Genomic DNA, 55,015 nt, shown 5'->3' with positions numbered 1-55,015 from the left:
TGAGCAACGTCGAGCACCTGGAAGACCTCTCGAAGCTGACCGGCCTGAAGCGGGTCAAGCAGGAGAGCCAGTCGGAATCGAACTCGGGGGGCCTGAACGCCACCTCGAACCGCTCCTCCTCCTACACCTGGGTGGAGAAGCCGACCATGACGATCTCCGACATCATGTACCTCGACCCGGGCGAGATCCTGATGTTCCGCAAGTACCTCGGCGGTCCGGTCGTCGCCACCTACACCCCGGTGTGGGAGCGCAAGGACGTCAAGAACGTCGTCCGGGACAACAAGAGGGCGGCCAAGGCCGAACTCAAGGCGCGCAAGCGCAAGCTCGCCACCGTGCCGGCGGCCCCGGAAGCCAGCCCGTGGGTGGAGGCCCCGGCCCCGGACCTGTGGGGACCGCAGCCCGAAGAGCCCTGGGCGCCGCCCGCCCCGGCGGCAGAAGTCAGCCCGTGGACGTCGGACCCGGCGGCCAGCGGCTGGAGCACCGGCGGGTTCCCCGGACCGCGTGACCACCTGCGGGTCGTACCCGGAGAGGTCGTCAAGCCGCCCGCGCCCCAGCGCGGGCCGGAGAAGCCCTCGTTCGAGCCGACCGCGCACCTGGTGCCGGAGCAGCCCGCCCCCGTCGAGCAGCCCGCGGTGAAGGAGCAGCCCAAGCAGCTGCGTGACACCGGCACGGCCGGACCGAGCAAGCCGACCGGACCGGCCCAGCCGCCCCGCCGTCGGCGCGACGCTGACGACCTGGGGGCCTTCTGATGAAGCTGGAGCCGGGGGACATGCTCCTCGCGCTGGCCCGGGACCTCTCGGAGGCGCGGACCACTCTCACTTCCGGGCTGGAGGACCTCGCCGGACGGCTGGAGAGCCTGGAGGGTGCCGAGTACGGCGACGCCATCGCCGGACTGCGGAAGGTGCTCGGCGAGGTCTCCGACGCGGTCCAGAAGCTGCAGGACAAGGCAGAAGAGGAAGAGCCGGAGGGGCCGGGCACCGCGCCGAACTGGGTGGAGCTGGACAAGGAGCAGTGCCGGGAGCTGTGGGACTGGCTGAACAGCTGGTGCAACAAGATCTTTCTCCCCGTCTACGCCCAGGACGTCTGGCGGCCGTGCTGGTACCGCCACCAGCAGCTGCGGATCCAGCTGACGTGGCTGTGCGCCTACTGGCACTGGGCGTACGAGAAGGCGGCCCCGCCGACCCGTGCGGCCGAGTGGCACATGCGGTGGTGGCCGGCCGTCGAGACCTTCATGAAGAAGGAGTTGAAGGAGTGCGGCTACGTCGACCCGGAGAAGCTGCGTGAGCCGCTGCACGCCATCCCGGAACACGGGGAGGACGCCCTCGCTCTCGATGACTTCGCCGACCATGGTCTCTTCGACTGGATCGAGCGGGACATCGCCCGGCGCCCCGACCCGGAGAAGAAGCGCAGCAAGAAGGACCCGGCCGGCTGACCCAGCCCGACGGAAGTAGAAGGGGGAGTCACCCAAATTTGGGTGACTCCCCCTTCGCGTTGCCCGGGTCCGCTACTGGTCCTTGAGGACCTCGTCGACCGCGTACGCGATGCCCAGCGCCGCGGTGCTGATGTCCTTCAATGCCTCGGCCGGCGCGTCGTGCAGGGCGCCCGCCTCGATCCCGGCCAGCAGTCCCTGCAGCAGGTCGCGCATCCTGATCGCCCGGTGCGGGGGCTGCTCGTCCACGATCTCCGCCTCGACCACCGACTCGTCGCCGTCGTCGGCACTCTCGCCTGTCGGGGATCCGCCCGTCGAGTCACCCAAATTTGGGTGACCTCCCGTCTGGGGGGCGGCTTGCTCCTGGGCGCCGGTCTCGACGTCGGCCGGGGCCGTCTCCGCGGAGGCCGGGGCCGTTTCCTTCTTCCTGGACCGCGTCGTCTTGGGCTTCGGCTTCGCCTCGATCGCGGCCTGGAAGGTCCGCGCGGTCGTCAGCGCCACCGGCTCGGCTACCCGCGCCAGCTCGACCAGGCCGTCGACCACGTCGGCCGTGACCCGGTGACGACGCTCGGCCGCCCATACCCGAAGCGCGACGTACGCGCGGGCGGTTGTGTCCTGGCCGTGCTGCTCGACCATGGGCAGCAGCCGGTGGACGTGGGAGTCGGGGATCGCGCGGGGCCGGTCCTGCTGCTCGGTGATGGCCTTGAGCACGGGCCACTGCTGGATGCGCCGGTTGACCTCCGACTCCGACTCACCAAACTGGTCCTGACAGTAGTCCGGCCACGTGCGCCCGCCCTGACGGTGCAGGCGCCGGGAGCGGACCGCGTGCGCGGCCTTCCACTTCATCCACTCGGCCCGGTTGCCGTTGCCGAACGCGGCCTCACAGTGCCCCAGGTCGTCAACTTCCTGGGGCGTCAGCTCGCCTTCGGCCTCGACCTCCACCTCGACGGGCTCGGGAATCAGGTCCGGGGTGAACGCCTGCGGCCGGTACGGCTCCACTGCGGCGGGCGACGCCACCGGGTCGCGCTCCCCGGCCGGGGCCGGGACGGTCGCCTCGGCGGGGCCGGTCGCCTCCGCCTTCGCCCCTTCGGACTGCCGGCGCGCCTCTGCCGCGGCGGCACGCTGGTCTCGAATCTCCTGCCGGGTGGGACTCACCGGCCGACCTCCTGGTTACCAACGGGCAGCAGCCCGCGCTTCTTCATCTCCGTCACGAGCGCACCGAACGCCGTCTTGGCGGCACCCTCCACCGGCGCCCCGATGGAGTCGCCGAACCGCTCGCTGCGCGGGATGACCGTGGAGAACACCTGATACCCCTCCTTGATCATCTCCTCCCGGTAGTAGCCGGTCGACGACGCGTTCGCCACGGTGCGGTTGAGCAGCACCCATGTCTCGGGCTTCCTGCCGGTGGCCCTCAAAGGGGCACTGCTCGCCAGGATGTCCTTGAACGGCTTCGCGGTCTCCGGCTCGACGACCCGCTCCCAGTCACCGGCGGTCGGCGACATGTGCAGGATCACCAGGTCGGCGATGCGGAGCACCGAGTCCGCGACGAAGGGGTGGTTCTCGCTGTGTCCGCAGTCCACCATCGCGATCGTCTTCCCCGTCGGGGGCACGACCTTCGTGTGGAACTTGGCGTCGGCCTGCGCGTGCACGGGGAAGGCGAATTTGCCCTTCTCCGGCTGGCTCCAGGCCCAGAACTGCTTGCTGTGGTCGGCGTCGTACCCGACGACCTCGTAGCCTTCCTCGTCCTCCACCAGGGCGTGCGACAGCCACCCGGTGTCAGTGGTCTTGGCCATGGTCCGGGGCGACATGTTCGCGATGAGCATGTCGGGAGCCTATGGGCACAGCAGAGATCAACACATCACGGACGCCAGCTTCCGGCCCCGTAACGCCCGCTTGATACGCGAAAGCCCTCCCCGGCCGCGGCCGGGGAGGGCTGGAAGTCTGCGGGTGCCGTCAGGGAACTGCGCTCACTCGAAGATGGGGCGTTCCTCGTCGGCCGACGTCGCCCACTGCACGGTGCGCTTGACGCCGCCGGCGTACCACTCGGAGGTGTCGGTCCACTTGTAGCCGAAGATCGCGTCCTCGGCGTGCGTACGGATCAGCGGGACCGGCAGATCGGGGTAGGGGTACAGCTCCCGGGAGATCGGGGCCCACTCGCGCTCACCGAGCAGCCACCGGGTGGTGTGGATGATGGCCTCCAGCGCGCTCGCGACGCCGTCGGGAGAGACCCAGATCATCCGTGCGTCGCCCGGCGGCAGGGCCTGGGAGGCCAGCGCGTCGTCGCGGAGTTTCTCCAGCTCGCTGCGTGAGCGCACGACGCGCGGCGGCAGGTCCTGCGCCGCGGGCGCCTGGGTCGGCTGGGCCGGCGGCTGCGGGCCGCCCCGGTTCCACCACGATGTCTCGGCCATGTCCGTCAAGGTAGCGGGCTCTTGTGACACGGAGCCAGGAAATGGGGCGGGCCAGCGGGTTGCCCGCTGGCCCGTGGCCTACATCTCGATGTCGATGTCGATGTCCGGAGCAGGGGGCGCGGGCGGCTCGGGGGCCGGGGCGGGCTGCGGCTCGGGTGCGGCCGGGATGCTGCCCGCGGGCTCGACGTCGTGGTCCTGGCCGTGGTCGATCTGGGCCATCTCGCGGCCCAGCCGCTCGTACTCGGCCTCGAAGTCCATGCCGGAGTCGCGGCGCTCGCGGTCGACCTCTTCGGCCTGCGGCTGCGCCTCGCGCTGGGCTTCCTGCTCTCGCTCCTGGGCGCGCTGTTCGAGGATCTGCTGCGCCTGGCGGGCCTGCTCCATCGCGGCAAGCAGCTGCTCCTCGGCGGACGGCTGCGGGGTCGGCGTGGCGGCCGGGGCCGACTCCGGCTCCGGCTCGGCGGTCTCCGGTTCCAGGACGGGGTTGCGGCGCTCCAGCTCGATCCGGGCGTAGTCGGCCTCTTCGCGCACCTGCTGCGTCTCGGCGAACCACTTCTCGCGGGTCTCGTGGATCTCCTGGTACTGCCGCGCGCGGTCGCCCATCGTCTCCGCGATGTTCCGGCTGGTCTCGGCCCGGTCGAGGGTGTCGCGCACCAGCTCGCCGGGCTCGATGTCCGCCTGAAGCGTGGGAACCTGCTGCAGCGCCATCGCCTGGGCGAGGGCCTGCTGGTGTTCGTTGTAGCCGGTGGCCTTCGAGACTTCATCCAGGGCCTTGTTGATGCGCTCCTCGTGCTCGGCGACCTCCTTGTCCGCCATCTCCTGGGCGCGCAGCTCCATCTGCACGGCCTGGTTCTCGTAGTCGCGCTCCGCCTTGAACGACCGCTGCATGTCGTCGGCGACGTACGGCGGCGCCCACTCCTCCTCACGCTCGGCGCGCTCGATGGACTGGCGCAGGTTCTCCTCGCTCGCGCGGGAGATGTCGGCCAGTTCCTCCGGCACACCGAGGGCACGGCGTGCTCGCTCCCAGTCGGCACGCGCCTCGACGGCGCCGTCCGGAGGGGCCTGGCCGATGGCGTCGGCTTCCTTGTCGAAGGAGTGGGCCTCGCGGTACCGCTCGACGCGGCCGGCGCGCAGCTCCCAGTCGGCGCGCTCGGTCGGGTCCTCGGGCACCGGGCCCAGACGCTCGATCGCCCATGCCGGCTGCTGCTCGGCGACACGCTGGCCCAGCTGCTCGGTGCGCTGGTCCATCAGCTCGGCCCACTCGCCCATGAACCGGCCCAGGTCCCCGTCAATCTCCGGCGTGCGGGCACGGTAGGAGTCCATGGCCTCCAGCTGCGCCTCGCGCTCGGCGGCCTGGCGCTGCTTGACCTCGTTGTCCTGTCCGGCGTGCAGGACGTCCGCCTCGACCTGGAAGGCGAAGGACTGGCGAAGCAGCAGCTCCATGTTGAGCTGGTCAAAGTCCTGAGAGTCCTGTGCGGGCGCGCGGGTGTCGACCAGCTGCTGCAGCTGGTCCTGGTCGACGGGCTCGGCGGTCGCGGCCTCGATGACGGCCGTCTCCTGCTGCTGGCGGATCTCCTCGTCGGCCGCGGCGCCCAGGACCTCGGCGCCCATCTGGGTGGCGAGGGTCTGCTGCAGAAGTTCGTCCTGGTGCGGGTGGACCCGGGCGGCCTCGTCCGCAGCGTCGAGCAGCTGCTTCAACTCCTCCGGGTCAGCGGTCGTCTGCCCGGCCTCGATGGCGGCGTCGACCGTCTGCTCCTGGGCGGCGAGGGCTTCGCGCTGCTCGGCCTTCTCCGCACGGATCTCGTCGCGCTCGACCAGGTTGAAAGCCTGCTTGAGGCGGTAGTGCATGGCCTTGCTGGCGTCGTCGGCGGTCTCCAGCTCGCGCGAGCGGGCGGTACGCACCAGCAGGTCCTCGGCGTCGAAACCGCGCTCCTCGACGGTGCGGGCCAGCCTCATCAGGGTTCCGTACGCCTCGCCGCTGCTGACGCGGGCGTAGTCCTCGGGGCCCAGCGCGTCGAGCAGGGCCTTGCCGTACCGCGTCTCGGCGTGCTGGTCCTTGACCCCGGCCCACGCCGGCTGGATGGCGGCGAGGTGCTCGCGGCGCTCCAGCTCGCCCGCGATGGCCTGGGTGGCGGTCTGCTGCGTGCCGGAGCGCTGCAGCGTCTGGTCCAGCACCGAGAGGTAGTGGGGGATGTCCTCCTCCTTGACCCCCTGGCCGTCCCGGTGGGTGATGACGTAGGCCCAGTTCCCGTCCTGGCCTCGGCTGAGACTGACGTAGAGGGCCTCGCGGGTGGTCTGCTCGTCGACCAGCGAGTGGCAGGGCCCGACCGTGCGGCCCTGCGCGCCGTGCACGGTGCTGGCGTAGGCCAGCTCGACGTGGGTCTGAACGTAGGCCGCGGGCAGGTGCATCCGGGAGCCGTCCGCCAGCTGCACCATCAGGGAGCCGTTGTCGCTGATCCCGGTGACCGTGGCGGTGAGCCGGTTGGTGGCGAACTGGCCGCTCTCGCCCCCGATGTTCCGGTCGTTGCGGCGCATCTGGATGATGTCGCCTCGGCCGGCCTTGGTCTCGACGCCGTACTGCTGCCCGGTGCGCAGCACGACGCCGTCCTCGTCGACCAGGCGGGCGCGGACCAGGTCGGCGCGGGCACGGGCGGAGAGTTCCGCGGCCGTCTCGTTGTCCGGCGCGACCAGCAGCGGGTTGCGCCCGGCCAGCTGGTCCTTGATCCACTCCTGGTAGGCGCGCTCCGTCATCTCCTCGGCGCTGCCGCCCCGGAACCGGCCGTGCAGCTCGTACTGGGCCAGCGCCTCGCTGTCGCCCTCGCGCAGCTGCAGCGACGCCTTGGCCTCCCACTCGCGGACCTTCGTCTCCCCGGTGACGGGGTCGATGTCGCGGAAGCGCCTGACCTCTTCGAGCGTGTGGACTCCGGGCATCTCCTCGGCGAGCTGGCCGAACAACCCGCCCGCCCCGACGGCCGTGAGCTGGTGGTGGTCGCCGCTGCCGATCATCTTCGCGCCGTACGACTCGACCAGGGCACGGACGCGGTCCATGTCCGGGGTGTTGGTCATGCCCGCCTCGTCGACGATGACCAGGGTGCCGGGAGCGATGCGGTACTTCTCCGCGTCGGGCACGTGCTTGCCCGCGGCCATGTCGTCGTGCTTCTTGAGCAGCATGGAGATGTTGGCGACGTTGGTCAGGCCCTCGTCGGCGAGGACCTGGGCGGCGCGCTCACCGCTGGCCAGACCGATGACCTGGCGGCCTTCGTATGACTCCCACACCTCGGTCAGCGCGGCGAGCGTGTAGGACTTGCCCGCGCCGGCCGGGCCGATCAACAGGTCGAGCTTGCGGCCGGACGTCGCCGCGCTGCGGACGAAATCGGCCTGCTTGCCCTTGAGGCCGCGCCGGGCGATGACTTCCTCGACCAGTTCGCTGGGGATCGTCGGGGCGCCGCGTTCGCCTGCGAAGGTCCGCATCCGCTCCTCGGTCGCGATGTGGCGCTCGGTCGCGTACCGGTTCACGTTGTTGTCGGCCGGCTCGTAGACGAAGGAGCCGTCCGCGCGCTGCAGCTCGACGGGGATCTCGACCAGGTGCGGCGCGGTCGCGCAGACCACGCCGTTGTCGCTGGTCGGGTCCAGGGCCTCGTCCGCGAGCCGGTTGAGCAGGTCGCGTACCTCGTGGGCCTCCATCCCGCCCAGCGTGTCCGGCAGCTGCCGGTTCAGCTCGACGATCAGGTCTGACCGTCGCCACGTCGCCTTCTGCTCCTGAACTGCGGCGATGGCGCGCTGCTGGATGCGCTCGGGGTCGAACTCCTTGTACGGGCGGTGCAGGTCGTGCAGCGCGGACTCGTGCTCGACCTGGTCGGGGACGTTGGCCAGCGAGTCGCGGAACCGCTCCTGGCTGAACGCCTCCCACCGGTCGAGCAGCTGGTCACGGGTGACGGCGTCGTGCTTCTTCGCCTGCCGCTGCTGCAGGGTGACGTCCTCGGACATCCGGGCCAGCACGTACGGGGAGGGGGCTGTGCCGTACCGCTCCTCGTACGCCTTCGCGACCTCGGCGACCTCGGCCTTGATGGCGACGCGGCGCGAGGAGAACCCGTCGCGCAGGTCCTGGTCGATGCCGACGATCTCGCGGGCCTTGCCGTCCGGGCGGGTCGCGAATCGCACGCCCTCCGTGCGCTCCAGCTCCTGCTCGGCGATTCGCTCGGCGAGGTGGCCCACGGCCTGCTTGTGGACCCACAGGCCGTTCCCGTCGACCGATCCCCAGGTCACGCGCTCTTCGCCGGTCACCGGGTCGATCTCGACGGCCTTGATCTTGTTCAAGACCGTCGCGTGCACGTGGAGCTGGGGGTCGTCGTCTCGACTCGTGTGCTGCGCCCAGGCGGAGACGATGAAGCCCTCGCCCTTGACGTAGCGTCCGGTCGAGCGGCCCTCGACCTTCTTCCCGTGGTGCCCCAGCCGGGTGTAGCCGGCCTCGTCCTGCATGTGCTCCAGACCAGCCTTTACGCCGACCTTCCAGGCATCCCAGACCCGGTCAGCCTTCGCGGCGTACCGCTCGGCGCCTTCCAGGTCACCAGCCTTGCGGCACTCGGCGGCCTTCACCTGCAGGCTCGCGTGGTAAACGCTCCAGCTCTTCGGCGCGCTGAACGTCAGGTCGTAGTACAGCGTCGCTGACGGTGAGTGCTTCCGGGTGTCCAGCTCGATGGCCTTGACCCGCTCCGGGGTCAGCTCGACCCCCGGCGTCTGCGCCTGGGCGTCGCTCAGCGCGGCCTCGAACCGCCGCTGGAAGCTCTTCTCGTAGTTCTTCGGAGCGTTCCCCAGCCGGGCGTCCTTGCGGATCGCCTTCTCGGCCTTGGCGTACTCCGGCGTGCCCTCCTCGTGAGGGATCGCCGCGAGACGCTCCAGCATCTCGTCGCGCTTCCGGGGGTCGATCCAGTCCTTGTAGAGGTCGGTGAAGACCTCGTTGTCGACCGTTCCCTCCAGCCCCAACTCGGCCGCGCCCTCTCCAAGCCAGTAGCCGGGCGGCTCCCCCTGCAGGTCCACGCTCCGGGCGTAGTAGTGCTCAGCACCAGCCGCTACCTCACGCGTGAGGTAGGCGGGGTCTGAACCTGCGGAGATTGAAAGCATCGCGACTCAGAGTAGGGGATTTTCAAGATCATTAACACCCATAGGATCGTGATGCATAGGTGTGCGGGCTTGTGGTCTATGCATCTAGTTCTACGGTCTGCGTTCGGTCTAATTGATCAAGGAAAGAAAAGGGGTCCGATTACCTCGTCCTGCAGGGGGTCAAAAAGGGTCGTCCAACGTGGGAATGGGGCCGTCCCGGCCCCTGCTGATGAGCTTCCGGCCTGCTGTGGCGGGCTTGGCGCGGCGCGCGAGTTGTACCGAAATGTGCCGCTCGGCGGCTGAGGGTTGCGCCCACCACTTGGGGCGCGCTGGGGAGGTGTCCACCGGGCTGGCGTCGCCGGAACGGGGCGGCCCGAAAGGCCGCGCGGGCGGGGAGTCTGAGGGGGCGCAGCCTCCTCAGCACCACAAGCCGCGGACGACGTCCCGCAGGAACGGGAGGCGGGCACGCTGGCCACCGGCCGCGCCCGTGCGCTACGGTCGGGCTCGACGTCATCGACCCCCGTGCGGACACCCGCACGGGGGTCGACTGTTACCAAGGGCCGAACGCGAGGGCGGACCCCGCACCGAACCCACCCGGCCCGGCCGGCGCGCTCGCGCGGCGGCCGGGGTACTCACCGCCCCACGCGTCTGTCGGTCGACGGAGCGTGACCTACGCGGCGCGTCGACCGCCCCGCCGCGGACGCGGTCGCGGTGACGGCTCACCACCTCGGTGAGGCTGACCCGGTCACCAGTCCCCGGCCTTCTCACCACCTGGTGGTGACCCTTGGCGAATCGAGCGGTGGTGAGCGGCAACGCGAGCGGGGGCGACGGGGACGATTGCGGGCCGGTGAGCATCACCAGTCGGCGGGGGAGTCGCGGCGGTGGAAGGTGGTGACGCTCACCGCCACGGCGAGGAGTCCGCAGGGCCTCGGCTGGTGAGTGGGGAGGCCGCTGCGCGACGCGCGAATCCATCACCGGTGAGCCGCACTCCCCACCCCTCCCCGACGCGACCGGCCCCGGACGGATGTCCGGGGCCGGTGGTGAGCGGTTGGTCAGAAGAGCGGGTTCTGCCGGGCTCCGCTGGGGTTGCCCGCGTCGAGCGCGGCGGCGATGGCGGCCTCGATCTGCTCCGGGCTGTCGGCTGCAGCGATGGCGGCCTGGACCGCCCGCGCCCGCCCGGCCGCGCCGCGCACGTCGGCCAGCGCGTGCCCCGCCAACCGCCTCCGAGCTGCGGCGTCGCGGTTGTTGTCGCCCCGGGTGCCGAGTATCCAGTGGCGGGGCTGTTGGCACGGCGGCTCGTCGCAGGTGTGGCGGACGACGTGGCCGGCGGGGATCGAGTCGTGTCCGTGAGCGAGCCGGTAGCCGAACAGGTGGGCGGGGACGACCCTGCTCGTGCTAGTGGTGTGCGACCCGGCGCGGTACGTGCCGTGGGCGGTGTCGGTCAGCCCGCCGGTCCACCACCAGCAGTCGTCCGGGCCGCGCCGCAGAACATGACTCCAGTAGCGGGCGACGGTCTCACCATCGGCCAGCAACCGTTCCCACCCCACCGTGATCGGTGACGACAAAGCGACTCCGTCACCACCTTCGAGCAGGACCGGGTGGGGACGCTCACCAGTGAACTGGTGAGCGTCGGGGTGGTGAGCCTGCCGTTCCTCGGGGCCTGGTGAGTGCGTCACGCTCACCGCCTCACCAGTCCGGCCGGGCCGGGGCGGGTCGCGGTGGGGACGGTGTCGGGGTCGGCCCTCACCAATCGGGCCTGCGGCCACGGGTCCTCCCTCACCACCTCACCATCGCCGTACGTGAGCGTCACCCTGGTGTCCCCGGCGTCGGGGTCGTACTCGGCGCTGGCGAAGAAGCGCCACCCCTCGGGGTCGCCGTAGATCCACACCCACGCCCCGGTGAGCACCGCGGCCAGATCCTTCACGCGGACGTCGTGCACCTGCGGCTCCCAGTCGGTGGGACCGGCCGCGGACGTCATGGGCGGCTCCCGTCGTCGGCGGGCGGCTCGGCGAGCAGGGCGGCGCCGCCGGTTCCACCCGCGAGGCCGGTACCCCGGCAGTGCCCGCAGTAGCCGGTGCCGTCGGAGTGGGCGGCGCGGAAGGTGTCCAGCTCGCCCCGTACCAGGGCGGTCACCCAGGCGAGCTGGCCGGGCTCGATCGGGACCGGGTGCTGCTCGCCGGTCGCCGGGTCGGTGACCATGACGATCACGGGCGCGGTGCCCTCCGGGTCGGTCGGGTATCCGTCGGCCAGCTCGGCGAGCGCCTGGGCAAATTCGGCGGCGGCCGTGGTGGTCTCGGTGCTCATGCGTCGGCTCCCGTTCGCTGGGCGATCTCTTCGTCGAGCAGGTATGCCTCGCCCCACGGGTTCGGCTCCTCGACGGGCCGGCCGTGCCTGATGTCGCGCAGCCGTGCGCGGCGGTGGTCCTGGACGTAGCCGCGGCAGAGCAGGGCGTCGTGCTGGGAGGTGGGCCAGTTCGAGGCGGTCGCGCACCACCCGCAGTGCGGTGTGCGGGTCAGGCGGCGCCGGATGGCGAGGGCGAGCAGGGTGGCGACGGCGCCGAGCAGGGCGCCCAGGGCGAGCATCACTTCGTGTCTCCGTTCGCGGTGGTGGGGACGGCGTGCTGCTGGAGGAAGGCGCCTGCGATGGCGGCGGCTTCCTCGCGGGTGTCGTAGGTGGTCTCCTCTCCGGCGTCGCCCGGGGTGCCGTCGGCTCCCTGGCCGATCCACCACCAGCCGCCCTCGGTGGCGTGCCAGGACAGATCGGCGGTGCCGCCGAACGCCTCGATCGTGGTCCGGATCTCCTGGCCCGCTGGCGGCTGGGACATCGCGCTGACGGCCTGCGGCCACTTCTTGCGGGCGCCTTGCCGGGTGATCGCCCACGCGTCGCCCAGTTGCGGGTAACCCGCGCCCCGGATCCCGGCGGCGCCGGCGCTCTCGTCGGCCAGCATCTCGGCGGCGGTCCGGATCTCGCGCAGTGCCCGCATCCGGGCGAGGACCCAGTCCCCGGCGTCGCGCACCACCAGGTGCGCGTCCTCGGGAGCGTCGGCGGGCAACGCCTGGACGCGGGTGGAGAGTTGGTCGGCCAGCTCGGTGGCGAGGTCGGCGACCTGGGTGCGGATCTGCGCGGCCTGCTGCGGGTCGGGGTCGGTCCAGGCGGGATCGCGGACGTGGGCCATGTCGTCGGCGAATGCGTCGTCGTAGTAGTCGTCACTTCCCATGATGACAACCTAGTTACCCGGATCTGTTTTGACAACTCAGTTACCCGGATTGGCACGCTCGATTCCGGAGCCCAGGTCCGGTCACCCAAATTTGGGTGACCGGCGCCGAAGGGCTTGTTATCAGCTCGCCTCGGCGCGCCCGGCCGGTCTGGTGTCTGATCTGCGGTGTCGTAGCTGTACGGGCACCCGGGCGGGCAGATATGACATGGGTCGTTATCGGGACGCACGGGGGTGGTGGGGGTGAGCGACGTGTGGTCGCTGCGCCGGTCTCCAGAGGGGACACGACGCGCACATCGGCGTCAGGAGGAGCTGCGGCTGCGCCTGCGCGGGGAGTACGGGCCGGAGTGGTGGGAGGTCGTACCCGCGTTCGCTGCGCTCGTCGTCGCGGTCGGATTGCCCCTGTCCGTCCTGGGCTGGCTGTGGGTCCGCGTGGGTTGGTGGGCTGCGCTGGTTGCTGCGGCAGCATTCGCGTACGGGGCACGGGCCGCGGTACTCCGCCGTCGGGCGGCGCTGGTCCGTAAGCGCCGGCGTGCGGTGTGCTTCACGCTCGACCAGGTCGACGCAGCCGACGACCGGGCCTTCCGCCGCATCGTCGGGCGGCTCCTGGTCCGTGACGGCTGGGTGGACGTGCGCGGCGTACGCGTCAACGACGCGGGCGTGGTGCACCTCGTGGGCAAACGTCCCGGCGGCCGACGGCTGGGTGTCGCCTTCGAACGCGGGGTGGAAAGGGCCGGACAGGACGGTCCGCGCAGTGCGGCGGCCCTGCGGTCGGTGAGCGCGGCCCCGGAAGTGCAGGCGAGGGAGGCGGCCGACGGCCCGCCCGTGCTGTTTCTGGTCGTCAGTTCGGGGGCGTTCGCACGGGAACGGGTCCTGTGGGCGGCCCGGACCGACGTCCGGCTCGTCGACCGCTCAATGCTGCAGCGGTGGGCGGCCGGCGAGGACCTGGCGGTGCTCCTCGACCTCGGCCTGGACGACGTCGTGCTGCCGGACGCGTCGTAGGGGCGGCGGATACGACGAAGGGCCCGGGAGTCTCCCGGGCCCTTGCTGTCGGCGGGGTCGGTCAGCCGCTGTGCCGGGGCAGGCGCCGCTCGGCCTGCTCCTCGATGGCGGTGACGCGGCCGGCGTCCCACCCGGGCTGGGCGGGGAGGCCGTAGAGCATCCCGCGCAGCTTCTTCGCCTCGACCACGGTCACGCCGTGCAGCTCGGTGCGCCCGCGCGGGGCGGGGACGCGCGCGCCGTGCACCGCGAGGATCGGGCGGACCGGCACCCCCAGCGCCCTGGCGGCCTGCGCGGCCTCCCACACCACGGTCTGGAGTGCCTTGGTCTGGTCGTAGCGGCCATACCGCAGCAGTCCGCCCGTGATCGTGAGCGCGGACTTCTTCGACTGCCAGTTCTTGCTGTCGACCAGGACCACGCCGAAAGGCCCGGCGACCAGGTGGTCGATGTTGGCCCGGCTCCCGGGGATCGCCCGGTCGTGCAGCACGGCATAGCCGCGGCGGGCGAGGGGGCGCAGCAGCCGGGCCGTGGCCTCTTCTCCGGCGGCGCCGCTCGTCCAGCTGTTGCGGGCCCGGCGGTAGATGCGGTGCGTCCCGTAGGCGAGGACGGCGAGGGCGGTGACGGTGCCAGCCTGCCACCCGAGCAGCGTGCCGGCGGCCGTGCCGACGACGGCCGCGCCCGCTGCGGTCAGCGGCAGCATGACCTTGGCGCGGCGGTGCTGCTGGGTGCGCTCGGCGGTGCGGGCTAACTCCCCCACGCGGCGGGCGCTGGCCCCGGCTCCGTCGGTCCGTCGTCCTGGTGCGATGGCCATGAGGTCCCCTCCCTGGTCTGCCTGTTCGGCCTGTAATGGGGACCGTAGCGCCGGGCGCCGACACGGCGGCAGTGCGCCTTCGGTGCCCGGTGCCCGGTGGGCGGTCCGGGGGTCAGGGCTGGGCGGGGCGGTCGTCGCCGAACTCGACGAACCGGGCCAGCGCCCGCTCGACGGCGGGCTTGCCCTCGGTGGTGGCGGTGATCAGCCGGTCGAAGTACCGGCGGGCGGCCTCCTCCTGCTCGACGGTGAGCTGCACCCGCCGGTCGGGGTTGGCGGCGGTGACGGCCGCGACCAGGGCGGCGGTGTCGTCGTCCTGCAACTGGAGCACGGCGACGACTCGGGCGAGGCGGGCCACGACCTGCTCGGCCTTCTCCGGGGTGCGGTCGATGCTGTCGGTGCCGTACTGCTCGCCCGCCTGGTCGAGCAGGCTGTGCAGGTCGGCGTAGCCGCTCTCGTAGGCGAGGGCCTTGCCGGCGTGGTCGAGCAGCGCGACCAGGACCTCGACGTCGGCCTGGTCGACGGGCGCCGCATACAGCGGGGTGTACTCGTAGCCGTCGGTGCCCAGCACCGTGTTGCCGGTGGCGTGCTCCTCGCCGGTGAGCAGCGTGCGCCGCTCGTCGCGCAGCCCCTCGGGCAGGGCGGCGAAGATCCGGCCCCATGCGTCGTGGGCGGCCTCGCCGTCGAGGCCGGCGGGCAGGGTGTAGACGTCGTCCGCTTCGGCGCGGGCGTCGCGGGTGGTCTGGTCGAGCCAGATGAGCAGCGGCTCCTCTAGGTCGAAGAAGTCGGCGAGGAAGGACTCGTGGGCGGGTAGCAGCCGCAGCGTGGTGGCGGTCATGAGGGTCACTCCTGGCTGGAGAGGGAAGGCGGGTCAGCCCTGCGGGTGCTGGCAGGAGGGGCAGCCGATGGACTCGGCCGCATCGGCAGCGGATGCGCCGGCCGCTTCGGCGACCGCGCGCCAGCACAGAGGCCGGCCGGTCTCGTCGAGCGTGCGCCCGCTGGGGAATTCGTCGTCTCGGCCGTAGAAGTCGGCCACGAAGGGCTCGACGCCGGGCAGGACGATGCGGGCCGGCTCGACTCGGAGGCCGTACAGCTCTGCGGGCGGGATGGACGCGAGGCTCTCCCACACCAGGCAGTTCAGCAGCTGCGCCACGGTCCGGCACTCGTGGTCGCCCATGCACGGGTCCCAGGTGCTGCCGTCGGCACGCAGCACCTCCAAGCGGTCGGTGACGGTCAAGGTGATGGTGTCGGCGGTGTAGTGAACGGGTTGGACGGCGGGCGCGGGCGTGCGGCGGCGGAACATCTGGCGGATGTTCATGGGGTGTGGTCCTCCTCGTCGTCGAATACGTCGGTGATCAGGTCGGGCCAGCGGGCGTGGCCGCGGAACTCGAGGCGGTGGCGGAGCATCGCGGCGGCGTGGTCCCAGGGGACCTCCAGGGCGAAGTCCTCCAGCGCGCGGGCGATGACGTCGCCGACGGTGACACGCATCGGGATGGTGATGTGCAGGTCGACGACGGGCTCGGCGAGGCGGGCGCGCACGGCGGTGGTGATGGCGTGGTCAGTGGCGGCCTGCAGCTGCTTGCGGTAGTGCTCGTCTGCCCGGCGCTCCTGGCGCTCCTGCTGCAGCCGGAGCAGGCGCGGGGCCAGCAGTGCTGTGAGCAGGGCGAGTAAGAGGACGGCGCCCATGAACCAGGCCACGGCTACTCCTCCTCGGCGGCCGGCGCGGCGGGGTCGTCGTACGGGCTGACGACCTTGCCGTCGGCGAACGCGCGGCGGGTGCGCGGCACGAAGGTGGGCTCGGGGGTGTGCTCGTCGTCCGGCTCGTAGACCACGGTGGCGTTGATGCCGTGTTCGTTGACGGCCATGCGGTAGTGCTGCCAGCCCTCGTGGCCGTAGAAGGTGGCGATGGGCTCGCGGCAGGTGACGCACAGGGCGTCGTCCGGGCGGGTCAGCTCGTCGTACACCTCGACGGCGTCGGACAGGGCGCCTTCGGGGACGGCGAAGCGGCGGTCGGCGGAGTCGAGCAGCTCCTGGACGGTGCCCAGGTGCCGATCGCTGATGGCGGCGAGGGCCTGGCCGACGATCCCGAGCAGGGTGACGGTCTCGGCGGTCGCCGTGGTCAGCTGTGCGTGCAGGGCCTCCAGCCCGGCGCGGGTCCACTCGACCTCCTGGGGCGAGGGCCCTTCGGCGCTCCAGGTGAAGCGTCCGCCCGGCGCGGTCGGTGCCGGCCGGATCGGCTTGCCCTGGGAGTCGAGGGCCGCGCGGTCCGCGGGGCGTGTTCCTCGGTCGGCGACGGGGAGGGGGACGACGGCGGCGACGCGCTCGCCGTTGCGGGTGACGTACGTGATGGCCCCGCCGTCCTTGGCGCGGTCGACGACGCTGGCGATCTCGTCGCGGACCTTGCGGATCGGGTGCTCGTACTCAACTGCGGTCATGTACCAATGGTACCGTGCAACGTGTACCAAAGGTACGCACTTGCGGGAACTGGTCGGAGAATCTGGCGCCGACCGGAGCGGTGTACGGCTCGGCCGGCTCGCGTGCGCCGTACGTCGGACCGGAGCGGGGGGCTCCCTCGTCGGGCGGGCGCGCGCAGCGCTGCCGCAGGTTCCCGGGGAACGGAGTGGATCGCGCTTGCGCGACCCGCTTGCGGGCGCCGTAGGCGTCCACGGAGGGCCCCGGGGTTCTGTGGCACCCTCCGGGGCCCGATCGGCGAGGGAGTTCACCGCGCCCCCACCCCCCTTCACCCCCCACCGTCCGGCACCCGGGCACCTTCTCCCACCCCCTCGGAGGAAGGGCCCGCCGGAGGCGTCTTGGTCGGTGACCCGGGCCCTCTGTCGGGCGGCCGTCGCGGCGGCTCCTCGGGTGGTCGGCCCGGGGCGCTGACCTGCGCGGGTTCCATAAATCCGACCGCAGATGAGGCGTCAGCGGCTGCTGGTCACCCAAATTTGGGTGACCAGCAGGGTGAGCAAGTCGGGGCGGAAGGGGAGCTTTCCGCGAGGTGGCGCCGGACCGGGCGGGCCGACTTGGCGCGCGGGCGCGTAGGGAGGTCCCGAAAGTCCCAAAACCCGGCCCGGCAGCACAGTGCGCCGGGACCGTGGTGGTCTCGGCGCACTGGCGGCGGGCAGGAAGCGGCTACGCCTGGGCGGGGCCCGGGGTGCCGATGGCGATGCGGGCGCCGACCAGCTGCCCGGTCTGAGCGGCGGTGCGCAGTGCCCTGGCGGTGGCCTTGGCCTCGTGGGCGCGCGGGTCGAGCCCGCAGACGTTGCCGACGTAGAGCACGGCCCAGCCGTAACGGGCGGCTTGGGTGAGCCACCCGTCGGGGAGGTCCACGGCCCCGGCGTAGAACTGCCCGCCGTCGGGGTCGAGGACCAGCAGCCCGTCCTCGCCGGCCGGGCCGTGTCCGAGCAGCAGCACGCCGACCCACTCGTCGACCTGCGGCGGGGCCTGGCGCAGCCGGGTGACCATCTGGAAGCCGCAGCCCAGCAGGTGGCTGGCGACCACGTTGGTCAGCTCGCCCGTGGGGTTGTCGGTGACGACGTACGCCTTGCCGACGGTCTCGGCGACCAGCACCGGCAGGTCGGCGCCGCCGTGGTCGAGGACGGCGGCGGTCATCGTCATGTCGTAGCCGTCCGCCGGCGCGGCCGGGGCGAAGTCGGGGCCCATCTGGATGACTTCGGAGGGGCCGCACCCGGCGTGGACGTAGACGACGTGGGTGAAGGACCCGTTCGTGCGCACCACCATGTGCACCGTGCCGTCCAGCGGTCGGCTGCAGGCGACGCATCGGCCGTCGGCCAGGGAGACCTCGGCGGCGCGGGCGAGGCCCTCGGGACCGAGCAGCGCGCGAACCTCGGGGCTCATCTGCAGGTCAACCATGGGCCTGCTCCTGGTCGTGCTCGTCGAGGACGGCGGCGGCGTGCTCCTGGCGGGCGTAGCCGCGGGGATCGACGACGGTGAGGTCGTCGTCCAGGCGCTGGGCGGCGGCTGTCGCGCGCAGCAGGGCGAAGTGGTCGGTGGTGCTCATCAGGTCCTCTCGGGAGGGGGGGTGCCGGCGGCCGGAGCCAGCTCGAATGGCTCCGGCCGCCGTGGTGGTCGGGAGCAGGTCACACCAGCTCGGGGTCGTCGGCGGGCCCGGCGCCGTCCTCGGTCTTCTTGCTGAGTTTGTGCACGGCCTGCCGTGACACGCGGGCCCGTCCGGCGATGTCGGAGTCGCCGTAGCCCCACGAGATCGCTCGGTTGACCAGCTGCAGGCGCTCGGCCTTGTACTTCTCCAGCCGGGCGCACTCGGCGCCGACCACGGCGAGGCGGTCCCAGTCCTGCTCGCGCAGCCGGGCCCGGTGGCTGTAGGCGGCCTCCTTGGTGCCGAACAGACGCACGCCCTGCTGCCCGGCGCGCAGTTCCTCGCGCTCGATCCAGGTGTCCAGGGCGGCGTCGGTGGTCTCGGAGGTGATCTCACTGCTAGCCAGCACCTTGTGCTCGACGTCCCAGTCGGCGAAGTCGCGCGCGGGCCGGGGGTCCCCGTCCATGAGGACGGTGCGGTACCAGGACCGCACGCCCAGCACCTGCAGACCCACGCCGCTGCCGTCGCGGTAAGACTGGCCGAACACCTTCTTCACCTCCTGGTGCCAGTGCTCGTTCGCGCCGATGAATCGGGTCTGGTACTCGCACTCCTCGGCCAGCTTGTCGAGCGACAGGCCCAGCATCTCGGGGCGGTAGACCTGGGGGAAACGCGCGACGATCTCGGCGAAGTCGACCAGGTCGCCGTCGACCTCGCGCGGGGCGGCCTCGCGGTGACGGGAGGTCAAGCGGCACAGCTGGCGGCCGGCGTGCGCGGAAGCTGCCGACCAGTCCAGCTCGCCCCCGGCCTCGAAGAAGCCGTCGAGCAGCTCCTGGGCGTACGGCGCGACCAGCTCCAGCAGCGCGTTGGCGGCCTGGACGCCGAGGTACGGGTGGCCGGTGAAGCCTGAGTCCACGGTCCAGCACAGCAGCCCGGGGACCGGCGCGAACCACATGTGCGGGCCGCTGCCCGGCAGGTACAGCGTGCCCGGGTGCCAGCGCTTCCAGGTCTCGCGGGGGACGTCGTTCACGGCCCGCCACGCAGGGTTCCAGGGCTCGCGGTGCTCGGTGCTCTCGTGGAAGGACAGCTCGCCCGTAGCGGTGTCGAGCAGGACGTGCTGGTACGCCCCGGGCGCGTGGGCGCCGTGTACCGGCTCGGACGGGATCACCTCCGTCACGGGCGTGATGGTGATGCGGGGCACGCGGTAGGTGGCCACCTCGACCTGCGGGACGGGCACGGTCTCGTTCATCCAGTTCTCCTCGCTGAGTTCGGTTCTGACGTAAACAGGTTGACGATGTCTCAGGTCGACGTCAACCGGTTGACAGGGATTGGCCGGAAGGTGATCGGGGCCAATAACAAGCCCTGCGGTGGCTTCATCGGGAGATCAGGAAGAGCGAAGCGGCTGCGCCGGGGTCACGGCCTGCCGTGACGTCAGGCCGTGGCGATGCGGCGCTCGATGCGGGCCCGGGCGGAGGCGTGGTCGCCGCGGTTGTCGGCGGTGCGCGGGTAGCGGCGGCGGGGCTGGCGGGCCAGCGTGGTGAGGACCAGGGCGGCCTGCTCGGGGTGCGTCTGGACGCCGGTGCGGATGCCGGTCTTGGGGGCGTGCATCCACTCCTCCTCCTGGCGCCACCAGCGGTACAGCTCGGTCTCGACGGCGTACCGGCGTGCACGGCTTGCCGTGACACCGAAGCAGCCCAGCGCCTTCGCCGCGGCGACCAGGGAGCCGGGCCGGGCGCGGTAGTACGGGGTGCTGGAGCGGTCGGCGGCGAGGGTCTGGCGGGCTGCGTGCTGGTCGGCTCCACGGCGGCGGAGAGCGGCTCCGGTGGCCGTGCGGCAGCGTTCCCCGGGCGCGGCCTGGCAGGTGGGGCACTCGTGGTGGACGGTCATCACCGCGCGCGTGGCGACCATCAAGTTCTGCATCCGTCCCAAGTGCTTGGAGACGGTGCGGGCGCTGTAGCCGGTGCGCTCGCACAGCTCTGTGAGGCTGAGGGCTCGGTCGGCGTGCAGGGTGAGCTGCTGGTAGACACGCCCGGCATGGTGGCCCAGCCCGCCGGCATGGTTCTCGGTGGCGCGGCCGTAGGCGAACAGGTCGGCCTGACCTGCGGCGAGACGCTTTTCCAGGCGGGAGAGCAGGGTGGGCCGGTCTCCCCCCTTGGGGGGCAGGTTCCTTTGTGTCCCACCCCGTGCAACGAGGGTGAAAGCAGGGTGCGAAGGGGTGACGGGGAGCAGCTCGTAGGTGCCGGCGGGGCCGTTGTCCTCGGCCTGGCCCAGCCAGTTGTCGAGGCCCAGGCGCCGGAACGCCCGGCTCATGGTCGAGCGGCCGTAGCCAGCGGCGAGGGCGGCCCGCCGGGCGTCCAGGCTCAGCACGGTGCTGCCGGACTGCAGGGCGAGCAGACAGAACACGTCCAGCGCGGCGCGGTCGGCGGGGCCGGACTCGCTTGTCCAGCGCTCCGGGCAGGCGTCGGCGGCCTGCTGCAGCTGGTCGACCAGGTCGACGACGTCGGCGAGGTTCTCGGTCCACTCCAGGGATTCCTGCGGGATCGGGAGCTTGGCGGCGTACGCCACACACCGCCCCCACTGCTGCTCGAACTTCTCCTTTGCCTCGGCCTGGTTGAGCAGGACGCGCAGCGGGCCCACGGCGGGCGAGGTGCACAGGTGCAGCAGCCCGCCCTCGCGGTACTGGCGGTCCTCCAGCAGACGCTCGACCATCGGCTGCGACCAGCGGCGCAGTGCCAGCTTGGTGAGCAGGGAGGCGCACACCTCGCTGACCCGATCGGCGGGCGGGCGCCGGGTGAGCAGCGCCATCGTCTCGCGGTCGAGCACGGTCTTCGGCGTACCGGCCAACCGCGGCCCGTCGTCGTCGATGACCTCGCCGAACTGGTCCTGCCCTACGACCTTGGGCCGTACGTCCACGGCGGCCGGGACGGCATCAATGATGAGCAGCAGCCGCACGAACGCGTCCGACGGGTTGCCACAGGTGGCCGGGGTGAGCAGGGTGGCGGCCCGGCGAGGGTCCGGCGGGATCAGCAGCTCGCTGCGGCCCCCGTTGCGGTGCGGGGCACCGATGGGGCGGACCGCGCCCGTACGGGACTTGAGCAGGCCGTAGTCGAGGGTGGGCAGGCGCCTCGCGGCGGCCACGGCGATGGACTTGACCAGCTGGTCGTCCAGCAGCGTCTCGGCGGCCACCCAAACGTGCCGTCCGCCGGCGGATCCGGAGGCGGCGACCACGTAGGTCAGTCCGGCCTCCTCCAACCAGCGGAGCAGAGTTGCGAGGTCCGGGCCGACGTCGCCACGCTTGGTGTCGAGGTCGAAGCAGATCCAGCGGAAGCGCCGGAAGAAGCTCGACAGGTAGATGGCGTACGGGCCGCGCGGGGCCCGGTCCGGGAGGGAGCGTTCGATGTACTTGTGCTGCCACTGGCCCGAGGAGTTCTTGGTGTCGACGCGCACCGACAGCCGCGGGGACAGCTGCAGGAACAGCTCCTGCAGGTCCGCGCGCGCGGCCCGGGGGGCGGGGAGAACACCTGTGTGGGGGTTGTGATTCGGGGCAGATGACGGGCTGTGCACGCCCGGTTCCCCGGACACTCCGAGGGTGGGCATGAGCTGTCCGGCACCGTAGCGGTCCGCTACGATGGGAGGGCTCCTAACTTCAAATGAACGCCGAAGCCCCCTCTCGCCACTGCGGCGGAGGGCTCCGAGCGCGGCCGACCAGGTCGCTCAAGGGGTGCGCTTCTAGCTCCAAATGAGTGGTTAGGACACCACCGCCCGACAGTCGCCGTGGAAAGCGTCTGTGGGGCTTGACTCACCTCTTTCGTTGCGGTGCGAGGGACTCGGTTGGAAGCCGGGTCGCTCTGGGGCCGTGGCGCTGGATGGGCGCCCTGATGGGGTGCTGGTCGGCTGGGAGGCCGACCGTGATGCGGTTTTGCAGGTAGATCCGGGATTCAGCTCGCTGGGGAGTGATGCTGAGTCCCACTTGTACGTCGTTGGGCGCCGCCCCGGTTGGAATGTGGCCGGGGCTTTTTGGCGCTCTCGAACGGATTGAACAGAGGGCGCTACCCGGTCAAAGGGAGCGCCTTCTGTTCGTCCAACTCGTCCGCCCACACGGGGCGCCCGTTCTGGTCGACCGGCATTCGCTTGATCAACTCGTTGACCAATCCGGCGAATGACAGTCCCGTGGCTCCGGCTGCCGTGATGGCCTTCTCTGCCATGTCCGGCACGATCACCACGCCCGTGCGCCAGTTCTGACCGGACGTCGGGTCGTACGTCAGCGGTCGGCCGGTCTGCGCGCGACCGCGCACCGGCCCGTTGGCCTCGACACCCTTACCGATCTTCCTAGTCACGTTGCCGATCTTTGCACATCCCACCACGCTTTCACTACCGACTAGCCGCGTGTCGTGGGAATTCCTGTGGGGCGGGCGTTTATCCTCCGGCTTCCCGTGTCGCGGGAAGTGACGTTTCTTCATGAGCTGTCCGCACGTCCCGCGTTCGGCTGCGTGGCGCGCACCGTTCGGGAGCGCGCAAGCAGCGCGGAGGAGTTCTCCGACGGGTTCACTCGATCCGGTCACCCGGACTCCCCTTTCCACGCTGCGCGATTGCGGCCCTGCACCTCTATGGACGGATCGGCCCTCGAAATCGTTACAGGTTCGGGGACACCAGTTTTCGCACGTCAGGTGGTGTCCCCAGAGCTGGCACGGCTGGCCGGGGTGGTGTCCCGCCCGGCGGGAGACAGGGCGTCCCCCAGGGAGACGGCTGTCCGGACCGGACATGGCCAGGGGCATGGGTCGCGTCGTCACAAAGAGGGGAACGTCGTCCGCCGGATTCTGTTACACCCCCCCGCCCGCGGGCCCGGGTGCGGTCAGCGCTGGGGGAGGTCGAGCAGCATGGCGTGGAAAAGGGGCGCATCCGGGATCCTGGGGCGGAGATCGCCCAGCGTCTGCCACCCCCACGACTCGTACAGGGCGTGGACCTTGGGGTGGCCTTGGTCGACCAGCAGGGTCGCGCGTTCCTCGGGCCGGGCATCGAGCAGGGCGTCGTGCAGCTGCCGGGCGGTGCCGGTCTTGCGCCACGGGACGCGCACCATCAGCTCGCTGAGCGCGTAGGTGCGGGTGCCGGTCTCCTCGACGACGTCCGGGTCGACGTCGGTGAGCAGCCCGCCCCACCACGGGGCTCCGGCGGGAAGCGGGGCGCCGTAGGCGTATCCGACGACCTGGTCGCCGTCGTACCCGACGGCGCAGGTCCACCCCGGGCGGCGGCTCCAGCCGTCGAGGCCCTGCGCGAACCGCTCGACGCTGGCGAACGGGTCGCTCTTCGCCTCCTCGGCGTAGACCTCCGCGTACACGTCGAGGAGCAGCGGGCGCAGTTCGGCGCCTTGTTGGTGGCCGTAGTGGCGTACGTCTATCCCGGTCACGGGCGGGCTCCTATGCGGTGAGGGTGCGCTGCACGTTGGCGAGCCGGTCGGCGATGCGCCGGCTGTCGAGGGAGGAGTGGTCGAGGGCGGCCACGGTGGCCGCGGCGCCTTCGCGGTCGCCCTGGAGCAGGTGCAGCTCGGCCAGCTGCACGCCGTAGAAGGCGCGGCTGCGGCGCATCGAGGACGGGAGCAGGTCCAGGGCCTGGACGGTGGATGCCTCGGCGCGGTCGTACTGCCCCATGGCCTGGTGGGCGATGGCGGCCAGCCCGGACAGCTCGCCCTCGGAGAGGAACGCCAGCCACGTGGGCGCGGTCGCCGCGGCGTTGACCCGGTCGTACGCCTTCTCGGCGGCGAGCAGGGAGCGGGCGGCGCCGGTGCGGTCGGCCGTCTTGGCCTGGCCGATAGCGAGGCGGGCGTGCAGCAGGGAGGCGATGTGGGGGTTCTGGCGGGTGCGCCGGTTGTCGAGGGCGGCCCGGGTGATCTGCACGGCCTCGCGGTGTCGGCCCTCGATGCGGGCCTGCAGCGCCAAGTTGGACCAGGCGCGGGCGGCGGCCGACGGGTCGGCGGCGAGCAGGGCACTCTGCAGCGAGGCGGTGTGAAGCAGCGCGGCGTGGGCGGGGTCGTCGGTGTCGTACGCGGCCCAGCCGGCGGACGCGTACAGGCTGCTGATCGAGCGGTGCAGTGCCTTCTCGACACGGTCTCCGTAGATGCAGCCGTCGAGGGCGTCGCGGAGCCGGTCGACGTAGGTGGTGCAGACGGAGAGGAGTGGGCCTCCACCGATCGCGAAGAAGTGGGCGTCCAGGCGGCCGATGACGCTCTGGACGCGGTCGACGTCGCTCATCGACAGGCGGCCCTGGGACGGCGTGTCGTCGATGCCCAGGGCGAGTGTCACGGTGGCGGCGGCCGATGCGGCGAGGAACCGGCGGCGCTTCACGGGCTCCAACTCCTTCGATGCCGGCGACTGCCGCGCCGGGGGACGGGCCAGCTGCGCGCTGTTCTTCCCGCGCGGTAAGAACCCCATCGCCTGGGCCGGGCAGTCGAAGATCTGTTCCAGGGGCAGAAGGTACTTCGTCCACGGCCAGCGGACCTCGCCGGAGATCCAGCGCCGGACGTGCCGGTCGGTGCAGTCGCCCGGCTTTCCGAAGATGCCGACGGCGACGTCGTTGACGGTGTCGGCGAGCGTCCGGTGCGTGTAGTCGTGTTCGGCGAGCAGCGCTTCGAGTCGGGTGTTGCGCTGTCGGTCCATCGGTCCCCCGGGAGTGCTGAGCGTGGGCGTGACGGTAGTCCTCCGCAGCTCTCGCGTTGGCAAAACTGTCCGGTCCCTGCCCGGTAACTGCCCGCAAAGCGGCCTGAGTCCACCCGATGGTGTGGCGGTTGTCTGGGAGTACCGAGAGAAACGATCCGGGAGTGCCCGTGACTCACGCTTCCCCTGCTCGCCGGGTCCGCCGGCCGAAGTCCTCCACGCCCACCTGGCACTCGCTGGCTGAGGTGACCAACCAGCGGCGGGCCCTGTGGGCGCGGGGAAGTGACCACACCCGGTGGGCGCCGTGCGGCGCTGCCTGGGATGCGGTCGCCGTCACCCCGATGTCCCTCGGCCTGGACGCACTCGTCGGGCTGGGGCTGGGGACCGGCTCCGGCTACCCGGTGCTCGCCGACCGGATCCGCGGCATCCTCTACGTCCTGGTGCCGCCGGGGGAGGGCTCGGCGGCTGCGATGGTGTCCGGGGTGCGGGCGCTGTCGGGCGGTGATCAGCTGCTGATGCCGTGCACGGACCACGGCACCCCGTCCGCCCACTGGATCTCGCCCCCGCGCGAGGTGCCGCCGCTGCTGGTCCCCGCGGACCGGCTCGCCGCGCAGTTGCAGGACCTGGTGGCCGACCACAGAAGGGCGGTCGCATCGTGACCAGCTCCCACACCGTGCTGTACGACCCGGAGGGCGTGGTCGAGGCGGAACTGCCGCTGGACCGGGAGCCCCACGAACTCCTCGTCAAAACCGTGCTGGCGTGGACCGACCCGGGCGAGGCACTCCAGCCGCGGGACTGCCACCTGATCGCCCTGGAACTGACGGGGCACGCGCGTGCCGTCGCGGGCGACGTCCGGCGGTGCGCCGAGAAGCTGCCGGTGAGCGACGGCCGGCGGGCGCTCGCCGAAGTCGTCCTCGACGAGACGGAGCGGCGCCTGGCGACAACCCCGGAGGGCACCGTGCGCTGTGCCCAGGGACGGGCCCGGATCGTGCGGGACTTGTACGAGCGGCTCGACCGGCTGAACACCGTACGCCCGGTGTCCTCGGCTTGAGCGGCTCCCATGACCCGGCCCGCTGCTCTCCCCCGTGAGTGCGGGCCTCCCCGGCCCCGGTGGTGCGCGAAGAGCTAGGGCGGCTCGCGCACCACCGGGGCCTTCACGTACGGGCGCCCGCGCGCGTGGACCTGCGCAAGTAGCGCAAGAACCGAGCGATCCGCCCGGTTCGCCCCGGTGGGGTCGTCCCTGGGGCGCGGATGAGACCCTCCCGCCCGCGCGCGTGCGTAGGACGGTCTCACGGGTTCCACGAATGTTCCTTTTCCCAGGTCAGCGCGCTGCGGCCTGGTCTCACCGGGTACCCCCTCTCTATGGGCCGTCTTGGACGTGCACCACAGAACGCCAACCCCGACGGGGCGGGAGACGGCCGACGGCCCGCGGTGGCCACCCGCACCACGGACCAGATCAGCCACACCACTTCTCCTCTGGCCCCGGCCGGTCCGCAGTCGCCGTACGGCCGGCGCCACCCCGGCGGGGCACCGCAAGCCCCCCAGGGGCTGAGGAGCTGCCGACCCCGCGCGCTGGCCGAAGAGTTCGGGATCGCGATCCGGTGCTGTCCCGCCCTGGATGGTCAGCGCAGCCGTTCGGCCTTCTCCACGACCTTCTGCCGTTCGCGCTCGGCTCGGGCCCGTACTCGCTGCAGCGCCCTCAGGTCCACGGCTTCCTCGACGCCGGCGCGTACCAGGTCGGTCAGCAGCGTCGGGCTGAGTGCCTCGGCCTGGACGGTGGCGTGCATGTGCTCGCCGCGGCGGTCGGTGTCCTTCTGCGGGGCGGTGACCAGTCCGTGCTCGGTGATCTGTTCCTCGGTGACGGCCAACCGCTTCACCTCGGGCGGGGTGCCGCCCATCTCGTCCACGAACGCGATGACGTCCTCGACGGCGGCGTCCAGGATGCTCAGCCCGCTGGGGTCGTAGTCGCCGATGCTGAGCAACCTGGTGGTCACCTCGCGTTGCGCGATGCGGGCGGCGGCGTCGTGCTTGGCGCACACCGACTCGAATCCGCCGGAGCAGTAGACGACCACGCCGTACTGCCGGGTGACCTCGGCGACCATCGGCATCATGCCCTGGGCCTCGATCCACACTTCGACCGCTCGCGGTTGACCCTCGTCCAGCGGCCGGGAGTAGTGGTGCGCGGACGCGCGGACGGAGTCCCAGAACTCCGCTGGACTGCTGTACCCGAAGGAGTGGCCGGCCGACGCGGCCCGGTCGTCGCGGATGGCGTTCATGGGGATCAGCCGGGCTCGCCGGGCCCGGTTGAGGGTCTCCTGCAGACGGTCGTACGCCTTCTCTTCCTTCGGGTAGCCGAAGGCTCCGACCAGCCGGTAGAAGACTTGGCGGGCGGTCAGCGGCAGGTGCGCGCGGTACTCGTCGAGGACGGCGTGCACCTGCTCGACCAGGCGCAGGGTGTCGGGCTTCGGGGACCAGTCGGCGAACCCGCGCGGGCGGGTCCGGCGGTAGGTGCGGCCCGAGACGGTGTTACGGCCTGCCGTGCTCATGCGCCCATCGTGGCACCGGACGGGGGAGCGTCGGACCGCTTGCCGTCCGGCCCGCCCTACAGGTCGGCGGGGTTGACCGGGTAGCTCGGCGTGGAGACGCGCGGTCCGGCCCAGGGCGGGGAGTCGCTGTGCGGGGCGGGCGGCTCCGGCTTCGGGTTGGGCGAGACAGGTACTTCATCCACCGGGTAGACCCTCCAGACCAGCCGCTCGCCCTCGGGCCGGGCGGTGACGACCTGGTCGTGGCCCTGCTCGTCGGCCGCACGACGAGCCGCGTTCAGAGCTTGGGCGAGGGCGAGGCCGAAGCCAGGCGGGATCATCGCTTCGCCTGCACCCCAGACGGCGGCCTCGCCGTTCACCAGCACTTGTTCGTTGGGGCCTTCGCGTTGGGCGATCTGGGCGGTGGCCGTGGCCCGGACCATGCGGACGGGGCCGTCCTGGTAGGGGTTCGAGTAGATCCACACGGCCGGTAGGGCCATCTTCCGCTCCTTCGCTGGACTGGCTCGGGACATCATCATCGGTTCTGGGCACGGGGCGGGTGAGAACGGACCAGGTCGGGCTGGCAGGTTCAGCTCTCTTCGTCCGGGGTGTCCGGGTCGGGGCCCCAGCGGCGGTCCCAGCGGGCAGAGAGCACACGGTGAACGGCCTCGGACTCGGCCCGGTACAGCGCGGAGACTGCGGCCACCAGCTCGGCGTAGTCGGGGCCCAGGTCGAGTACCGCGGGCAGGGTCACCTTGCGGATCTCGTGGAACATCTCGGGCACGGCATCGCGCTCGATCGCCCTGTGCAGGGTGGCGGGCCAGCTGGCCCGCCGGAAGGCGGGGCGGGGGAAGAGACGCCGGTTCATTCGTTCCTGGCTGGCGCGCTCCGCGTGGTCCGCGCGCTGCTGCAGGTCCTCGACGGCGGCCAGGCGTACGGCGAGTACCCGGATCTCGTCGGCGTGTTCCGCCATCCAGGCCCGCTGGACCTTCGCGCGGGCGCGTTGGTCACGCTCGCCGGCCACCCGGTCCTCTTGGGTGCGGCCGTCGTCCGAGGCGTCGCCGCGCAGCTGCAGGTAGCGGCGTTCGGCGGACTGGCGGCTCTTGACCTCCAGGGCCGGGGCGAGGCGGGTCCAGGTGACGCCCTTCTTGCGGGCGGTCTCGATCAGGTGGCCCTCGGCCCGCTGCAGGTCCTCGCGCAGCGTGCGCAGCACCAGCAGCGCGGCCAGCAGGTCGGTCTCGGAAACCCGGTGGGCCTCACCGAGGTAGGCGTGCTCGAAGAGACGGTCCAGGTGCGGCGCGACGTCCGCGATCGGGCGGCCCGGCCACACCCGATCGTCATCGGCAAACTCGTCCGCGTCGGCGGCGATGTGGAACCACGCGTAGTCCCGCTCCCGCTCGGCCCGCTCCTCTTTGATCCGCCGGGTCCGTTCCTCGGACGTCGTCATGGGCCCCGCCTCTTCCTGTCGTTATGGCAACGACATTGAGTGTCGTGCATCTAACGACACCCGACGGCCGGAGTTCGGCCCGACCTTGAGGGCCAAGAGCGATCTCATCGGGAACCGCTGCCTGATCCAGGTCAGGGCGCTGAGGTTGAATCTCACTCCAAGGCACGGATCCTTTGGGGCACTCTGACCCTGAGCAGGTGGCATGAGGTCGCCGGTCGGGGAGGTGGAGCAAGTGGGTATTCGGATGATCTTTCGTCTGGCGGTGGCCGCGACGATCCTGGGGGTGATCATCGGGATCTGGTCGGAAAAGTGACCGTTTGAGCCGCACAGCGTGACCGCCCGACTACGCGGCAAGCCTCAACTCGGATAGCGTTCTTCCCACTTAGGGGAGGCCTCCGTGCGATCACGAATAGTTGCTGTCCTGCTCGGCGTGGTCGCGCTGCTGCTGCTCGGCGGTCCCGCCGTGGCCCAGATTCAGCAGGGGCCCGGGCTGGTACCGATGGAGTGCCCGATTGGCCCGGCGGGCGACGACTGCCGGCGTGCCGGACCGACCCCTGGTCCCAGCAGCCCCAGTCCCGCCCCCTCGAAGTCGTCGTCGGTATGCGACCTGGTCAAGGGGGAGGCCAAGAAGTACTGCCTGCGGGAGGGTGACTCGGGTGCTCCCCGTACCGGGCTGGGACCGAGCGACCCCACGGACGCGCTCAACCCCCTGCAGTCCCTGGCGGACGGCCTCTCGGACGGGGCGGGCTGGACTATCGACAAGCTCGGCCTCGCTGCCGGCGCGACGTCACAGACAGATTTCACCAGCGCGGGCTTCCTCAAGCAGTACGCCATCGTGTTCGCCGGGTCCACGATCCTGACCCTGCTGCTCTGGCTCGTCGCCGTGGCCAAGCGCGCGGTGCGCGGTGTCGGTATCGGCACAGCCATGGGGGAAGCGATCGGCCTGCTGTGGCTCGCCGTGATCGCCTGCGCCTTCACCCCGCTGGTTCTGTACGTCGTCACGGGCGCGGTCGACGCCGTGACCAACGTTCTCACCGGCGGCGGATCCCAGGATTTCTTCAAAGCCTTCGCTGAGGGCATCAGGAACTCGAAGAAGGTCGGCGGCGGTCCGATCGTCCAGGTCGTGATCGCATTCGTGTCCATGCTGGCTGCCGGTGTGCTGTGGCTGGAGCTCGCGATCCGGGCGGCGGCCCTGTACGTCGGGGCGGTCCTGGGCACCGTGGTGTACTCCGGGCTGGTCGACCGGGACCTGTGGAAGGCCGTCCGGAGGTGGGCGGGCATCATGGGCGCGATCATCATGACCAAGCCCGTGATCATGATCGTGCTCGGCCTCGCCTCCGGACTCTCTTCGACCCCCAGCGGGGAGCCCGACGCGCTCAGCTCGATCGTCTCGGGGCTCGCCATCATCATGCTGTCCATCGTGGGCAGCGTGATGATCTACCGGTTCATCCCGGGACTCGGCGACGACATCGTCAGCAGCCGGCGAGACCTCGTGGCCTCGATGTCCCGGCGTCAGCATCAGGGCGCGCCGCCGCCGCGGTCGAGTTCTCACGCGATCAGCCAGGGCATCAGCACGCACTCCCAGCGCGGGCCCAGCACGTCGTCGTCCTCGCAGTCCGGCGGGCTCGGTGGACCGGGGGCGGGCATGGGCGCGCACGCGTCACGCCGTACCGACCAGCCCGGGCAGCAGACCCCGCCCCCTCCGCCCCGCAGTGGAAACCCCGGTCCCAGCTGAGCTGACCGCTGACTCCTTGGGCGAGTGTCGGCGAACCGCAGGCCACATCGCGCGCCGTCCGTGACACTGGGCACAAGTGATCGAATAGGTGGGGGCGCTGATGCAGATCAACGACGGCTGCGGCCATAACGGAGCACCAGCCGCGGCAACAACGGCCAGCTCGGCTCAGGTACCTCCGCCTGCCCGGCGTTCGCGCCGGCGCCTAGTCATCGGCATCGGGGTACCCGTAGTCCTGCTCGGTTTCCTCGTGGTCGCGACCCGGATCGACGGCGCCCCGTCGGCCTCCCTCCCGCCCCAGCCCGGTGGCCTCGCCTCTCTGCCTGAAGCAGAGTCGGCGCACAGCCGGAGCGGGGCGCAGGCCACCGCAGCCCGCTACGCGACGGCCATCGGCGGCGAGGGCATGTTCAACCCGTCGGCCCGGCACGCGCTCGTGCAGTCCATAGCCCACCCCCTGTACGAGAAGACGCTGCAGGACAGGTTCGACAAGGGCTTCACCACAGAGTTCAACGGCAGCCTGGGACTCGATCTCACAGGTCAGCCTGCAGCTGGCGAGCTGTTCGTCAGCCGGACGACACCGGTCTCGACCTCGGTGACGTCCTACGCCGACACCGAGGCCACCGTCGACGTACGGTGCACCGGAGTGCTGAGCAGGACCGGTCACAACCCGATAGCCCTGAGCAGCAAGTTCACGATGACGCTCCGCCTGATGTGGACCGACGGCGAGTGGCGCCTGCGCGAGACCGACCAGCACAACGAATAGCCCGGGGCTGTGCGCGCCCTGGCCCTGCACGGTGACCGGGGTGGGTCATGCGCCTGCGCGCCAGTGCTCCTGCCGGTCCTGGACGAGGCCGTGCCACCTAGCCCGGACGACAGGTTCGCCTTCGGGCCAGCTTGCCGTGGAGGGGGCTGCGAGAGTCCGGCCGACCATGAAGGCAACCAAGTCGGTGTAGTAGCTGTAGTCGCCGTTCTGGGTGAGGCCGCGGATCCGGGTGATGGCGGCGTCGGTCTGGTCCTCGTTGCCGAGTACCGCGTGGTGGAAGGCAATGGTGAGGTCGAGGGCTGCTTCGGCCGCGGCGACCCCTGCCTCGCGGATCTCGGCGCGGAGGGTTTCGATGCGGGCGTCGTAGCCGGGAGCGGTGGTGCCGGCATCACGGATCAAGGCGGCGGTCTTCGCGGTGATGGCGCTGGCGCGCAGGGCTACACCGGCCAGTAGCTGCTCGGCGACTTCCAGCTCACGGTCTGTCTGGTCGGGGTCGATGAAGGCGATCGCGAAGGCGCGCTGCGCCTGGGCAGTGGCCTGTTCACCGACGACACCATGGTGTGCGGCGTCCTCACGGGCGGCCTCGTACTCTGCGGCTGCGCGCTGCATGTCGCCTTGGACCCAGTGGACGTCGCCGAGGACGCGGTGGTGGCGGCCTGGCCAGCCGAGGGTCTCGGCGATGGCGAGGGCTGTGGGGAAGTCTCCGCCGAGGCGGGCGAGGTGGGCGAGGCCTCGGCGGGCGAAGGGCGCGAGGCGGCCGTCCCCGTCGGAGACCTGCTGCATCCCGTCGCGCGATTCGGTGGTGCGGCCGAGGTCGCGGTCGGCCTTGGCTCGGTAGTACAGGCACATTTCGTGCAGGTCGGCGGGCAGCAGGCTGCTGTCGATGACGGTGGTCAGCCGGGCGACGGTGCGCTCACGGTGTTCGTGCTGGCGGCGGGAGAGTGCGCTGAGGGTCTCGACGAGGGCGTCGGCCGGGGTCCGCAGGCCGTCGTCATCAGGATTCGTACGGGCGGGCAGGGGCTCCCACACGTCGTCCGATACGTAGGCCCAGGCGGCGTCGGCCAGCCACTCCAGGTCGAGCCCGAAGTCGCGGGCGACCGCAAGGCCCTGGCGCAGACAGCCGACCAGAAGCCGGCGGTCCCGCGCGTCGCCTTGCACCCACTGGGTGCCAAGCCCGGCGAGGGCGCGTGCGGCGGCCTGGTCCCAGTCGTCGGGGCTCCAGCGGTCGTCGGTCTGGTCATCGGCGGTACGCAGGGTCGAGCGGATCAATGCGTGCAGATGAAACGGCCACAGGTTGAAGCTGTCCTCCCGCACGAAGGGCCGCTCGGCCAGTCGGAGGGCTGGGGCCTGACGGGTCAGGCCGGCGGCACGGGTCGCGAGGTCGACGTCGAAGCTGTCGAGGACGGATACCGACCGCAGGACGTGCCGCTCGTCGGGGGTCAGGTCGGAGAGGGTGCGGGCGATCAATGCGGGGAAGGGGACGTCGAAGTCGGCCGGGACGGGGGTCCGGGTGCGCTGGATCTCCAGGAAGCGCAGTACGGCGAGGTCGAGGTGGAGCGGTAGGCCGTGGGAGTGCTCGCCGATCACCGTACGGATCTCTGCGCTGATCAGGGGCTGGCCGTCGCGGGTCAGGCGCCGGGCGAGGTAGTCGTCGCGGTCCTCGGGGCTGAAGTCTCCGATGAGGATCTGCCGTCCTTGTGGCACCGCGGCGGGATCAGCGGAGCGTGGGGCGGGAGTGCGGGCGGCGAGGCCCGGCCATGACGCGGGTCCGGTCCAGTCGAGCTGGCCCTCGATGTTCTGGTCGGCCCATTGCAGGCGGTTGCGGCCGGTGATGACGAAGAAGGCGCCCGGCATCAGCCACACCACGCGCTGGAGCAGGCGTTCGAGGTCGCGGTGGGTGCGGTCGCCGGAGTCCTCCATCGTGTCCAGCAGGATCACGGGGGTGACGCGCTTGTCCGGCGGGAGCTGGTGGATTTCCCAGGCGAGGAGATGGGGGTAGTAGGAGAGCGTGTCGAGGGTGGGTTCGGCCTCCAGGAGGTCGGCCAGGCGGGTGCAGCCGGCGAGCGCGCGGACGGTCTGGCGGTGCTCTCGCAGGGCTTTCACCAGGGAGCCGGTGACCTGCCCGACGACGGAGCCGACCGTGCCGGGCAGCAGCAGGGTCTGGGCGATGTCGCCGAGCGCGGACTGGAGTTGCTGTGGCATTGCCTTTCCGAACCTCGCGCCAAGGCCGTCGCGACGCAGGTACTCCTCCAAGGGCTCGCCCGGGTGCTGGACTTCCCAGTAGTGGCGCAGGGCGAGGTCGAAGGCGGGCAGCGGGCGGCCGAGCTCGGCGAGGGCGAGGCGGATGGCCAGAACGACCCGCTCGAAGTCGATGCCGGCGGAGCGAGCGAGGTCGATCCGTACGGGCAGGATCCGGTGTCCGGCGGGCCAAGCTGGGGTGGTCCACCGCTCGGGCCGCTCCCCGGAGTCGGCGAGCGCGGCTTCCAGCTTGCGGGACAGCGTGCTCTTGCCGACGCCGCCGACACCGTAGAAGGCCAGGGTGTTGTTGCGGGGTGCCTCGAGGTCCTCTGGGTCGAAGGTGGGCCTGGCCACGTACGCGAGGTGCTCGGTGAGCGCGTCGACGACGGCTTCCCACTGGCGCTGCCGGTCGGTGAACGCCTCCACCACGTTCAACCGCCGGTCGTTGGTGCTGAACAGTGCGCGCAGATCCCGACCCGCCACGTGAACCCCCCGGTGAACGCCGTTTCTCTCAACCTATGCCCAGGTCGGACGCTATGAGGGGGCGTCACGGACAATGGCTGACCAACTACGTCAGCACGACTCAAGGCGGTATCACCGTGGCCGGCCCCCTCACCCCTGAAGACCCCATCCAGCCCGGCGGCGACGCCGAACAGGCCGAGGCCACGGTGAAGCAGGTGATCGCCTGGTACAACGCCCGTCTCAGCGCCGCTCACCGCCAGCCCGACCACGACCAGACCCTGGTCGCTGCCTGGCGCCAGGGCCGGGAGGAAGCCGCCGACGACTTCGAGAGGCTGCAGAGCGCGGACCAGGAGGAGACCGTGGCCATCGCCATCACCTACGCCGCCCGCCTCAAGCAGCTACGGGCAGAGTGAGCCGGCTGCCGTCCGGGGGAGCGGCAGCCGCACAGGCCCGCCCGGTCCCTGCTCCACGGGCCGGGCCCGCCACGGTGCGGGCATCAGGGGCTGGGCCTGGGCGGTGATGCCGACGATCTCGTCTCGCATGCGGGGGAGCTTGCGCAGCAGGGCCCGCTGGATGGCGTGGAAGCCTGCGGCTTCCTGTTCGGTGTAGGGGCGGCGACGCCCGGCGGTATGTGCCCAGGCAGCCCACCGGCCCTGGCCCAGGGCCTGGTGGTCGCCGTCGATCACCCTGACCGCACTGATCTTCGGATCGGCGGCCGACGCTATCACGATGTCGGCGGCCGTCCGGCAGGCGCGTGCGTGCGCGGCCGGGGTGGCAAGCGCGGTCATCACGTCGAGGTCCAGGGCGCGGGCGTGGTCGACGAGGGTGCGCTGCCGGCTGTCCGCCGCTCGGGCGGCCATGGCGACGACCTCGATCCGGTACCGGGCCCTGGCGAACCGGGCTGCGCTCGCCAGGAAGTCCTCGACGCTGATGAAGTCGGCCTCGATGAGCAGGTCACCGCGCCGCTCCCGCACGTACGCCTCCGCCTCGGCCTGCCAGGCGTCCCCATCGGGCCTTACCAGCTCGTCGGCAATCCGCGGAGTGTCCTGGATGAGCTGGAAGTGGTCGGGATGGTGGCCGCGCAGCAGGTCAGGGTCGATCAGGACGGTGCCTGGCCGCATCGACCGGCGCAGCATCCGCCTCGCCTCCAGCTGGCGGGCCCCCGGCTCGCCAACCAGATAGACGACCATCGGGTCCGGACGGAAGGTTGCCCTGCGCAGGAAGGTCGGGGCGATCAAGTCGTCGAAGGTCCAGGTGTGCTGGCCCGCGCTGAGGCGGTGATAGCCGGTGCCGGGCGCACCAGGCAGTGGAGATGCGATCCGGCGCACCGGTTCCGCGGCGGCCGCCGCGCGCTCAGCATCCCGGGATACCGCCAGCCGCCGGTCCGCCGGCAGCCGCTCATCATGGACCAGGACCTCGGCGCGCACCAGGTCCCGGCGAAAGGTCCGGGTCCGCGGGGCGCTCCACGGTCGTAACTGCTCCTTGCGGAACGCCGCGTCCGCTGCCGGCCGACGCATCCAGTGGTCGTCGACGAGTTCGTTGTCGTACAGCGGCTCCAGGCCCCGGCGCGCCACGGCCACCCGGTCGAACAGGCGCTCCGCCTCGACTACCGCAAGCGTGCCCGGCAGGCCTGCAGTGCAGCCGTCCTGGTTCTCCCAGGAGACGTACCGGCCGCCACCCTCCTCGTCGAAGAAACGGTCCAGCACGCTCAGCTGGGTGAGCGCCTCCGCCACCGCCAGCACCACCAGCTCGAGCCGGTAGCCGGCCAGCCGGTAGAGAGCCGAGGTGGCCCGGGCCTCCGCCGGATCCGCGAGCGCCAACTCCAGCACCACGTCCAGCCGGGCCGAGCGCGCGTACGCCTCGACCTCCGCCTGCCACTGCCTGACGTCCGTGCGCACCCCCGCGCCAGCCGTCCGGACATCCGTCTGCAGGAGCTCCTCATAGTCCCGGTGGGCCCGCTTGTAGAGGTCGCTGCCGATCCGGACCGCGCCCCCCCGGCGGTTCAGCACCGCGTGGATCACCTCGGCCGTAGTGGACTTGCCGCTCCCCGGCGGGCCGGCCACCACAACGACGACCGGCTGCGCCTGGGCGACGGCGCCCTGAATCCACAGGGCCAGGTTCCGGGCAAGGACGCGCTGATGATCCTCGGGAGCGAGGACGGTCGGCGGAACGAAGTTCGAGGGCACCATTTCTCCGGAGCTGCGAGGAACAGGCGGGATACGAGGGGGCGCCGGTCAGACCCGTTGGGCGGGCGCCCTCTCGTGTGCGGGGTCGGGTCAGCGCTCGACGACGTCCTTGTCGGGGTCGCGGTGGACCAGGTCCACGACCAGGTCGCGGCCGACGGGCACGATCGTGACGTCCGGCGGCGGGATCTCCTTGGTCGGGTCCGCCTCGGGGAGCGGACCGCAGTGCCCGTCACAGCCCTGGCCGTCGTGGATCGTGCAGGTGTAGCGGTGGACGCGGGTGCCGTCGTCGTGGAGCTTCCAGCCCTCGGCATCGCGGGGGCCAACGTCGTACGCCATGGCGTTCTCGGGCTCGGTGCTCACCGCTCCTCCTTCGTGGTGCGCTCGACGCCGGGCGGGACCTCGTCGGCCGCGAGGTCGGCCAGCTCGGCGGCAAGTCGGTAGATGGCGCCGGCGTCCGGGTGCCCGACGTAGGTGACGGCGATGACGTTGCGGACCAGCCACCCGGCGCTCGTCGGGGAGAAGGACGGCGCGCTGCGGGTGCACAGCCGGTGGGTGCCCCGGTCGACCTGGCCCAGCTCGCGCCGGGTGTCCTCCAGCCTGCGCAGGTCGACGGTCGGGCGCTCGGCGGTGCGCTGGGCGGTGATGACGCTGTCGAGAACGGCGCGCATGGCCGGGTAGGCGGCGCTCCAGTGCTCGACCAGCCGCTGGGCGCGGGGGAGGTCGATGTGCCGGTAGGTCCGCACGGTCGCCACGGTGAGGGCGGACGCCTGTCGGCGGGGCGTGGCGGTCTGGGTCTGGGTCACTTCTGGCTCCCGTACAGGTGGGGGATCAGGGTGTCGAGCAACCGGTAGAGGTCGGTGTGCTCGGTGACGGCCGGGTCGGCGATGTCCAGGTGGCCCAGCCTCCGGGACCGGGTGGTGAGCCGGGCGGAGACGAAGCGGAAGCCGTGCGGGTGGCCCTCCCACTGCTGGGGCTCGGGGTCGTAGGTGAACGTGGCGAGGATCTCGACGCTGCGGCGGGCGTGTTCGGCGCGGGCCTCGACGGTGAGGCTGATGGTGTCGCGGCTGTCGCCGTGAGTCTGTGCGGAGACGGGGGTGAAGCCGGGCAGGGGGCTGATCCCCTCGGTGAGCAGTCCCGCCTCGCCGGTGACGTAGGCGCGCTCCTCGCCGTCCTGGTAGCGGATGAGCAGCTTGCTCTCGCCCGTCTTGCGCTCCTCGCCCATCAGGCCGGGGAACTGGAACCGGCTGTGGCTGTAGGCGTGCCACAGCGGGCGGGTGGTCTCGACGTCGGCGTGCTCGCGGGCGCAGCGGTTGCACAGCTGCTCGTCGTCGGCCGCGACCACGGTGGCGAAGGTGTCGATGCAGGAGAAGCACATGAAGCCGTGGATGTCCCGGTCCCAGCGGGGGATCGGGCTGCACGCCAGCACCAGGTTCCCCCAAGACCCGACGGTCGCGGTGACGGTGTCCTGGCGGCGGCCGGCGTACTCGGCGTAGACGGCGGCGGCGCGGTCGTGGCCGTGGACTGCGACCAGGGCGCGGGCCCATGCCATCTGGACCTCCTTGGCCTCCTCGGTCATGTCGGGGCGGCCGTTGTAGGGGACCAGGGCACCGAGACCGGAGTCGTCGGCGAACAGACGCTCCATCTCGGCGAGCAGGCGGGCGCGGGTGGTCTGCTGGTTCTGGATGGTCGGTAACACGGTGGGCTCCTTCGGCGGGCCGAGTGGTGTGGTTACTGGACGGGCTGAGCGAGGCGGAGGGTCTGCGAGGCCAGCTCCATGCGGCGCTCGTGGGCCTGGTCGAGGTTGGCGCGCAGCGCGTAGGCGGTCACGCCCGGCTCCTGGTCGAGGTCGGCCATCGCCTCCTCCAGGGCGGGGTGCCCGGCCTCCTGGATCTGCCGATAGGCGGCCTCGTCCCTGGGGGAGGAGCAGAAGAACGGGCGCTTACGGGCGCTCTCGGCGCGCTCGTTCCACATGTCGATGGCGATGCGGGCCTCGTCCACCGAGAGGACGTAGGCGTGGTGGGCGGCCAGCCACGCGGCGGCGCTGCTCAGCGCCTCCCAGCGCAGTTCCACCTGGTGCAGCAGGCGGTCCCGTTCGGCGCGGGCCACCTGCTCGCGGGCCAGCCGGTCACGGACGTCGGCGTAGCGGTAGGTCGTGTCCATCAGGCCCACCAGGCGCATGCCCTCGGTCTTCGCCTCCTCGAGGCCGGCGTCGGGGTGCTCGGCCCGCCAGCGCAGCAGTGCGGCGTCGAGCTGGGCGTCGAGCTGCTCACCGATGCCGGTGAAGCCCTCGATGTCGAGGGGGGAGAGATTGGTGATCACGCTGGTGCCTTTCGGTCGATGGTCGGGGTCGATGCCCCGGGATCGCAGGTCGGCGTAGATGGTCGGGCGGCTGGTTCGCGCGGCCTCGGCGAGGGCGGAGACGGTGGTCTCGCCCGCCTGCCAGGCAGCCGCGACCAGGTCGGCTCGTCGTCCGGGGGTGGACCAGTCACGCAGACGGGTCATCGCGGCTTCTCGTCTCGTGCTCACCCCAACACCATCGCGTCAAATGGTTTTACATGGCAAGTCAGTTGACAGTATCCGGCTGGATCGAAGCCTCGGTCGGCCGAAACCCATCCGGTCTCCGACTCGATGCGCCCCGGTTCACTCCATGCGCCCCAACGCGCCCTGTTCGCACAGGAGTTGGACGGCCGTTGCGTGTCAGTGGCTGGAGCTACCGTCGTGAGTGCGCCCGATCGGGCCAGCTCTCTTCGCTCCTCCCGACTGCCCCGAGGAATCGCTGATGGCAAACGTCCGTGGCCACTACCGGAAGAACGGCAGCTACGTCCGGCCGCACACGCGCAGGAATCGACCCGGCTCCGCCTCCCCTCGTCCAGCGATCCCCCGCCAACGGTCGGCTCCGGGCGCGACCACGAACGTCCGCGGCCACTACCGGAACGGCTCCTACGTCCGACCGCACACGCGCCGGATCAGCGGTCCGGTCGTGGTGGCGGCCGGCGGGGGCGGGCTGCTGCTCCTGATCGTCGTCCTGCTCGCGCTCTTCGGCGGCAGTGGGGAAGCGCCAGCGGGGACCTCTCCTTCTCCCCTTGCCAGCACTACCGGGGCGCCCCGGTAGTAGGCACGGCACAGAGCAGGCCCCGGACGGCTTCGTCCGGGGCCTGGAGAAGGGCGCACGACCCAACCCCGCACGCCCATAGGGTGACCGCCATGGATGACCGTGCTACCTGCCCCACCGTCTCCGACGACGTCGACTTTCTCGGCGGCCCCTACGGTGGATCGACCCAGACCCTCGCCGCGCGCCCCGGGGCGCCGGACGAACTGCCCGCCTTCCTGTTCTGGTGGGGCCCTATCGAGAACCCCGAGCAGGAGGCCGCCGGACGTACGGCGGAACAGGTCGCGGAGACCCGCCCGCACTACCAGCTCTCTGGCACCAGTGGCGAGACGGGGCGCCCTCAGTACGTGTGGTGCGCGCCGCTCACCCCGGCCTCCCGCGACTGACCACGCACCCCGGGCCCTCTCGCGGGCTCGCTCTACAGCACGCCGATCAGGGCGTTGTCCTCCCACTGGTCGACGATCTCCAGGTATCCGGCGAGGACCTTGGAGTGGGGGGCCCAGCCGCCCTGTTTGGCGATGACGATCTGGTCGTGGCCCTTGAGCCGGGCGGAGGTCGCGAGGCCGCGGCGGGGGCTGTGGCCGGTGAAGCGGATCTCGATCCCGGCGCGCTGGCCGGCGCGGGTGACGACGTCGCCGACGGACTCGGGCTGCAGTCCGCTCTTCATGACGGTGTGCCAGCGCGGGTGCAGGCGCCGGAAGGCGGGCCCGTCCGGGTCGTCGAGCTGGGCGGCGTCTTTCCAGGCGGTCCACGCGCGGACCGGGCAGATCGCGGGGCGGGAGCCGTACGGCACGGGAACGATGCGCGGGCGGACCTTGGAGACCCGCATGTCGGCGATGAGTCCGCCGGCGTCGTCGGCGTAGTCGCGCATCCGGTTGGCGGCGATCTCGTGCTCGCGCCCGGCGACGGCGAAGTGCATGAGGACCATGGCCCGGTCGCGGATGCCCATGAGGTTGTCGGGGCAGGCGGCGCTGATCGCGGTGAGGTGGTCGACCAGCAGGGGCGGGGCCTGCCCGCGCCCGCGCTGCTCGCCCTTCTCCTCCATCTCCCTCACCAGCTGCTTGAGCCGGTTGCGGGCGAGGCGGGCCACTCCCTCCTCCAGCTTCACGCCGTGCTCGGTGCGGGCGGACACCACGGTGCCGGTGACCCGGCGGCCGATGGTCGAGGGCGCCATGCAGGTGCCCGGCTTCGAGCCGGGCCGGGTCCACAGCCACTCGACGAACATCACCAGGGTGCCGGGGGTGACGGCGAGCAGCGGTACGTCGTGGTCGGTGGAGAACTTGCTCCAGCTCGCCCAGTCCTGGGCGTAGCCCTTGCGGGTGTTCTCCGGTCGTCCGTCGGCGACCACGCGCACGGCCTGGCCGTCGATGTGGTCCAGCGCCATCCGGGTGGCCGCGTCGAAGTCCTCCGGCCGTACCAGCGGCGCCGGGATGACGACCGGTTCGACCGCTGTCTGATGCTCTGCCACTGACCGCCCCGTTCGCCGGATTTGCCACCGGTTCTTAATCCCGGATATCGGGAGGTTATCCCGGGTGAAGATCCGGAGGGGGAGCGGCGTCCCACTATCGTGGGCGGCATGACCTCACGGCTCGACGACGTCCTCGGCGCGCTCTCGCTGGAGGACCGGCTGGAGATCGTCCGGCGGGTCCGGGTCGGCGCGCTGACCCTGCAGGACGGCGACCGCGTGAGGGCCACCCACCGGCTGCGCGGGACGCACCTCGACGAGCACCTGGAGGCGGAGGGCGAGGACTGCTGGGAGCCGTACGACGTGCCCGCCGGCACGCTCGGCCGGGTGCTCCGGGTCCGGCACTACGTCACCCCGTTCCCGTACCGCGTGGCCTTCGACACCGGCATCGAGCTGAGCCTGGCCGCGGGCGACGTCGTCCGCACCGGTGAGCAGCCCTCCGAGTGGGAGCGCGAGCAGGACGAGACGCTTTGGCACATCCCGGAAGGGGACTTCCTCGGGAGCCGCTGTTCGCGGTGGATCCACCGGGTCGCCCGGCCTTGCCCGCAGTTCGCCGCTCACGTCGGGCCGTGCGGGCTGCCGCCGCGGTGACCCCGGCTTCGCCCGGGACGCGGGCCCCGGGCCGGGCTCGCGGAAGTTCTTCGCGGCGGGATGCTGTCGCACACGGTGCGGGACCTGGCTAAGGGGTGGAGGCGGGGACCCCCGTCACCTCCCTGAAGGAAGGCCATCTCGTGGAGACGATCCACTTCGTCGGCGGCCCGCTCGCCGGCCTCACCCTGCCCTCGTCCGTCCCGGCCCCGTGGAAGGGCGGCTGGTACCGCTTCGAGGCGGGCGACCGGTGGACGCTGTACGTCCCGGCGTACCGCGCGGGCCGCGAGGTGCTGGCGCAGCCGCGGGTGCAGACCGGCCGCTGACGGTGCCCGGCGGCGGCAGCATCGGCCGGACACAGGGCGCACCGCCGGGCCGCTCCAGTCTCGCGCACCCCCGGCGACCGGTTCGGCGGGGGTGTCCGGTTCGGGTGTGACGGTGCGGCCCATGAACTGGACGAAGAACCTCCTGCCCCGTCGCTCGATCCTCTCGGTCCTGACGGCCCGGCCCTGGAGGGAGCTGTACGCCTGGGTGCTGGCCGGCCTGCTGGTCGACGCGGTCGCCCGCTGCGGCGGCAACGGCTTCGACCCCGGGTCGGTCTGGGACATGGCCCTCGGGTGCGCGGCGCTCGGGGCGATACGGACCGGGCTGCTGCGGGGGTTCGCCGTCGTAGCCCGGGAGGACTGACGCCCCGGGTCGCGGACCCCTTTCTTACGCGTGCGCGCGCGTAAGGGGGGTCCAGTAAGTCCAGAAACCCCTCGCGCTGATGAACCGGGGCAGCGCCCCGTCAGGAGCAGGCCCGTACCCCCGCCTCGCTCGTGCCTCACGAGGACGGATCAGCATGGGGGTACGGCCGTATCACGGACGTCGAAACAGCAGTACACCCAAAAGGTGCGATGACCAGGCGAAACAGCCAGACCCGTACCCCCGCTGCGCGGAAAAGGGGGAGGGGTACGGGTCAAGAGGGTACGGACTGTTTCCCCTGATGTTCCAGGCTTCCGCTAACGCTCCAGCCGTGGAACAGCGATGGCGACGACAAGGAAGCGAAGGGCATAAGGGAACCTGATAACACGTGTCCCCCGGATCCTCGCTCCGCTCGGCCTCTCCGCTGGGCTCCGAGGACGTGTTAGTCGGCATAGCCGACGGGTTCCACCGTTCGCTACGCTCGCCGATCCGTCGGCCGCTGGCGCTCCCTCCGGCTATGCCCAGCGCTGCGCTTCGCGCGGCGCGCGTGGAGCGGTGCAGAAAGTGCAGAAACTATCCACAGGGCCCGGCGTCGAGGCTGGCCCGCATGGACAAGAACCTGCTCTACAAGATTCGTTGGTACCTGCGGCAGACCGCTGCCTCGCTGGTGGGGGCGGTCCTCGCGGGGGCCGTCGTCTGCTGGGCCGCCGGGGACGGCCTCGACCCCGGCGACTGGACGCACATGGCCGCGGGCACCGTGGTGTTCATGCTGGTGTGGCACGTGACCGTGAACGTGCTGCTGCGGTCCTGGGTGCACCGGCACCCGGACGGGCGGCCCGACCAGCGGTAGCCCGGTCCCGGGAACCTTCGTTGTCCAGCACACCACAGGGCGGTACGCGACAATCGGCGCGTGCCGCCCTTCCCTTCCCTCGTCGCGCTCGACGGGCTCCTCGACGACCTGGGCGTCGGCGAGGCCCGCCGGCGTCAGCTCTCCATGGTCCGCGGGGAGCTGGAACGGGCGCTGGCCCGCGACGCGCTGCCCGTCGGCGCCCGGCGCAGTCTGCAGCGGCTCCTGGAGGAGTCGGCGCTCGTCCCGTACGTACGGCTCGCCGAATCCGGCGCGCTGCGGCACCGGCGCCTCGGCGGCGGCTTCCCGCCCACGTCGGAGCCGACCAACGCGATCCGCCGGACCTGCCTCGACCTGCTGCGCGAGGCGCTCGGCCTGCCCGCGCTGCACCTGGGCGGCGGCGAGGTCGCGCTGCAGCCCGCACCGGAGGCGGCCACCCTGGCAGCGCTGTACCGCCAGCTCGACCAGTACCTGGGCGGGCCGATGTCCCCGGCGCAGACCCGGCTGACCGCCGTGCTCGCCATCGAGCTGGACACCGGGGCGCGCAGCGGGGAGCTGGTCGCGCAGCGCCTCGGACACCTGGCGGAGGGCAACACCGCGGTGTACGTCGAGCGGCGCCCGCAGGGCGGCCCGGTCGACGGCGAGGGAGAGTGGATGGAGACCTCGCCGCTGACCCGGGCCGCGCTCGATCGGTGGCTCCCGATCCGGGCGGAACTGGTCCAGCGCGCCCACGGCACGACGAAGTTGTGGGTGTCGCTCTGGGTGAACCACGACGGGATCCTCGACGCGGACGGGGCCACGGTGATCCGGCCCGCCGGGATGCCGCTGGAGGAGAACGGGCTGATCACCAGCTACAGGGTCGGCCGGCTGCGGTACGAGGGGCTGCGCCCGCTGCTCCCCCTCAAGTTGGAGCGGCTGCGGCGCGCGGTTGACGCCGAACGCCAGCGCACCGGGGCCTAGTTCCTGTCGCTGTTGCTGCCTGACCTGGTCTTTTCTCCCGAACGGGAGCCGCGCCGCCGAAGGGCTTGTTATCAGAGAGAGCGGGGCGTCTTGAGCTTCTTTAAACGACGTCGTTTACTGAGGACATGGCGAAGCAGCGCATCACATTGCAGCTCTCGGTGCAACAGGCGGGCCGTCTGAGGCTGCTGATAAAGAAGCACCGGGAAGCCGAAACCCAGTTCGTCAATGAGCTGGTGGAAGAGCGGGCGGTGAACCTGTCCGCGCCGGGCTCACCCGCTCGGGAACGGGAGGTCGCACGCCTCCGCCGACAGGCCCGGATGGAAGCCGCGGAGGTGCGGCCTGACCTGTGGCCTGCGCTCGACGTGCTCATGGGCCGGGCCCTGCGGGCCCGCCTGCAGCTGCCGGACACGGCGGGGCCGTGGCTGCCGCTCACCCCTGCTGAGCTGACCCGGCTGTCGCTGTCGGGCCGGTGGCCGGCCTGCCTCTCCGGGTGCGAACACGGCACGGCGGAGCGGGCATTCACGCTGGATGAGGACTTGGTGCTCTGGCTGCGCACGGCGGCCTGGCGCATCTCCGAACCCATCCTCAGGGAGCTGGAGGAGAAGAACCTCATCGGGCTGCAGCGGGACATGAGCGAGGAAGCCCGCGCGGAGCGTGAGCGGCTCGCGGCGCAGCTGTACCCGTCCAGCAGGATCGCCCGGGAAGCGGTCGAGGATCACTGGCCGACTCCCCTGCAAGCGATCCCTGCGGCCTGAGGGCCCGCAGGATTTATAACGACGTCGTTTACAGAAAAGCGGAACGCGCGCGCGTCCATATTCGGCGCCTATTGCATCTCGCCATTCATTAGGCGGGAATGTTTGAATTGGCGCGGAAAGGGGTTTATTGCTGCTACGGTTTCCATTCCCTCGACACCTTCCGGGAGGTAGGAGTGAGCAGCACTACGACAGTCACGGAGCGGGTCCCGTCCAGCCGCACGGAGACGGATCCGGGCCGGGTCGCCCGGGGAGTGCCCCGGGACCACATCGACGGCGTCCCCGTGTACGGGTGGGGCAAGGCGCCGGGGCATCTTCGGACGCAGACCCAACTCGGTGAGGCGCGGCTCAAGGTGGCGGAGGGTCAGCTGCCGCTCGCGTACCTCCGGCTGCGGAAGCACGGCGATGTCCCGCTGTACGACCCGGCCAGCGCGGAGAAGATGGCGCCGCTGGCCTCGGCGGTCAAGGCCCGGATGGAGAAGCGGCGGACCTGCCCGGAGTGCGGCAAGGTCCGCCAGCACATCGTGCGCGGGAAGCGGTGCTCGGCCTGCGAGAGCAAGGCGTACGCGGAGCAGCGGCGTCTGGCGGCGCGGACCTGCCGGGACTGCCGGGAGGTGGCGGCTCGGCGGCTGCCGGTGCACGGCCGGTGCCAGGGGTGCCGTCGGACGCAGCTCGCCGCGCAGCGGGAGAAGGCGGTGGCGTGGGTCGCGGAGGTCACCGTGTGCGCCGGGGAGGACTGCTCGGTGAGGCTGGTGACGAAGAAGGAAGCGGTCGCCTACCAGAAGTCGCAGGGGGCGGACCGCTCCTGGTGGCACCGGGCCTCGCACTGGCCTCGCCGCTGCGCTCCGTGCACGGCGGCTGAGGAGCAGCGCCAGGAGGAGCAACGCGCGAAGTGGGAGCTGGCAGATCGGGAACGGCGGGAGGGTGAGCGGCGGGCCGCGCAGGAACGCAAGGACTGGGCCGCTGCCGCTCTCCTCGACCCGACCGTGGTGGTGCTCGATACCGAGACCACCGGCCTGCACGGCGAGGCGCGCATCGTGGAGATTGCGGTGCTGTCCTCCGGCGGCGACGTCCTCCTCGACACCCTCCTGGACCCGGGGGAGCCGATCCCCGGTGAGTCGTCGTACATTCACGGAATCACGGACGCGGACGTGGCCGGGTCTCCGACGTTCTCGGAGGTGCTGGTCCGGCTCGCCGACGTGCTCATCGGCAAGCGGGTGCTGATCTACAACGACGTGTACGACGTCGAACGGCTCCGGCACGAACTCACGCTGCACTACGCCCGGGAACAGGAACTGGGCAAAGCCCGGGAGCAGGCGGCCGCCTGGCTCGACGGCATGCGGTTCGAGGACGTGATGATCCCGTACAGCCAGTGGTACGGCGATTGGTCGGACTATCACGGCGGCTACCGGTGGCAACCCCTCGGCGGAGGCCACCGGGCGGCGGGGGACTGCAGGGCTGTTCTGGACTGCCTGGCCGCGATGGGGCGGCCCGCCGGCGGCGAGGCGGACGCGTCCGACGTGGCGCTCGTCGGGGCGGGCTGGGGCGAGGGGCAGGCGGGCTGATGCCGCAGATTCGGCTCATGGGATCCGACTCCGCCCAGGTCGAGAAGACTGCCGCGGCCGTGGTGCGGGCGCTTCGGGCCTGGCCGGAGGTGACGGTCGGGGATGTCTCCGACCCGGTGCCCAACCGGCGCGGTACGGGGTGCCGCATCTACGTCGAGGTGCTCGCCATCGGGGTGGACGACTCCTTCGAGGTCACCGTCGAGCGGGCCGACGGCGGGCCCGCGCAGCGTGCGGCGCTTCCCGCCGGCCGCGCGCTGCGCTCCCGGCGTCGCTGACTCCGGGGGCCTCACGCGGGGGCCCGTTTATGAAACCTGCCCAGGTCGGGGCGGGCTGCCCAGCACTCCGCGCGCGCGGAGCCGCTCCAGGTCGTCCATGCTTCCAGGCCGGTGCAAGGGGTGGGCGGCGACGTCGGCCTCGGCCGCGCGGACACGGAGGGCCGCGGCGGCCTCGGGGGCCTGGGCCGCGTGATCGTGCTGCGGCCGGGGACCGTGGCCAAGAGGACGGCGCGGGGTGCTCATGGGGCGATCGTGCGGATTGGGCCCGGCGCCGGGCGAGTTGGACGAACGGGCCCTCATTCGAGGGCCCGTTTCTATAAGAGGTGCGCAAGGGCACAGGTCAGGGCCTGGTCAGCGTCGGCTGGGTGCGTTGTTCAGGTACTCAAGGCGCTGCTGGGCCATCGACAGATGCCGACGGTCGAGTGTGGGGAGCGCCCGCAGCAGGCTGATCAGCTCGGGGCCGCACGCGCGCGCCTGTGCCGGGTCTGTCAGCTGGGTCCAGCAGTAGTGGGCGCTGCTCGCGGTGGCGAGGACCTCGGGGGCGTCGACCGCCTGATGCGCAAGGCGGGTCCGGCCGGCGGCGATCCACAGCTGCGTCGCCAACAGGTAGTTGCCCTCCGACTTGGCAAGATCCGCTCGGATCTCGACCCACTGCGTGGCCTGGGGCGAGTCGATCCCGTGCGTCTGCAGCGCGTGCTGCTCCCATGCCTGGGCGAGCCGCGCGGCTTCGCGGAACTGCCCAGCCTGGGCAAGGGCGTGGATGTTCGGGCGCGGGTCCTGCTGGACCGGCGCCGGTGCCGGTGGCTGAGCCGGGGCCGCTTGGGGCTGAGGCGCGGCGTACGCCTGTGGTCTCGGGGTGGGCTGAGGAACGGGTGGGCGGACCGGGGCGGGCTGCTGCGCAGCGGGTGGGGCGGCGGGCGCGACCGGGTGCGGGGCCCGTACGGGCTGCTGCTGGGGCTCCGCCTGCTGTTCGTGCTGCGGCAGCACCCACCGGCCGCGCGAGTCGGCGGAGGGCCTGACGGGCTGCGGAGAGGCGATCTGCTGCTGGGGAACCGGCTGGTCCTGCACCACTGCGGGCGGAGGTACATGTACTGGGGAGGGGGACAGGTACTGGTAGTCATCGGTGAGAGCCGACGGAACGCGCTCCAGCCCCGGCGCTACCTCGCGGGGCTCGGCCCGGCGCCGACGGTCGGACAGGACAGAGGTGTCCCCAGCGAGCAGTCGCTGCAGGTTGCTCATCACCGGCAGGCGCTCGGGCTCGATCGCGGGGGCGGCGGGCAGGATCAGGGCGCCCGGGGGCAGGTCCGCCGCGGCGACGGTGAGGGCGTGCAGCCGGGGCGCGTTGGGCCGGTCCGGGTGGCGGCGCAGCTGCTCGATGAGGTGGTGGGTGTAGGGGCTGACGCCTCCGGAGCCGGGGTATCCGGGCGGGCTGACGACCCCGTAAACGGCGGCGTTGGCCGCGGAGAGGCTGCCCTGCCCCTGTAGTTCGGCCCACGCGGGCTTGTCGGCGGCGAGGTCGAAAAGAAGGATCGTCCAGCCTGCGGGCCGGCTGCGCAGCTCGTTGGTGAGCCACTCCCAGGGCAAGGCCGTGTAGCGGACGTTCATGGTGTTGGTGCTGGTCTGGGCAAGGTGGAGGCGGCGCCCTTTGCGGTCCACGGTGAGGCGGCCGGAGAGGTAGACCAGGAGCGGGCCCGGGGTGGCTGCGGCGTTCCTCAGCCGCAGCAGCAGGGTGTTCTGGTCGCGCACGCCGTCGAGGTGGACGACGTCGGCCGGCACCGTGCTGTCGAGCAGCACCGGCACGGGCACGGTGGACAGCGCCGCGAGGTTGGCGCTGGGCGCCACCTGGACGGTACGGCGATGGGCCGCTCGGTCCCCGGCGATCAGTAGTACGTGTCCTCGCTGCTCCGCCCCGTTGATCTGCATGTCTGCACGGTACTCACAAGCCGAAAGCCCCGGCGGACAGTTCCGCCGGGGCTCGGTGCTGGGGGGTCTCTCAGATGTCGAAGTCGTCGTCGAAGCTCGGGATCTCCGGGGCCGGCGGTTCCGGCGCGGCCGGTTCAGGCGGGGCCAGCTCGAAGTCGGGGGCACTCCGCCAGTCGTTGGCGGCGAGGGTGTCGGCGCTGATCCCGTCCTGGGCCAGCTCCTGCGCGTACGGGGCGAGAGGGTCGCCGGTGATCCCGTCCTCGGCCAGTTCCTGCGTGTACTGGTCGAGGGTGGCCTCCTCGGGGGTGGGCGCGAGGTACAGGTCCCGCTCTGCCTCCAGCTTGGCCTTGTACTGCTCCAGCTCGGCGATGCGCTGGTCGTAGGCGGCCTGATCGTAGTGACCCGACTCCAGGTCCTCGGCGGCGTATTCGAGCTGCTCGGGGTACTCGGTCAGCCGGTTCTCGATGTCCTGGAAATGGGGGTCGTCGCGGATGCTGTCGACCTCGCCGTGCAGCATCTGCGCGCCCAGCTCGGGGGCGGCGTCGGCCGACGTCAGCAGGCCCCAGGTCGAGGAGACAGATCGGTCCTCGTCATAGGGGGAAATCAGCTGGTGGGTCTCGCCGTCGCGCGTCGTCATCCAGAGACCTTGCCGATCCGAGCCGTCGTCCAGGTAGGCGCGGACGTAGGTCACCTGCGGGACCTGACGCGTGCGGGTGGTCTCGCCCACGTCGTAGGTCTCGGTTACCTGCCCGATGCCCTTGGACTCGACGATCTGTAGGCCCTCCCAGGAATGCTCGCTCATTGGTTCCTCCTCATGGCGCCAGTCCCCCGAACGCTACTGGTCGGGGGACTGGCAGTGGGTTGGGTTAACGGGTACGGCCGGGTGCTACAGGTCGATGTCCTGCTCGTGCTCCCTGTCCGGCGTGGGGTTGGACGGGGTCGGCTGGAAGTGCCGGGTGTGGGTGGCGTGGTCGAGGGCGCGTCCGGTGAATCCGGGGTTGCCGTCGCTGCGGTGCTGCTGCTCGGCGTCGGTGATCTCCTGGGTGGTGACTCCGGCGGCGTTCACCAGGTGTCGGGCGTGCGCGGCCTCCATCTCGTAGGCGGCGATCTGCCCGGTGGTGACCTCCTTGCCTGCGACGGTCAGCTGCTCCAGCTCGGCCGCCGTCTTGTCGAGCTGGGAGAGGACCGGCAGTAACCCGGTGATCTCCGTCTGGCGGACGTCCTCCTCGGGCTTCTGCTCTGCGGTGTCGCTCATGTCGGTGCCTTCCTTGTCGGTGGTGCGGACTACAGCGCGATGTCGATGTCGAAGTCGTCGTCGGGCTGGGGCGGCGAGGGGCCGCGGGCGTGCTCGCCCTGGCCCCGCTCGGGCGGCCAGACCGGCCCGTTCGGGCCATGCACGGTGACCTCGTCGCCGGGGTGCACCTCGGCCTGGACGTGGCCCCGGTAGACCAGGGAGCCGCTGTCGAGGAACTGCAGCGAGGGGTGGGTGCGTACGTCGTCGGTGGGTCGTACGGCGTCGCGTTCCGTGAGTGCGGTGGAGTCGACCGTGCGGCCGTCGATGGCCAGCCCCTTGGGGGAGACCTCGACGACGTGGCCGCGCCACTGCCGGATCAGCCGCCCGAGGGGCGCGGTCGGCTTCACCGGGCCTGTTCCTCGCGCTCGGCGGCCGTCAGCTCGCGCGGTGCCTCGTGGCCGGCGGCCTTGAGCAGTGCGGCGACCGACAGCTCGTCGCCCGGGGCCACGGTGCGGGAATCGCGGGCCTCGCTCGCCGCGACCAGGGCGTCGACCGTCTTGCTGATCGCCTCGACGCGGGCCACTTCGGTGCGGTGCATCCACTGGGCCTCGGCGACGCGGGTCTGTCCGTCGATGACGGCGAGAACCTGCTGGTTACGGCCCTTGGTCTCCTCCATCACCCGCTCGTGGCGCTGCTCGCGCTCGACACGACGGTCGCCACGCCACAGGGGTGCGGCAACGGCGTAGATGGCGGCGGTGCCCAGCAGCCACATCAGGGCACGCAACGGCCAGTCGGGCGTCCAGGCCGTGATGCCGAGAAGGGCGAGGGTGCCGCCCGCCGCGAACGCGAACCGGGTGATCTCCTTCTCCCCGTTCTGCTTGGCGGCTGACACGGTGCCGGCTGCGGCGGCGAGCACGGCCAGCGCCCCGGTGATCCAGAGCGGCTCGGTGGAACCTTCGGGCAGGCGGTCGTGCCATGCCCAGGCCAGCCCGGTGGCGGCCGTGGTGACCAGTCCCGGCGCGACGCGGCCGAAGTGCTCCCACAGCACGCGGGCGGCGGAGCGAACCGGGGGCAGCGGCTCGACATAGGCGATGTACGGTGCGCTGATCTGGTGCTCACGGGCGAGCAGGTGCATGGCGGGATCGAAGGGGACGGGCTCGTTCACAGGTTGATCTCCATCTCATGCTCGGGGGCTGTGGGTTGGGTGTCGGCGGGCCCGACTGGGGCGGGCTCCGAATCGCGGGCCAGCTCCGGCTCGCGCTCGGCCTGGTGGACGCGCTCGCGGTCGGCGATGGCGGGCTGCATCGCCTGCTCGGCGTGGTCGACCAGCGCGGTCGGGGCGAGTTGGGGGTGCAGGGCGAGGTCGCGCATGTGGTGGCCGGTGGCGTCGAGTCGGTCGAGCACGGCGGCGCCCAGGACGTGTTCGCCGGTGTAGGCGGCGGTGCCGCCCATGCCGGCGCGCTCCAGTTCGTCGAGGACCTGGCTGCTGGGCTGGGCACCCGGGCGCCGGGCTGCCTCCCACGCGACGGTGACCGTGTCGATCGGCGCGTGCCGGTCGTGCAGGGTGGTCATCGCCTCGTAGACGGCGGCCAGTCGCTTGTCGGAGAAGTCGGCGGACCGGAGCCATCCGGTGACCTCGGGCAGCTGCCTCGGCTGCCACAGCAGGGACGCGACGGTCTCCGCCTCGGCCTGCAGGTCCACCCGGGCCCGTGTAGTGCGCGGAGCCAGCTGGATCGGTTCCTCGGCGGGGGTGTCGAGCAGGTTCCGTACCGTCTCCGGTGCCGCTTTCCAGGCGCTGTCCAGGGCTGCGAGCCGGTTTCCGGTCCGTTCGATCTGGTCCAGCGCCTGCCCGGCCTGGTCGACCTCGGCGTGCTGCGCGGTGTGCCGCAGCTCGTTGCCCGCGTGCTCGACGGACCGGTGGATCGCGGCCTCCACCGTCATGCCGCCGTACAGCGCGGCGTTGCGCGGCTCGGGGCAGGCGCTGGCCAGCTCCGCAATTCGCGACGGGGTCAGGCACCGGCGCAACCCCTGGTCCTCGATCCGGGCCACGGCCGCGGTGACGGCGGCCGGCACCTCGTTGGTGGGCACCGTGCGGAAGTCGATGCTCTGCATCGCCGTCCAAAGGGCTCCCAGGTCGGGGCTGGAGAACGCGCCGGCGGGCACCCATCGCATCGCGGGCAGCGCCTCGGGGCGAAAGAGCATCGCCCCGAGCAGTGCTTCCTCGGCCCGCCGGGTCCGCCGGTTCACTGGACTGCTTCCGGCTCGTCCTCGGTCGGCCCGCTGACGGCCGGGGCCACACGCTCCTCCGGTCCGGCGGCGTGCTGCTGGTCCCCGAGCAGGTCCAGGTCGAGGCCCAGCTGCAGCCCGCCGTTCATCTCCGGATCGAATGGCGTGCGGGTCATGCCGCCTCCGCCCGGTGCAGGACGGCCCGCAGCCGGGACCCGATCCAGGTACCGACCTGCGGGGAGACGGCGTTGCCGAACCCGTCGACCTGGTCGCGGGCCGATCCCCAGACGGTGAAGGTGCCGCGGTAGTCGTTGAAGTCGACGTCGAAGCCACAGCCGCGGCCGATCTCGTGCGCCGCCATCATCCGGTAGAAGCAGTCCTCCAGCGGAAGCTCGGCGAGCGACGCCTGCCACTGGGCCATGAGCAGCGCGGTCGTGTCGCGCGAGGTGAGTGTGCCGAGCGGGTCCGTGATCGGGTGCGGCGCGGTCTCGTTCCCGGTGGGACCGTTCTGCTTGTACCAGCCGGCGGCCGTCAGTACCGCCGGGATCTGCTCGGAGGTGAAGGTGGGCATCGCCTCGCTGTGCAGCGTGGGAATCGTGTTCTTCCGGTACGGGAGGACACCGGAGGACAGCAGGGCGAGGGTCTCGGAGCCGACCTGGGTGGGCAGCGGCTCCCCGGCGCCGCGCGCGGCGCCCTGGAAGTTGTCCACCGCGAGCGCCATGGTCGGCACGACCGGCCCGCCAGGGGTGTCCTGCGCCCACAGCGGCTGGACGACCGGACCGGTCGACAGGATCGCGGTCTCCTGCTGGCTGGTCTGTGTCGCCATCGGCTGCAGCAGAAGCCGCTCCGAGCCGTGCACGCCCTTCGCCGGCATGAGAATCGCCGGGAAGTCGGCGAAGCGGCGACGGCAGCGCTCAGCACGCGCCATCGACGACCGCGCCAGCGGCCCGACGAAACCGTCCTTGAAGGTCTTGATCGGCTTGTCGCCGATGCGCATGCCAAGGTTGCTGAGGTCGAGCGCGGCCATCGACGGCGTCATCGGCGGGACGACTGGGCGGCGGCAGGACGGGCACCGGTACTCGTACTGCCTGCCGTACGTCACGGTTCCGCTGGCCGGGATGCCGGTCTTCCACGTCCACACCGCCTCGACGTCCGCGTCGCAGCGCCCGCAGCGCGACACCGGCCGGTGCTCAAGGTCGGGCATCGGCAGGGACTTGTCGACGAACACCCAGTAGCCGCGGTCCCGGGATTGCGGGACCCCGAAGAACTGGCTGTTGAGGTACAGGACCTTGTGCCGGTAGCCGAGCAGATCGAACTGGCTGAGCCACCACCGGTAGGTCGAGCCGTCCCCGACCTTCTGGCGGCCCGGAAGCGCGGGCCCCCATGAGGTGAGCTGGGTGGTGCACTCGACGAGGATCAGCCGCGGGTGGTGCTGGGCGGCGTACTGCAGGACGCAGTTGGCGGTGGCCCGGTCCCGCTCGGACCTGGTGACCCGCGCCTCGTAGTCCGGGTCCTCCAGCTCGAACAGCGTCAGGCCCTGCTCGTAGGCCCTGACCGTGTTCGCGAGTGAGTGGTTCACGCAGCTCACCCCGGCGGCCAGGAGATCGGCCGGAGGGAGATCGCTGGCGGAGTGGTAGTCGGCGGCCTCGGGGTCGACCAGGTCGGCGATCCAGTGCTCGGCGTCGGGGTGATTGCGCTCGTGGACTCGAACCTTGTACTCGTTGTGGTTCGCGGCCATGATCGTCGTGAATCCGGCGTCCCCGATGCCCTTGGTGAGCCCTCCGAAGCCGCTGAAGAGGTCGACGGCGACGTACTCGTCGTGGCGGAAGCGCCGATGCCTGGCGGCCGGCCGGTGGGTGGCTGTGCTGCTGCGCGTCTTCGCCTCCATCACGCCCCCTTGATGGCGCGCCAGAAGCCGATGAGCACCAGCACGGTGATGACGGAGACGACGATCGACCCCTTGCCCGTGGCGCGGAGGATCTGGAACAGATCGAGCTTCAGGCGGGCGGCGACCGCGATGACGATGCCGGCGTAGGTGAGGATCCCGGCCCCGCTCATCGAGCCGAGTCCGGCCCCGGCGTGCAGGAAGAGGAAGGCGACGACCACGGCGGCGAAGACGGCGCCGACGGCGGTGCGCCGCTCGTGGGTCCAGTTCCAGGTCATCGGGTCACCGCCGTACGCGGGCCGGGAACCGGGACCTCGACGGTGGCGGCCTCGACGGCGGCCAGGCAGTTGCGCATGCGGGCCTGGGCGGTCTCGGGCCACCGGCCGAACTCGTAGGCGACCGTGGCCTGGGCCTGGGCCGGACCGTCGACACCGAGCCGGTGGGCGGTCTCGTGGATGAGCTTGCGGGTCCGGGCCGGGTCCACGTAGTCGGCGGTGGTGGCCTCGGAGACGAACAGGAGGTTCGCCAGTCCGGGGAGGAAGGGGGAGTTGGAGCGCACAGCAGCCTCCGGAAGGAGAAGAAGGGGGTGCCGTCCGCCCCGGGCGGGGGCCGTGCCTCAGCCGCCCGGGACGAACGGGGGCGGGTCAGTGGCCGGTGGTCGTCTGGGACGAGGAAGCGGCCTGGGCGGCGCGCTCGGCGATCAGCCGGGCGGCCTCGGCGCGGGCGGCGTCGGCTCCCTGCTGGGCGGCCTCCGCCCTCTGCAGCGCGGCGTTGGCCGCGGGGTCCGGGATCACGTCAGCTGGCGAGCAGCGAGCGCGGGCGGGTGGGCTGCTGCTGCGGCTCGGGCTGCCGGCCGTCCCGCTCGTGCGGGGTGGGGCGCATCGGGAGCGGCGTCTTGGCCTTGCTGTGCACGGCGTTGTCGCAGACGGCGGTGCCGGTCCGGGTGACGACGCTCTCGAAGTCGCGGCAGTCGCGGCACGTGGCCCCGATGCGGCCGGTGACGGCCAGCCTGCGCGGTCCGGCGACGACCGACAGGGCGCGCTCGCCCTCGGGGGAGAGGCGCAGGGCGGGGAGGTCGTCGACCTGGAGGGTGATGCCGGGGAGGATGCTGAGAGACTGGTTCACGGGGATCCCTTCCACATAGGGGTGTCCTGGTCCGGAGGGCGTTCGCGCGCCTGTCCGGGCATTGCGCCGGGGCCTGCAAGCCCCGGTGGAGAGGGTCGGTACCGGGCAGCAACCCGGGGTCCGGCCCTCTCGCATTTCCATTAACCTCCCCTCCGGCCAGTTTGTCAACAATCTGGGATTCATGAGTTCTGGAATGTTGGCAAGCATGATTGTTGGCAGTACAGTTGTCGTGGAAGTCCGCAAGCCACGAAGCCAACCGAGGGGGCCATAGGGTGCTCGCAACACTGGAACGAGTCACATCAGGAGCCAAAGTGCCGCAGCAGGGCGAACCCCAGGAGCCTCAGACGCCCGAGCAGGACCAGGCCGACGAG

61 protein-coding genes (1 of these 61 cut by a window edge) are annotated in these 55,015 nt (G+C 71.5%); 18 read left to right on the top strand and 43 right to left on the bottom strand.

Going from position 1 to position 55,015, the window contains the following annotated elements:
• Window positions 1-749: the 3' end of a TraM recognition domain-containing protein gene (locus J7E97_RS16295; RefSeq protein WP_308346531.1), read on the top strand. The gene continues 1,531 nt to the left of window position 1, outside the view; only the last 749 of its 2,280 coding nucleotides appear in the window; its start codon lies beyond the left edge, outside the window; the stop codon is at window positions 747-749.
• Window positions 749-1,432: a hypothetical protein gene (locus J7E97_RS16290; protein ID WP_215027671.1), complete on the top strand. Its 684-nt coding sequence runs from the start codon at window positions 749-751 to the stop codon at window positions 1,430-1,432. Before J7E97_RS16295 ends, J7E97_RS16290 begins: the two co-directional genes overlap by 1 nt.
• Before the next feature lie 72 nt (window positions 1,433-1,504).
• On the opposite strand, the gene J7E97_RS16285 is transcribed toward J7E97_RS16290, so the two are convergent.
• The 9 genes from J7E97_RS16285 to J7E97_RS16245 all read right to left on the bottom strand — a co-directional run bounded on the left by J7E97_RS16285 (window position 1,505) and on the right by J7E97_RS16245 (window position 12,151).
• Complete coding sequence (locus J7E97_RS16285) at window positions 1,505-2,584, bottom strand: hypothetical protein (protein WP_215027669.1); 1,080 nt, start codon at window positions 2,582-2,584, stop codon at window positions 1,505-1,507.
• Window positions 2,581-3,252: a ParA family protein gene (locus J7E97_RS16280; protein WP_215027652.1), complete on the bottom strand. Its 672-nt coding sequence runs from the start codon at window positions 3,250-3,252 to the stop codon at window positions 2,581-2,583. Before J7E97_RS16280 ends, J7E97_RS16285 begins: the two co-directional genes overlap by 4 nt.
• A 144-nt stretch (window positions 3,253-3,396) precedes the next feature.
• On the bottom strand, window positions 3,397-3,837 hold the full coding sequence (locus J7E97_RS16275; protein ID WP_215027649.1) for a hypothetical protein: 441 nt from the start codon (window positions 3,835-3,837) through the stop codon (window positions 3,397-3,399).
• Window positions 3,838-3,915: 78 nt separating this feature from the next.
• Window positions 3,916-8,955: a MobF family relaxase gene (mobF, locus tag J7E97_RS16270; protein WP_251054643.1), complete on the bottom strand. Its 5,040-nt coding sequence runs from the start codon at window positions 8,953-8,955 to the stop codon at window positions 3,916-3,918.
• A 1,031-nt stretch (window positions 8,956-9,986) separates the two neighbouring features.
• Window positions 9,987-10,499 (bottom strand): HNH endonuclease, encoded by a 513-nt coding sequence (locus tag J7E97_RS16265; RefSeq protein WP_251054642.1) that lies wholly within the window; start codon window positions 10,497-10,499, stop codon window positions 9,987-9,989.
• A gap of 113 nt (window positions 10,500-10,612) precedes the next feature.
• Window positions 10,613-10,912: a hypothetical protein gene (locus tag J7E97_RS16260; protein WP_215027647.1), complete on the bottom strand. Its 300-nt coding sequence runs from the start codon at window positions 10,910-10,912 to the stop codon at window positions 10,613-10,615.
• Window positions 10,909-11,238 (bottom strand): hypothetical protein, encoded by a 330-nt coding sequence (locus J7E97_RS16255; RefSeq protein WP_215027646.1) that lies wholly within the window; start codon window positions 11,236-11,238, stop codon window positions 10,909-10,911. The genes J7E97_RS16260 and J7E97_RS16255 overlap by 4 nt, the downstream gene beginning before the upstream one ends.
• Window positions 11,235-11,516, bottom strand: a complete 282-nt coding sequence (locus tag J7E97_RS16250) for a hypothetical protein (protein WP_215027687.1) — start codon at window positions 11,514-11,516, stop codon at window positions 11,235-11,237. Before J7E97_RS16250 ends, J7E97_RS16255 begins: the two co-directional genes overlap by 4 nt.
• A complete protein-coding gene (locus J7E97_RS16245; protein ID WP_251054641.1) occupies window positions 11,516-12,151 on the bottom strand; it encodes a hypothetical protein in 636 nt (211 codons plus the stop codon). Before J7E97_RS16245 ends, J7E97_RS16250 begins: the two co-directional genes overlap by 1 nt.
• 240 nt (window positions 12,152-12,391) lie before the next feature.
• On the opposite strand from J7E97_RS16245, the gene J7E97_RS16240 reads away from it, so the two are divergent.
• On the top strand, window positions 12,392-13,150 hold the full coding sequence (locus tag J7E97_RS16240; protein ID WP_215027644.1) for a hypothetical protein: 759 nt from the start codon (window positions 12,392-12,394) through the stop codon (window positions 13,148-13,150).
• Between the two features lie 61 nt (window positions 13,151-13,211).
• Here J7E97_RS16240 and J7E97_RS16235 read toward each other — a convergent pair whose 3' ends face one another.
• The 12 genes from J7E97_RS16235 to J7E97_RS16180 form a co-directional block, all read right to left on the bottom strand.
• Complete coding sequence (locus J7E97_RS16235; protein ID WP_215027642.1) at window positions 13,212-13,958, bottom strand: nuclease-related domain-containing protein; 747 nt, start codon at window positions 13,956-13,958, stop codon at window positions 13,212-13,214.
• Window positions 13,959-14,070: 112 nt separating this feature from the next.
• Window positions 14,071-14,793, bottom strand: a complete 723-nt coding sequence (locus tag J7E97_RS16230) for a hypothetical protein (protein WP_215027640.1) — start codon at window positions 14,791-14,793, stop codon at window positions 14,071-14,073.
• A 33-nt stretch (window positions 14,794-14,826) separates the two neighbouring features.
• Window positions 14,827-15,273, bottom strand: coding sequence for a hypothetical protein (locus J7E97_RS16225; protein ID WP_215027638.1), 447 nt, complete (start codon window positions 15,271-15,273; stop codon window positions 14,827-14,829).
• Window positions 15,270-15,653 carry a hypothetical protein gene (locus J7E97_RS16220; RefSeq protein WP_215027636.1) on the bottom strand — a complete coding sequence of 128 codons (384 nt, stop codon included), beginning with the start codon at window positions 15,651-15,653 and terminating at the stop codon, window positions 15,270-15,272. The genes J7E97_RS16225 and J7E97_RS16220 overlap by 4 nt, the downstream gene beginning before the upstream one ends.
• Window positions 15,654-15,655: 2 nt before the next feature.
• Window positions 15,656-16,390 carry a type II toxin-antitoxin system Phd/YefM family antitoxin gene (locus J7E97_RS16215; protein WP_215027634.1) on the bottom strand — a complete coding sequence of 245 codons (735 nt, stop codon included), beginning with the start codon at window positions 16,388-16,390 and terminating at the stop codon, window positions 15,656-15,658.
• Window positions 16,391-17,087: 697 nt separating this feature from the next.
• Entirely contained in the window at window positions 17,088-17,828 is a 741-nt protein-coding gene (locus tag J7E97_RS16210) for a hypothetical protein (RefSeq protein ID WP_215027632.1), read from the bottom strand.
• Window positions 17,821-17,976 (bottom strand): hypothetical protein, encoded by a 156-nt coding sequence (locus tag J7E97_RS16205; protein WP_215027630.1) that lies wholly within the window; start codon window positions 17,974-17,976, stop codon window positions 17,821-17,823. The genes J7E97_RS16210 and J7E97_RS16205 overlap by 8 nt, the downstream gene beginning before the upstream one ends.
• Window positions 17,977-18,055: 79 nt before the next feature.
• Window positions 18,056-19,258, bottom strand: coding sequence for a hypothetical protein (locus J7E97_RS16200; protein WP_215027628.1), 1,203 nt, complete (start codon window positions 19,256-19,258; stop codon window positions 18,056-18,058).
• Window positions 19,259-19,440: 182 nt separating this feature from the next.
• On the bottom strand, window positions 19,441-21,606 hold the full coding sequence (locus tag J7E97_RS16195) for a hypothetical protein (RefSeq protein WP_251054640.1): 2,166 nt from the start codon (window positions 21,604-21,606) through the stop codon (window positions 19,441-19,443).
• Between the two features lie 452 nt (window positions 21,607-22,058).
• Entirely contained in the window at window positions 22,059-22,346 is a 288-nt protein-coding gene (locus J7E97_RS35875) for a hypothetical protein (protein WP_251054639.1), read from the bottom strand.
• A gap of 515 nt (window positions 22,347-22,861) precedes the next feature.
• Window positions 22,862-23,413 (bottom strand): GNAT family N-acetyltransferase, encoded by a 552-nt coding sequence (locus tag J7E97_RS16185; RefSeq protein ID WP_215027626.1) that lies wholly within the window; start codon window positions 23,411-23,413, stop codon window positions 22,862-22,864.
• Between the two features lie 10 nt (window positions 23,414-23,423).
• Window positions 23,424-24,659, bottom strand: a complete 1,236-nt coding sequence (locus tag J7E97_RS16180) for a twin-arginine translocation signal domain-containing protein (RefSeq protein WP_251054638.1) — start codon at window positions 24,657-24,659, stop codon at window positions 23,424-23,426.
• A 167-nt stretch (window positions 24,660-24,826) separates the two neighbouring features.
• On the opposite strand from J7E97_RS16180, the gene J7E97_RS16175 reads away from it, so the two are divergent.
• Together J7E97_RS16175 and J7E97_RS16170 are read left to right on the top strand one after the other, a co-directional pair.
• Entirely contained in the window at window positions 24,827-25,315 is a 489-nt protein-coding gene (locus J7E97_RS16175; RefSeq protein WP_215027624.1) for a hypothetical protein, read from the top strand.
• The gene (locus J7E97_RS16170) at window positions 25,309-25,707 is read left to right on the top strand and encodes a DUF6415 family natural product biosynthesis protein (RefSeq protein ID WP_215027682.1); all 399 of its coding nucleotides are present in this window, start codon (window positions 25,309-25,311) and stop codon (window positions 25,705-25,707) included. Before J7E97_RS16175 ends, J7E97_RS16170 begins: the two co-directional genes overlap by 7 nt.
• Before the next feature lie 571 nt (window positions 25,708-26,278).
• Here J7E97_RS16170 and J7E97_RS16165 read toward each other — a convergent pair.
• The 3 genes from J7E97_RS16165 to J7E97_RS16155 form a co-directional block, all read right to left on the bottom strand.
• Window positions 26,279-27,202 carry a hypothetical protein gene (locus J7E97_RS16165; protein ID WP_215027622.1) on the bottom strand — a complete coding sequence of 308 codons (924 nt, stop codon included), beginning with the start codon at window positions 27,200-27,202 and terminating at the stop codon, window positions 26,279-26,281.
• A 56-nt stretch (window positions 27,203-27,258) separates the two neighbouring features.
• A complete protein-coding gene (locus J7E97_RS16160; protein WP_215027620.1) occupies window positions 27,259-27,678 on the bottom strand; it encodes a hypothetical protein in 420 nt (139 codons plus the stop codon).
• 89 nt (window positions 27,679-27,767) lie between these two features.
• Window positions 27,768-28,625 (bottom strand): hypothetical protein, encoded by an 858-nt coding sequence (locus J7E97_RS16155; protein ID WP_215027618.1) that lies wholly within the window; start codon window positions 28,623-28,625, stop codon window positions 27,768-27,770.
• A 397-nt stretch (window positions 28,626-29,022) separates the two neighbouring features.
• Between J7E97_RS16155 and J7E97_RS16150 the strand changes: the two genes are divergently transcribed.
• Window positions 29,023-30,360, top strand: coding sequence for a hypothetical protein (locus J7E97_RS16150; protein ID WP_215027616.1), 1,338 nt, complete (start codon window positions 29,023-29,025; stop codon window positions 30,358-30,360).
• A gap of 247 nt (window positions 30,361-30,607) precedes the next feature.
• Window positions 30,608-31,120, top strand: a complete 513-nt coding sequence (locus J7E97_RS16145) for a hypothetical protein (RefSeq protein ID WP_215027614.1) — start codon at window positions 30,608-30,610, stop codon at window positions 31,118-31,120.
• Between the two features lie 45 nt (window positions 31,121-31,165).
• Here J7E97_RS16145 and J7E97_RS16140 read toward each other — a convergent pair whose 3' ends face one another.
• A complete protein-coding gene (locus J7E97_RS16140) occupies window positions 31,166-33,841 on the bottom strand; it encodes an ATP/GTP-binding protein (RefSeq protein WP_215027613.1) in 2,676 nt (891 codons plus the stop codon).
• A gap of 116 nt (window positions 33,842-33,957) precedes the next feature.
• Here J7E97_RS16140 and J7E97_RS16135 point away from each other — a divergent pair, with 116 nt between their 5' ends.
• Window positions 33,958-34,233, top strand: a complete 276-nt coding sequence (locus J7E97_RS16135; RefSeq protein ID WP_215027612.1) for a hypothetical protein — start codon at window positions 33,958-33,960, stop codon at window positions 34,231-34,233.
• On the opposite strand, the gene J7E97_RS16130 is transcribed toward J7E97_RS16135, so the two are convergent.
• The 5 genes from J7E97_RS16130 to J7E97_RS16110 all read right to left on the bottom strand — a co-directional run bounded on the left by J7E97_RS16130 (window position 34,219) and on the right by J7E97_RS16110 (window position 38,508).
• Window positions 34,219-36,009 (bottom strand): zeta toxin family protein, encoded by a 1,791-nt coding sequence (locus tag J7E97_RS16130; RefSeq protein ID WP_215027611.1) that lies wholly within the window; start codon window positions 36,007-36,009, stop codon window positions 34,219-34,221. The genes J7E97_RS16135 and J7E97_RS16130 overlap by 15 nt on opposite strands.
• An 87-nt stretch (window positions 36,010-36,096) precedes the next feature.
• Window positions 36,097-36,366: a hypothetical protein gene (locus J7E97_RS16125; RefSeq protein WP_251054637.1), complete on the bottom strand. Its 270-nt coding sequence runs from the start codon at window positions 36,364-36,366 to the stop codon at window positions 36,097-36,099.
• Window positions 36,363-36,809, bottom strand: coding sequence for a hypothetical protein (locus J7E97_RS16120; protein WP_215027610.1), 447 nt, complete (start codon window positions 36,807-36,809; stop codon window positions 36,363-36,365). The genes J7E97_RS16125 and J7E97_RS16120 overlap by 4 nt, the downstream gene beginning before the upstream one ends.
• Window positions 36,806-37,702, bottom strand: a complete 897-nt coding sequence (locus J7E97_RS16115; RefSeq protein ID WP_308346530.1) for a hypothetical protein — start codon at window positions 37,700-37,702, stop codon at window positions 36,806-36,808. Before J7E97_RS16115 ends, J7E97_RS16120 begins: the two co-directional genes overlap by 4 nt.
• Before the next feature lie 32 nt (window positions 37,703-37,734).
• A complete protein-coding gene (locus tag J7E97_RS16110) occupies window positions 37,735-38,508 on the bottom strand; it encodes a hypothetical protein (RefSeq protein WP_215027608.1) in 774 nt (257 codons plus the stop codon).
• A gap of 277 nt (window positions 38,509-38,785) precedes the next feature.
• Here J7E97_RS16110 and J7E97_RS16105 point away from each other — a divergent pair, with 277 nt between their 5' ends.
• Window positions 38,786-39,118, top strand: coding sequence for a hypothetical protein (locus J7E97_RS16105; RefSeq protein ID WP_215027606.1), 333 nt, complete (start codon window positions 38,786-38,788; stop codon window positions 39,116-39,118).
• 92 nt (window positions 39,119-39,210) lie between these two features.
• Window positions 39,211-39,501, top strand: a complete 291-nt coding sequence (locus J7E97_RS16100) for a hypothetical protein (RefSeq protein ID WP_215027605.1) — start codon at window positions 39,211-39,213, stop codon at window positions 39,499-39,501.
• Between the two features lie 32 nt (window positions 39,502-39,533).
• Here J7E97_RS16100 and J7E97_RS16095 read toward each other — a convergent pair whose 3' ends face one another.
• Entirely contained in the window at window positions 39,534-40,583 is a 1,050-nt protein-coding gene (locus tag J7E97_RS16095; RefSeq protein ID WP_215027604.1) for a tyrosine-type recombinase/integrase, read from the bottom strand.
• Window positions 40,584-40,691: 108 nt separating this feature from the next.
• Here J7E97_RS16095 and J7E97_RS16090 point away from each other — a divergent pair, with 108 nt between their 5' ends.
• The 8 genes from J7E97_RS16090 (at window position 40,692) to J7E97_RS16055 (ending at window position 46,251) form a co-directional block, all read left to right on the top strand.
• Complete coding sequence (locus tag J7E97_RS16090; protein WP_215027603.1) at window positions 40,692-41,171, top strand: hypothetical protein; 480 nt, start codon at window positions 40,692-40,694, stop codon at window positions 41,169-41,171.
• Between the two features lie 140 nt (window positions 41,172-41,311).
• Window positions 41,312-41,494, top strand: coding sequence for a hypothetical protein (locus tag J7E97_RS16085; protein ID WP_215027602.1), 183 nt, complete (start codon window positions 41,312-41,314; stop codon window positions 41,492-41,494).
• 121 nt (window positions 41,495-41,615) lie between these two features.
• Window positions 41,616-41,855 (top strand): hypothetical protein, encoded by a 240-nt coding sequence (locus J7E97_RS16080; RefSeq protein ID WP_251054636.1) that lies wholly within the window; start codon window positions 41,616-41,618, stop codon window positions 41,853-41,855.
• Between the two features lie 604 nt (window positions 41,856-42,459).
• On the top strand, window positions 42,460-42,702 hold the full coding sequence (locus J7E97_RS16075) for a hypothetical protein (RefSeq protein WP_215027600.1): 243 nt from the start codon (window positions 42,460-42,462) through the stop codon (window positions 42,700-42,702).
• A gap of 60 nt (window positions 42,703-42,762) precedes the next feature.
• Window positions 42,763-43,659, top strand: coding sequence for a hypothetical protein (locus J7E97_RS16070; RefSeq protein ID WP_215027598.1), 897 nt, complete (start codon window positions 42,763-42,765; stop codon window positions 43,657-43,659).
• 125 nt (window positions 43,660-43,784) lie between these two features.
• Complete coding sequence (locus tag J7E97_RS16065) at window positions 43,785-44,414, top strand: hypothetical protein (protein WP_215027596.1); 630 nt, start codon at window positions 43,785-43,787, stop codon at window positions 44,412-44,414.
• Between the two features lie 173 nt (window positions 44,415-44,587).
• Window positions 44,588-45,976 (top strand): 3'-5' exonuclease, encoded by a 1,389-nt coding sequence (locus J7E97_RS16060; protein WP_308346528.1) that lies wholly within the window; start codon window positions 44,588-44,590, stop codon window positions 45,974-45,976.
• A 17-nt stretch (window positions 45,977-45,993) separates the two neighbouring features.
• Window positions 45,994-46,251 carry a hypothetical protein gene (locus J7E97_RS16055; protein ID WP_215027594.1) on the top strand — a complete coding sequence of 86 codons (258 nt, stop codon included), beginning with the start codon at window positions 45,994-45,996 and terminating at the stop codon, window positions 46,249-46,251.
• 351 nt (window positions 46,252-46,602) lie between these two features.
• On the opposite strand, the gene J7E97_RS16050 is transcribed toward J7E97_RS16055, so the two are convergent.
• From J7E97_RS16050 to J7E97_RS15995, 12 genes are all read right to left on the bottom strand, one after another.
• Complete coding sequence (locus tag J7E97_RS16050) at window positions 46,603-48,174, bottom strand: hypothetical protein (protein WP_215027592.1); 1,572 nt, start codon at window positions 48,172-48,174, stop codon at window positions 46,603-46,605.
• 70 nt (window positions 48,175-48,244) lie between these two features.
• Window positions 48,245-48,976 carry a hypothetical protein gene (locus tag J7E97_RS16045; protein WP_215027590.1) on the bottom strand — a complete coding sequence of 244 codons (732 nt, stop codon included), beginning with the start codon at window positions 48,974-48,976 and terminating at the stop codon, window positions 48,245-48,247.
• A gap of 84 nt (window positions 48,977-49,060) precedes the next feature.
• Complete coding sequence (locus J7E97_RS16040) at window positions 49,061-49,429, bottom strand: hypothetical protein (RefSeq protein WP_215027588.1); 369 nt, start codon at window positions 49,427-49,429, stop codon at window positions 49,061-49,063.
• A 29-nt stretch (window positions 49,430-49,458) separates the two neighbouring features.
• The gene (locus tag J7E97_RS16035; protein WP_215027586.1) at window positions 49,459-49,815 is read right to left on the bottom strand and encodes a hypothetical protein; all 357 of its coding nucleotides are present in this window, start codon (window positions 49,813-49,815) and stop codon (window positions 49,459-49,461) included.
• A complete protein-coding gene (locus tag J7E97_RS16030; RefSeq protein WP_215027584.1) occupies window positions 49,812-50,573 on the bottom strand; it encodes a hypothetical protein in 762 nt (253 codons plus the stop codon). The genes J7E97_RS16035 and J7E97_RS16030 overlap by 4 nt, the downstream gene beginning before the upstream one ends.
• Window positions 50,570-51,655 carry a DnaB-like helicase N-terminal domain-containing protein gene (locus tag J7E97_RS16025; protein WP_215027582.1) on the bottom strand — a complete coding sequence of 362 codons (1,086 nt, stop codon included), beginning with the start codon at window positions 51,653-51,655 and terminating at the stop codon, window positions 50,570-50,572. Before J7E97_RS16025 ends, J7E97_RS16030 begins: the two co-directional genes overlap by 4 nt.
• Window positions 51,652-51,810, bottom strand: a complete 159-nt coding sequence (locus tag J7E97_RS16020) for a hypothetical protein (RefSeq protein ID WP_215027580.1) — start codon at window positions 51,808-51,810, stop codon at window positions 51,652-51,654. The genes J7E97_RS16025 and J7E97_RS16020 overlap by 4 nt, the downstream gene beginning before the upstream one ends.
• Entirely contained in the window at window positions 51,807-53,522 is a 1,716-nt protein-coding gene (locus tag J7E97_RS16015) for a DNA cytosine methyltransferase (RefSeq protein ID WP_215027578.1), read from the bottom strand. The genes J7E97_RS16020 and J7E97_RS16015 overlap by 4 nt, the downstream gene beginning before the upstream one ends.
• Window positions 53,522-53,797 (bottom strand): hypothetical protein, encoded by a 276-nt coding sequence (locus tag J7E97_RS16010; RefSeq protein ID WP_215027576.1) that lies wholly within the window; start codon window positions 53,795-53,797, stop codon window positions 53,522-53,524. Before J7E97_RS16010 ends, J7E97_RS16015 begins: the two co-directional genes overlap by 1 nt.
• The gene (locus J7E97_RS16005) at window positions 53,794-54,078 is read right to left on the bottom strand and encodes a hypothetical protein (protein WP_215027574.1); all 285 of its coding nucleotides are present in this window, start codon (window positions 54,076-54,078) and stop codon (window positions 53,794-53,796) included. The genes J7E97_RS16010 and J7E97_RS16005 overlap by 4 nt, the downstream gene beginning before the upstream one ends.
• 85 nt (window positions 54,079-54,163) lie before the next feature.
• Complete coding sequence (locus tag J7E97_RS16000; RefSeq protein WP_215027572.1) at window positions 54,164-54,313, bottom strand: hypothetical protein; 150 nt, start codon at window positions 54,311-54,313, stop codon at window positions 54,164-54,166.
• A 1-nt stretch (window position 54,314) separates the two neighbouring features.
• Window positions 54,315-54,644 carry a hypothetical protein gene (locus J7E97_RS15995; protein ID WP_215027570.1) on the bottom strand — a complete coding sequence of 110 codons (330 nt, stop codon included), beginning with the start codon at window positions 54,642-54,644 and terminating at the stop codon, window positions 54,315-54,317.
• Window positions 54,645-55,015: the final 371 nt, after the last annotated feature.

The sequence above is a fragment of the Streptomyces sp. ISL-66 genome, assembly GCF_018614135.1.
Classification (GTDB): Bacteria; Actinomycetota; Actinomycetes; order Streptomycetales; family Streptomycetaceae; genus Streptomyces.
Note: the sequence above shows the minus strand (reverse complement) of the source record. Positions and strands in the feature narration are given on the sequence as shown.

Coding starts and splice junctions, on each gene's coding strand:
- J7E97_RS16230 (WP_215027640.1), bottom strand. CDS start 14,793: ATGACCGCCACCACGCTGCGGCTGCTACCCGCCCACGAGTCCTTCCTC.
- J7E97_RS16015 (WP_215027578.1), bottom strand. CDS start 53,522: ATGGAGGCGAAGACGCGCAGCAGCACAGCCACCCACCGGCCGGCCGCC.
- J7E97_RS16180 (WP_251054638.1), bottom strand. CDS start 24,659: ATGGACCGACAGCGCAACACCCGACTCGAAGCGCTGCTCGCCGAACAC.
- J7E97_RS16260 (WP_215027647.1), bottom strand. CDS start 10,912: ATGACGTCCGCGGCCGGTCCCACCGACTGGGAGCCGCAGGTGCACGAC.
- J7E97_RS16280 (WP_215027652.1), bottom strand. CDS start 3,252: ATGCTCATCGCGAACATGTCGCCCCGGACCATGGCCAAGACCACTGAC.
- J7E97_RS16195 (WP_251054640.1), bottom strand. CDS start 21,606: ATGCCCACCCTCGGAGTGTCCGGGGAACCGGGCGTGCACAGCCCGTCA.
- mobF (WP_251054643.1), bottom strand. CDS start 8,955: ATGCTTTCAATCTCCGCAGGTTCAGACCCCGCCTACCTCACGCGTGAG.
- J7E97_RS16090 (WP_215027603.1), top strand. CDS start 40,692: ATGACCTCACGGCTCGACGACGTCCTCGGCGCGCTCTCGCTGGAGGAC.
- J7E97_RS16040 (WP_215027588.1), bottom strand. CDS start 49,429: ATGAGCGACACCGCAGAGCAGAAGCCCGAGGAGGACGTCCGCCAGACG.
- J7E97_RS16160 (WP_215027620.1), bottom strand. CDS start 27,678: ATGGCCCTACCGGCCGTGTGGATCTACTCGAACCCCTACCAGGACGGC.
- J7E97_RS16075 (WP_215027600.1), top strand. CDS start 42,460: ATGGACAAGAACCTGCTCTACAAGATTCGTTGGTACCTGCGGCAGACC.
- J7E97_RS16045 (WP_215027590.1), bottom strand. CDS start 48,976: ATGAGCGAGCATTCCTGGGAGGGCCTACAGATCGTCGAGTCCAAGGGC.
- J7E97_RS16210 (WP_215027632.1), bottom strand. CDS start 17,828: ATGGTTGACCTGCAGATGAGCCCCGAGGTTCGCGCGCTGCTCGGTCCC.
- J7E97_RS16105 (WP_215027606.1), top strand. CDS start 38,786: ATGGCAAACGTCCGTGGCCACTACCGGAAGAACGGCAGCTACGTCCGG.
- J7E97_RS16055 (WP_215027594.1), top strand. CDS start 45,994: ATGGGATCCGACTCCGCCCAGGTCGAGAAGACTGCCGCGGCCGTGGTG.
- J7E97_RS16100 (WP_215027605.1), top strand. CDS start 39,211: ATGGATGACCGTGCTACCTGCCCCACCGTCTCCGACGACGTCGACTTT.
- J7E97_RS16200 (WP_215027628.1), bottom strand. CDS start 19,258: ATGAACGAGACCGTGCCCGTCCCGCAGGTCGAGGTGGCCACCTACCGC.
- J7E97_RS16225 (WP_215027638.1), bottom strand. CDS start 15,273: ATGAACATCCGCCAGATGTTCCGCCGCCGCACGCCCGCGCCCGCCGTC.
- J7E97_RS16020 (WP_215027580.1), bottom strand. CDS start 51,810: ATGACCCGCACGCCATTCGATCCGGAGATGAACGGCGGGCTGCAGCTG.
- J7E97_RS16215 (WP_215027634.1), bottom strand. CDS start 16,390: ATGACCGCAGTTGAGTACGAGCACCCGATCCGCAAGGTCCGCGACGAG.
- J7E97_RS16065 (WP_215027596.1), top strand. CDS start 43,785: ATGGCGAAGCAGCGCATCACATTGCAGCTCTCGGTGCAACAGGCGGGC.
- J7E97_RS16110 (WP_215027608.1), bottom strand. CDS start 38,508: ATGACCCGTCTGCGTGACTGGTCCACCCCCGGACGACGAGCCGACCTG.
- J7E97_RS16290 (WP_215027671.1), top strand. CDS start 749: ATGAAGCTGGAGCCGGGGGACATGCTCCTCGCGCTGGCCCGGGACCTC.
- J7E97_RS16130 (WP_215027611.1), bottom strand. CDS start 36,009: ATGGTGCCCTCGAACTTCGTTCCGCCGACCGTCCTCGCTCCCGAGGAT.
- J7E97_RS16245 (WP_251054641.1), bottom strand. CDS start 12,151: ATGGGAAGTGACGACTACTACGACGACGCATTCGCCGACGACATGGCC.
- J7E97_RS16275 (WP_215027649.1), bottom strand. CDS start 3,837: ATGGCCGAGACATCGTGGTGGAACCGGGGCGGCCCGCAGCCGCCGGCC.
- J7E97_RS16235 (WP_215027642.1), bottom strand. CDS start 13,958: ATGGCCATCGCACCAGGACGACGGACCGACGGAGCCGGGGCCAGCGCC.
- J7E97_RS16155 (WP_215027618.1), bottom strand. CDS start 28,625: ATGACGACGTCCGAGGAACGGACCCGGCGGATCAAAGAGGAGCGGGCC.
- J7E97_RS16010 (WP_215027576.1), bottom strand. CDS start 53,797: ATGACCTGGAACTGGACCCACGAGCGGCGCACCGCCGTCGGCGCCGTC.
- J7E97_RS16165 (WP_215027622.1), bottom strand. CDS start 27,202: ATGAGCACGGCAGGCCGTAACACCGTCTCGGGCCGCACCTACCGCCGG.
- J7E97_RS16080 (WP_251054636.1), top strand. CDS start 41,616: ATGAACTGGACGAAGAACCTCCTGCCCCGTCGCTCGATCCTCTCGGTC.
- J7E97_RS16250 (WP_215027687.1), bottom strand. CDS start 11,516: ATGCTCGCCCTGGGCGCCCTGCTCGGCGCCGTCGCCACCCTGCTCGCC.
- J7E97_RS16050 (WP_215027592.1), bottom strand. CDS start 48,174: ATGCAGATCAACGGGGCGGAGCAGCGAGGACACGTACTACTGATCGCC.
- J7E97_RS16205 (WP_215027630.1), bottom strand. CDS start 17,976: ATGAGCACCACCGACCACTTCGCCCTGCTGCGCGCGACAGCCGCCGCC.
- J7E97_RS16255 (WP_215027646.1), bottom strand. CDS start 11,238: ATGAGCACCGAGACCACCACGGCCGCCGCCGAATTTGCCCAGGCGCTC.